The 57,093-nt window shown below is 72.6% G+C and carries 41 protein-coding genes; 20 read left to right on the top strand and 21 right to left on the bottom strand.

Annotated elements, in window-relative coordinates; all coding sequences use genetic code 11:
- Window positions 1–516: 516 nt before the first annotated feature.
- Window positions 517–969: a hypothetical protein gene (locus L2C96_RS24100; protein ID WP_237337868.1), complete on the bottom strand. Its 453-nt coding sequence runs from the start codon at window positions 967–969 to the stop codon at window positions 517–519.
- Window positions 970–1,091: 122 nt separating this feature from the next.
- Here L2C96_RS24100 and L2C96_RS24095 point away from each other — a divergent pair, with 122 nt between their 5' ends.
- Complete coding sequence (locus tag L2C96_RS24095; protein WP_237337867.1) at window positions 1,092–1,832, top strand: TetR family transcriptional regulator; 741 nt, start codon at window positions 1,092–1,094, stop codon at window positions 1,830–1,832.
- Between the two features lie 63 nt (window positions 1,833–1,895).
- Here L2C96_RS24095 and glgB read toward each other — a convergent pair whose 3' ends face one another.
- From glgB to malQ, 9 genes are all read right to left on the bottom strand, one after another.
- Window positions 1,896–4,082: a 1,4-alpha-glucan branching protein GlgB gene (gene glgB / locus L2C96_RS24090; RefSeq protein ID WP_237337866.1), complete on the bottom strand. Its 2,187-nt coding sequence runs from the start codon at window positions 4,080–4,082 to the stop codon at window positions 1,896–1,898.
- On the bottom strand, window positions 4,079–5,470 hold the full coding sequence (locus L2C96_RS24085; protein ID WP_020420586.1) for a maltokinase N-terminal cap-like domain-containing protein: 1,392 nt from the start codon (window positions 5,468–5,470) through the stop codon (window positions 4,079–4,081). The genes glgB and L2C96_RS24085 overlap by 4 nt, the downstream gene beginning before the upstream one ends.
- Before the next feature lies 1 nt (window position 5,471).
- Window positions 5,472–7,283, bottom strand: coding sequence for a maltose alpha-D-glucosyltransferase (treS, locus tag L2C96_RS24080; RefSeq protein ID WP_027936240.1), 1,812 nt, complete (start codon window positions 7,281–7,283; stop codon window positions 5,472–5,474).
- Between the two features lie 102 nt (window positions 7,284–7,385).
- Window positions 7,386–9,371 carry a maltotransferase domain-containing protein gene (locus tag L2C96_RS24075; RefSeq protein ID WP_020420584.1) on the bottom strand — a complete coding sequence of 662 codons (1,986 nt, stop codon included), beginning with the start codon at window positions 9,369–9,371 and terminating at the stop codon, window positions 7,386–7,388.
- A 595-nt stretch (window positions 9,372–9,966) separates the two neighbouring features.
- Window positions 9,967–12,102, bottom strand: coding sequence for a glycogen debranching protein GlgX (gene glgX, locus L2C96_RS24070; protein ID WP_237337865.1), 2,136 nt, complete (start codon window positions 12,100–12,102; stop codon window positions 9,967–9,969).
- 643 nt (window positions 12,103–12,745) lie between these two features.
- Window positions 12,746–14,452: a malto-oligosyltrehalose trehalohydrolase gene (gene treZ / locus L2C96_RS24065; RefSeq protein ID WP_237337864.1), complete on the bottom strand. Its 1,707-nt coding sequence runs from the start codon at window positions 14,450–14,452 to the stop codon at window positions 12,746–12,748.
- The gene (gene treY, locus L2C96_RS24060; RefSeq protein ID WP_237337863.1) at window positions 14,449–16,719 is read right to left on the bottom strand and encodes a malto-oligosyltrehalose synthase; all 2,271 of its coding nucleotides are present in this window, start codon (window positions 16,717–16,719) and stop codon (window positions 14,449–14,451) included. The genes treZ and treY overlap by 4 nt, the downstream gene beginning before the upstream one ends.
- Window positions 16,716–18,833 (bottom strand): glycogen debranching protein GlgX, encoded by a 2,118-nt coding sequence (gene glgX, locus L2C96_RS24055; RefSeq protein ID WP_027936239.1) that lies wholly within the window; start codon window positions 18,831–18,833, stop codon window positions 16,716–16,718. Before glgX (L2C96_RS24055) ends, treY begins: the two co-directional genes overlap by 4 nt.
- A gap of 58 nt (window positions 18,834–18,891) precedes the next feature.
- Window positions 18,892–20,832, bottom strand: coding sequence for a 4-alpha-glucanotransferase (gene malQ / locus L2C96_RS24050; RefSeq protein ID WP_237337862.1), 1,941 nt, complete (start codon window positions 20,830–20,832; stop codon window positions 18,892–18,894).
- Between the two features lie 57 nt (window positions 20,833–20,889).
- Here malQ and L2C96_RS24045 point away from each other — a divergent pair, with 57 nt between their 5' ends.
- On the top strand, window positions 20,890–22,155 hold the full coding sequence (locus tag L2C96_RS24045) for an alpha-amylase family protein (RefSeq protein WP_237337861.1): 1,266 nt from the start codon (window positions 20,890–20,892) through the stop codon (window positions 22,153–22,155).
- On the opposite strand, the gene L2C96_RS24040 is transcribed toward L2C96_RS24045, so the two are convergent.
- From L2C96_RS24040 to L2C96_RS24030, 3 genes are all read right to left on the bottom strand, one after another.
- A complete protein-coding gene (locus L2C96_RS24040) occupies window positions 22,149–22,937 on the bottom strand; it encodes an SDR family NAD(P)-dependent oxidoreductase (RefSeq protein ID WP_237337860.1) in 789 nt (262 codons plus the stop codon). The two genes, L2C96_RS24045 and L2C96_RS24040, sit on opposite strands and share 7 nt — an antisense overlap.
- A 56-nt stretch (window positions 22,938–22,993) precedes the next feature.
- Window positions 22,994–23,293, bottom strand: a complete 300-nt coding sequence (locus L2C96_RS24035) for a hypothetical protein (protein ID WP_237337859.1) — start codon at window positions 23,291–23,293, stop codon at window positions 22,994–22,996.
- Between the two features lie 73 nt (window positions 23,294–23,366).
- Window positions 23,367–24,005 carry a DUF6801 domain-containing protein gene (locus tag L2C96_RS24030; RefSeq protein ID WP_237337858.1) on the bottom strand — a complete coding sequence of 213 codons (639 nt, stop codon included), beginning with the start codon at window positions 24,003–24,005 and terminating at the stop codon, window positions 23,367–23,369.
- A 258-nt stretch (window positions 24,006–24,263) separates the two neighbouring features.
- Between L2C96_RS24030 and L2C96_RS24025 the strand changes: the two genes are divergently transcribed.
- Window positions 24,264–25,763, top strand: coding sequence for an AMP-binding protein (locus tag L2C96_RS24025; protein ID WP_237337857.1), 1,500 nt, complete (start codon window positions 24,264–24,266; stop codon window positions 25,761–25,763).
- A 435-nt stretch (window positions 25,764–26,198) separates the two neighbouring features.
- Here the strand turns inward: L2C96_RS24025 and L2C96_RS24020 are convergent, their stop codons facing one another.
- The 3 genes from L2C96_RS24020 to L2C96_RS24010 form a co-directional block, all read right to left on the bottom strand.
- Window positions 26,199–26,903, bottom strand: coding sequence for a class I SAM-dependent methyltransferase (locus L2C96_RS24020; RefSeq protein WP_237337856.1), 705 nt, complete (start codon window positions 26,901–26,903; stop codon window positions 26,199–26,201).
- Window positions 26,900–28,165, bottom strand: coding sequence for a PucR family transcriptional regulator (locus L2C96_RS24015; RefSeq protein ID WP_237337855.1), 1,266 nt, complete (start codon window positions 28,163–28,165; stop codon window positions 26,900–26,902). Before L2C96_RS24015 ends, L2C96_RS24020 begins: the two co-directional genes overlap by 4 nt.
- A gap of 210 nt (window positions 28,166–28,375) precedes the next feature.
- Window positions 28,376–29,530 carry a PucR family transcriptional regulator gene (locus L2C96_RS24010; RefSeq protein ID WP_237337854.1) on the bottom strand — a complete coding sequence of 385 codons (1,155 nt, stop codon included), beginning with the start codon at window positions 29,528–29,530 and terminating at the stop codon, window positions 28,376–28,378.
- Between the two features lie 157 nt (window positions 29,531–29,687).
- On the opposite strand from L2C96_RS24010, the gene L2C96_RS24005 reads away from it, so the two are divergent.
- Window positions 29,688–30,761 carry a T6SS phospholipase effector Tle1-like catalytic domain-containing protein gene (locus tag L2C96_RS24005; protein ID WP_237337853.1) on the top strand — a complete coding sequence of 358 codons (1,074 nt, stop codon included), beginning with the start codon at window positions 29,688–29,690 and terminating at the stop codon, window positions 30,759–30,761.
- A gap of 81 nt (window positions 30,762–30,842) precedes the next feature.
- Here the strand turns inward: L2C96_RS24005 and L2C96_RS24000 are convergent, their stop codons facing one another.
- The 3 genes from L2C96_RS24000 to L2C96_RS23990 form a co-directional block, all read right to left on the bottom strand.
- On the bottom strand, window positions 30,843–31,955 hold the full coding sequence (locus tag L2C96_RS24000) for a CapA family protein (RefSeq protein WP_237337852.1): 1,113 nt from the start codon (window positions 31,953–31,955) through the stop codon (window positions 30,843–30,845).
- Between the two features lie 70 nt (window positions 31,956–32,025).
- Entirely contained in the window at window positions 32,026–35,304 is a 3,279-nt protein-coding gene (locus tag L2C96_RS23995) for a PQQ-dependent sugar dehydrogenase (RefSeq protein WP_237337851.1), read from the bottom strand.
- A gap of 43 nt (window positions 35,305–35,347) precedes the next feature.
- The gene (locus L2C96_RS23990; RefSeq protein ID WP_237337850.1) at window positions 35,348–36,307 is read right to left on the bottom strand and encodes a sugar phosphate isomerase/epimerase family protein; all 960 of its coding nucleotides are present in this window, start codon (window positions 36,305–36,307) and stop codon (window positions 35,348–35,350) included.
- Window positions 36,308–36,494: 187 nt separating this feature from the next.
- Here L2C96_RS23990 and L2C96_RS23985 point away from each other — a divergent pair, with 187 nt between their 5' ends.
- The 13 genes from L2C96_RS23985 to L2C96_RS23925 all read left to right on the top strand — a co-directional run bounded on the left by L2C96_RS23985 (window position 36,495) and on the right by L2C96_RS23925 (window position 51,877).
- On the top strand, window positions 36,495–37,691 hold the full coding sequence (locus L2C96_RS23985; RefSeq protein ID WP_020420567.1) for an ROK family transcriptional regulator: 1,197 nt from the start codon (window positions 36,495–36,497) through the stop codon (window positions 37,689–37,691).
- 391 nt (window positions 37,692–38,082) lie between these two features.
- Window positions 38,083–39,309, top strand: coding sequence for an ROK family protein (locus L2C96_RS23980; RefSeq protein WP_237337849.1), 1,227 nt, complete (start codon window positions 38,083–38,085; stop codon window positions 39,307–39,309).
- Window positions 39,309–40,817 (top strand): sugar ABC transporter ATP-binding protein, encoded by a 1,509-nt coding sequence (locus L2C96_RS23975; RefSeq protein ID WP_237337848.1) that lies wholly within the window; start codon window positions 39,309–39,311, stop codon window positions 40,815–40,817. The genes L2C96_RS23980 and L2C96_RS23975 overlap by 1 nt, the downstream gene beginning before the upstream one ends.
- Window positions 40,814–41,845 (top strand): ABC transporter permease, encoded by a 1,032-nt coding sequence (locus L2C96_RS23970; protein WP_020420564.1) that lies wholly within the window; start codon window positions 40,814–40,816, stop codon window positions 41,843–41,845. Before L2C96_RS23975 ends, L2C96_RS23970 begins: the two co-directional genes overlap by 4 nt.
- 46 nt (window positions 41,846–41,891) lie before the next feature.
- Window positions 41,892–42,947, top strand: coding sequence for a substrate-binding domain-containing protein (locus L2C96_RS23965; RefSeq protein WP_020420563.1), 1,056 nt, complete (start codon window positions 41,892–41,894; stop codon window positions 42,945–42,947).
- Window positions 42,948–42,975: 28 nt separating this feature from the next.
- Window positions 42,976–44,124, top strand: coding sequence for a Gfo/Idh/MocA family protein (locus tag L2C96_RS23960; RefSeq protein WP_237337872.1), 1,149 nt, complete (start codon window positions 42,976–42,978; stop codon window positions 44,122–44,124).
- Window positions 44,117–45,268, top strand: coding sequence for an inositol-3-phosphate synthase (locus tag L2C96_RS23955; RefSeq protein ID WP_237337847.1), 1,152 nt, complete (start codon window positions 44,117–44,119; stop codon window positions 45,266–45,268). Before L2C96_RS23960 ends, L2C96_RS23955 begins: the two co-directional genes overlap by 8 nt.
- Window positions 45,265–46,119, top strand: a complete 855-nt coding sequence (locus L2C96_RS23950; protein WP_020420560.1) for an SCO3242 family prenyltransferase — start codon at window positions 45,265–45,267, stop codon at window positions 46,117–46,119. Before L2C96_RS23955 ends, L2C96_RS23950 begins: the two co-directional genes overlap by 4 nt.
- Window positions 46,116–47,528: an EboA domain-containing protein gene (locus tag L2C96_RS23945; RefSeq protein ID WP_237337846.1), complete on the top strand. Its 1,413-nt coding sequence runs from the start codon at window positions 46,116–46,118 to the stop codon at window positions 47,526–47,528. The genes L2C96_RS23950 and L2C96_RS23945 overlap by 4 nt, the downstream gene beginning before the upstream one ends.
- Window positions 47,528–48,403 (top strand): TatD family hydrolase, encoded by an 876-nt coding sequence (locus L2C96_RS23940; RefSeq protein ID WP_237337845.1) that lies wholly within the window; start codon window positions 47,528–47,530, stop codon window positions 48,401–48,403. The genes L2C96_RS23945 and L2C96_RS23940 overlap by 1 nt, the downstream gene beginning before the upstream one ends.
- Window positions 48,400–49,485 (top strand): metabolite traffic protein EboE, encoded by a 1,086-nt coding sequence (gene eboE / locus L2C96_RS23935; protein WP_237337844.1) that lies wholly within the window; start codon window positions 48,400–48,402, stop codon window positions 49,483–49,485. The genes L2C96_RS23940 and eboE overlap by 4 nt, the downstream gene beginning before the upstream one ends.
- Window positions 49,482–50,876, top strand: coding sequence for an alkaline phosphatase family protein (locus L2C96_RS23930; RefSeq protein ID WP_237337843.1), 1,395 nt, complete (start codon window positions 49,482–49,484; stop codon window positions 50,874–50,876). Before eboE ends, L2C96_RS23930 begins: the two co-directional genes overlap by 4 nt.
- Window positions 50,873–51,877 (top strand): sugar phosphate isomerase/epimerase family protein, encoded by a 1,005-nt coding sequence (locus L2C96_RS23925; protein WP_237337842.1) that lies wholly within the window; start codon window positions 50,873–50,875, stop codon window positions 51,875–51,877. Before L2C96_RS23930 ends, L2C96_RS23925 begins: the two co-directional genes overlap by 4 nt.
- A 39-nt stretch (window positions 51,878–51,916) precedes the next feature.
- On the opposite strand, the gene L2C96_RS23920 is transcribed toward L2C96_RS23925, so the two are convergent.
- The gene (locus tag L2C96_RS23920) at window positions 51,917–52,921 is read right to left on the bottom strand and encodes a 1-aminocyclopropane-1-carboxylate deaminase (RefSeq protein WP_237337841.1); all 1,005 of its coding nucleotides are present in this window, start codon (window positions 52,919–52,921) and stop codon (window positions 51,917–51,919) included.
- A 123-nt stretch (window positions 52,922–53,044) separates the two neighbouring features.
- A complete protein-coding gene (locus tag L2C96_RS23915) occupies window positions 53,045–53,668 on the bottom strand; it encodes a GntR family transcriptional regulator (protein WP_372491259.1) in 624 nt (207 codons plus the stop codon).
- Between the two features lie 85 nt (window positions 53,669–53,753).
- Between L2C96_RS23915 and L2C96_RS23910 the strand changes: the two genes are divergently transcribed.
- The 3 genes from L2C96_RS23910 to L2C96_RS23900 are packed head-to-tail and all read left to right on the top strand — an operon-like array spanning window position 53,754 to window position 56,773.
- Window positions 53,754–54,923: an AI-2E family transporter gene (locus L2C96_RS23910; RefSeq protein ID WP_020420552.1), complete on the top strand. Its 1,170-nt coding sequence runs from the start codon at window positions 53,754–53,756 to the stop codon at window positions 54,921–54,923.
- A gap of 51 nt (window positions 54,924–54,974) precedes the next feature.
- Window positions 54,975–55,544 (top strand): biotin transporter BioY, encoded by a 570-nt coding sequence (locus L2C96_RS23905; RefSeq protein ID WP_237337839.1) that lies wholly within the window; start codon window positions 54,975–54,977, stop codon window positions 55,542–55,544.
- The gene (locus tag L2C96_RS23900) at window positions 55,544–56,773 is read left to right on the top strand and encodes a class I adenylate-forming enzyme family protein (protein ID WP_237337838.1); all 1,230 of its coding nucleotides are present in this window, start codon (window positions 55,544–55,546) and stop codon (window positions 56,771–56,773) included. Before L2C96_RS23905 ends, L2C96_RS23900 begins: the two co-directional genes overlap by 1 nt.
- Window positions 56,774–57,093: the final 320 nt, after the last annotated feature.

The raw sequence follows: 57,093 nt of genomic DNA, 5'->3' as shown, positions 1-57,093 counted from the left end.
GTCCGCGCCGGCAACAAGTCCTCGATCAACGCCCACTGCTCATCCGAGAGCAACTCAAACCGCGACACAACCAGCAGCATCCCAGCCACCAACCGCGATCTTTGTCAGACACGCCCTAGGCGCGTCAGCGGTAGCGGCCCACGGAGCGGGTCCGGAGACAGCGCCGCGCGGTGGCGCTGTCTCCGCGCCGGGGAAGCGCTCGTGCCCAAGCGATAGGAACAGCCCGCCGCGGCCGGAAAGTGCCTACGGGCGTCAGCGGTAGCGGCCCGCCGAGCGGGGCGGCCAGCGCCGCCCCCGGGTGGCGGCGCTGTTTCCGCGCCGGGAAGCGCGCATGCCTCGGCGATTGGGAGCAGCCCGCCGCGGCCGGAAAGTGCCTACGGGCGTCAGCGGTAGCGGCCCGCCGAGCGGGGCGGCCAGCGCCGCCCCCGGGTGGCGGCGCTGTTTCCGCGCCGGGGAAGCGCGCATGCCATCAGTGATGGGGAACAGCCTGCCGCGGCCGGAAAGCGCCTACTCGCCTCAGCGGTAGCGGCCCGCCGAGCGGATCGCCGCCAGCACCGCCGTCAGGCTCGGCAGCCAGCGCTGCTGCGGGTCCGGCGGCACGATCCACCGCGCGAGGTCGGCGGGGCCGTGGGTGCCCGGCATCGGGATGGAGGTGCCCGCCGTCAGCACCCGCACGTCGCGGGGGAGGAACTCGGCGTCGCTGCCCAGGATGTCGGCCTCGACCAGGAAGATGACCACCGAACCGTGCTTGGTGGGCACGCTCAGCGCGGGCCCGCGGCAGCCCTGGCGCGCCAGGTTCTCCAGCACCTGCTCGGCCCGGGCCCGCGGCACGGCGACCGCGCCGATGCCCGCCCCGATCACGAAGTTGAGGGTGCCGTTCTGCCAGTGGACCGGCCAGCCGAACGTGCGGCGGTAGTCCACGGGCGTGCTGGCCGGACGCTTGGTGCCCAGATCGTGATCGACGCTCATGACGAGCCCCCTTCCCGGTGAGGCGGGGCACCAGAGCGGCAGTGCCCGAGTCGGCGGTGGATGACTGTGATGCTAATGGCACTGCGTGCCCTTAGCAAGACCGGCCTGTTAGTTTCGTCCTCATGTCCGACGAGTCCCGGTCCGCGCCGCGACCGCGGGTGGGCAGGACCACCGCGGGGCGCAGGCGGCTGCGGCACGCCCTCACCGTGGCGGCGATCGAGAAGTTCTCCGAGCAGGGGTACGACGCCACCACGGTCGACGAGATCGCCTCGGCCGCCGGTGTCGGCCGTCGCACCTTCTTCCGGTACTTCCGGTCGAAGGAGGACGCGATCTTCCCGAACCACGAGGAGGTCCTCGGGCGCATCGAGCAGCTCTTCGCCACCGCGGACGAGCGGCAGAACCCCCTCGAAGTGGCGTGCGCCGGGGTCGGGCTGGTGCTCGACTCCTACCTCGCCGACCCGGACGTCTCGGTCAAGCGCTTCGCCCTCACCCGCACCGTGCCTTCGTTGCGGGACAAGGAGGTCGCGAGCGTCGACCGCTACCAGCGCGTGCTCGCGACCTTCCTGCGCGCGCGGTTCCAGTCGGCCGGCGACCCGCTGTGGGACCTGCGCGGCTCGGTCGCCGCGGCGGCGGTCGCGGCGGCCCACAACCACGTCCTGCGCCGGTGGCTGCGCAGCGGCGGCGCCGAGGACGCCCACGCGCACGCGAAGGAGGCGTTCGCGCTGGTGATCGACGCCTTCGCGGACACCGCGGCCCCGCGCGCGGACCGCGACGACGAGTCGGTGGTCGCCGTGCTCAAGACCTCCGCCCCGCTGTCCGAAGTGGTCCGGCAGATCAGCCAGGCGCTGCGCTCCGCCGACTGAAACGGCACGGGGTGCCACTCCCGCAGGAGTGGCACCCCGTGCCATTAGTGCTGGTGGCGACGATCACTCCTCCGGCGCGAGCCAGAGCACCCCGGACGGCGGCAGCTGCAGCACCGCCGACGCCGGCTGTCCGTGCCACGGCTCCAGCTCGGCCTCGACCGCGCCGTAGTTGCCCACCCCGGAGCCGCCGTAGATCTCGGCGTCGGTGTTCACGACCTCGCGCCACCGGCCCGCGGCGGGCAACCCGACCCGGTAGTCGTGGTGCGGCATCCCGGCGAAGTTCGCCACGCACGCCAGCCGCGAGCCGTCCTCGCCGATGCGCAGGAAGCTCAGCACGTTGCCGCCCGAGTCGTTCGCGTCGATCCAGGCGAAGCCCTCCGGCGTGGTGTCCGCGCTGAACAACGCCGGCGACGACGTGTACGCGGCGTTCAGGTCCCGCATCAGCTTCTGGATCCCGCCGTGCAGCGGCTGTTCCAGCAGGTGCCAGTCCAGCGACCGCTCCTCCGACCACTCCTGCTCCTGGCCGAACTCGCCGCCCATGAACAGCAGCTGCTTGCCGGGGTGCGCCCACATGAACGCCAGCAGCGACCGCACGCCGGCGGCCTTGTTCCAGTCGTCGCCGGGCATGCGGCCCCACAGCGAGCCCTTGCCGTGCACGACCTCGTCGTGCGACAGCGGCAGCACGAAGTTCTCGCTCCACGCGTACACCAGCGAGAACGTCATCTCGTTGTGGTGGTAGGACCGGTGCACCGGATCGTGCGCCAGGTAGTGCAGCGTGTCGTGCATCCAGCCCATGTTCCACTTGAACCCGAACCCGAGGCCGCCCAGGTGCGTCGGCCGCGTCACGCCCGGCCACGCCGTCGACTCCTCGGCGATCATCACCGCGCCCGGGTGTCGCTTGTAGACGGTCGCGTTCAGCTCCTGCAGGAACCGCACCGCGTCCAGGTTCTCCCGGCCGCCGTACTGGTTGGGCACCCACTGGCCCTCCGGCCGCGAGTAGTCTAGGTACAGCATCGAGGCCACCGCGTCCACGCGCAGACCGTCCAGGTGGTACTCCTCCAGCCAGAACAGCGCGTTCGCGACCAGGAAGTTGCGCACCTCGTTGCGGCCGAAGTCGAACACGTACGTGCCCCAGTCCAGCTGCTCGCCGCGGCGCGGGTCGGCGTGCTCGTACAGCGGGGTGCCGTCGAAGCGCGCCAGCGCCCAGTTGTCCTTGGGGAAGTGGGCGGGCACCCAGTCCACGATCACGCCGATGCCGCGCTGGTGCAGCCGGTCCACGAAGTACCGGAAGTCGTCCGGGTGGCCGAACCGCGCGGTCGGCGCGTAGTAGGAGGTGACCTGGTAGCCCCACGACCCGCCGAACGGGTGCTCGGCGATCGGCAGCAGCTCGACGTGCGTGAAACCCATGTCCCGCACGTAGTCGGCCAGTTCCTCGGCCAGCTCGCGGTAGCCCAGCCCGGGCCGCCACGAACCGAGGTGCACCTCGTAGACGCTCATCGGCGCGTTCGCCCAGTTGGTGGCGTTGCGCTTGGCCAGCCACTCCTCGTCGGACCACTCGTAGGCCGACGCGGTGACCACCGACGCGGTCGCGGGCGGTTTCTCCGTCGCGAATGCCATCGGGTCGGCCTTCTCGTGCCACTGCCCGTCGGCGCCGAGGACGCGGAACTTGTAGTGCGTGCCGATCTCCACGCCCGGGATGAACACCTCCCACACCCCGGACGAGCCGAGCGAGCGCATCGGGTGCGACCGGCCGTCCCACCCGTTGAAGTCGCCGATCACCCGCACCCCCCGCGCGGTCGGCGCCCACACCGCGAACGACGTGCCGGTGACGACCCCGCTCGGCGTCTCGTAGGACCGGGGGTGCGCGCCCAGCACGTCCCACAGCCGCTCGTGCCTGCCCTCGCCGATCAGGTGCTGGTCCAGCTCGCCCACCGTGGGCAGCCACCGGTACGGGTCGTCGAGCGTGCACACCTGCCCGTCGTAGTCGACCTCCAGCCGGTAGTCGCCGGGGTGCTCGGGCACCGTTCCGGCGAACAGGCCGTCCACGACCCGTTCCAGGTCGAACTTGTGGTCGGCGGCGACCACGCTCACCCGGCGCGCACCCGGCCGCAGCGCCCGCACCACCACCGCGTCGCCCACGGTGTGCACACCGAGGACCGAGTGCGGGTCGTGGTGCGAGCCGGCCAGCAGCCGGTCGATGTCGCCGGGCGGCGGGGCCGCCTCGGGCAGTTCGGCTGGGACCGCGTTCACGGTTGTTCGCCTCCTGCGGTGATCCGTGCGATGGATGCCAACGGCACGGTCAGCCATTCCGGCCGGTTGGCGTGTTCGTAGGCCACCTCGTAGACGGCCTTGTCGAGCTCGAACGCGCGCAGCAGGTCGCCGTGCGCCCGCGGGTCGCCCACCGTCTCCGGCGCCGCCTTGGCGTAGCCGTCGCAGAAGGCCGACCGGTTGCGCCGCGCCCACTCCAGCGCCCGCTCGGTGAGCCGCGGATCGTCCTCGTCGTGGCCGATCAGCATCTGGTGCGCTGCGTAGTCGAACGAGCGCAGCATCCCGGCGACGTCCCGCAGCGGCGAGCGCAGCGCCACCCGTTCGGCCGCCGGCGCGGCCGGCTCGCCCTCGAAGTCGATCAGCAGCCACCCGGTGACGCAGCGCAGCACCTGTCCCAGGTGCAGGTCACCGTGGATGTACTGCATGGACACCGGTCCGCGCGCCTCCCGCAGCTTCTCGAAGGCGGCGCGCAGCGCCGGGGCGTGCTCGGCCAGTTGCGGCACCGCGCGGCTGACGGTGTCCAGTCGATCCCGCATCGCCTTGACCGTGCGGTCGAACTCGCCCTCGTCGGCGATCTCGTCGCCGAGGGCCCGCCGCAGGTCGCTGTGCACGGAGGCGACAGCCTGGCCGAGCCGCTGCGCCTCCCCGGCGAAATCGCCGCCCACCTCGTCGGGGGGCAGCTCGGGATCGGCCATGAGGTCGCGGACGCTGGTGGTGGCCATGGCCCAGCCGTCCACCGCGTCGGACACGAACTTCTGCAGCATCCCGATCGTGACCGGCTCCCCGTCGAGTTCGCCGGTGATCGAGCCGAGCAGGTCGGCGATGTGCTTGCTGCCCACGTCGTGCAGCGCCCGGTGCAGGCGCAGGTCCGGGTTCTCGCCCGGGGTGAGCTTGCGGAACAGCTTGAGGATGTAGTGGTGACCGAACACGAGCGAGGTGTTGCTCTGCTCCGCGCCCACCGGCCGGGCCCGCAACCCGCTCCGCAGCTCGGTGCCCGGTTCGCGCTCGAACCGCAGCGAGCCGATCCGCGCGTCCCCGGCGATCAGGTCGAGCAGCTTGCTCGTCAGGTCGGCGTCGCCGGTGGCCTCGTAGCAGGGCAGGCCCTTCTCGGTGCCGATCCAGCTCGACCCGAGGTACTCCGGCAGGTGGGCCTGGCTCCCGATGAGGAGCTGGTACGGCTCGCGCCGGTCGTCCTGCGCCACCTCGACGACGAGGTGGAGCAGGAGCGGGTCGCCCGGCATCAGGACCGTCGTGCTCAGCGGGCGCACCGCGGTGATCGGGCGGTCCTTCCCGGCGAACCACCGCTGCGTGGGCAGCCACTCCGGCAGTTCGGTCACCAGCGCGCCGACCAGCTCACGGGGATCGGTCAAGTCACTCACCTCGCCTCGCCTTCGCGTCCGCGTCCAGCAGCTGGAACCAGTAGAAGCCGTGCCCCGGCAACGTCAGCAGATAAGGCAGTTCCCCGATGTCGGGGAACTGAACACCGCCGGTGAGCTCCAGGGGCGTGTAACCGTGATGCTCCGACAGGTCCAGCTCGACCGGTTGCGGGAATCGCGACAGATTGTTCACACACAGGACGATGTCGAGCCGCCCGTCCGGCCGGATCCAGGTCCGCTTGTAGGCCAGCACGCTCGGGTTGGACCCGCCGAGCTCGACGAAGTCGCCTTCGGCGAACGCGTGGTGCTGCTTGCGGACCTCGATCATCCGCCGCGTCCAGTTGAGCAGCGACGACGCGCTGTCCCGCTGGGCCTCGACGTTGATCGCCTGGTACCCGTAGACCGGGTCCATGATGACCGGCAGGTAGATCCGGCCCGGGTCGCAACCCGAGAAACCGGCGTTGCGATCGGGCGTCCACTGCATGGGTGTGCGCACCGCGTCGCGGTCACCCAGCCAGATGTTGTCGCCCATTCCGATCTCGTCACCGTAGTACAGAACGGGTGACCCGGGCAGCGAAAGCAGCAAAGCCGTGAACAACTCGAGCTGGTTGCGGTCGTTCTCCAGCAGCGGCGCCAGACGGCGGCGGATGCCGATGTTCGCCTTCATCCGCGGGTCCTTGGCGTACTCCGCGTACATGTAGTCGCGCTCTTCGTCGCTGACCATCTCCAGCGTCAGCTCGTCGTGGTTGCGCAGGAAGATGCCCCACTGCGCGCCGTCCGGGATCTTCGGCGTCTGGGCCAGGATCTCCGAGATCGGGAAGCGGGACTCCCGGCGCACGGCCATGAAGATGCGCGGCATCAACGGGAAGTGGAACGCCATGTGGCACTCGTCGCCGCCGGTGGCCGGGTCGCCGAAGTACTCGACCACGTCCGAGGGCCACTGGTTGGCCTCGGCCAGCAGGACCCGGCCCGGGTACTCGTCGTCGACGACCTTGCGGCAGCGCTTGAGGAACTCGTGCGTGCGCGGCAGGTTCTCGCAGTTGGTGCCCTCCTGTTCGAACAGGTAGGGAACCGCGTCCAGACGGAAGCCGTCGATGCCCAGGTCCAGCCAGAACCGCAGGACGTCGAGCATGGCCTCCTGCACGTCCGGGTTCTCGTAGTTGAGGTCGGGCTGGTGGGAGAAGAAGCGGTGCCAGTAGAACTGGCCGCGCACCGGGTCGTAGGTCCAGTTCGACGTTTCGGTGTCCACGAAGATGATGCGCGCGTCGGCGTAGCGCGAGTCGTCGTCGCTCCAGACGTAGTAGTCGCCGTAGGGCCCGTCGGGGTCGGACCGCGACTGCTGGAACCACGGGTGCACGTCCGAGGTGTGGTTGAGGACGAGGTCGGTGATCACGCGGATGCCGCGCCGGTGGGCCTCGTCGAGGAGGTAGACGAAGTCCTCGACCGTGCCGAACTCCGGCAGCACCGCGCGGAAGTCGCTGATGTCGTACCCGCCGTCGCGCAGTGGCGAGGCGTAGAAGGGCGGCAGCCAGAGGCAGTCGACGCCGAGCCACTCCAGGTAGTCGAGACGGCCGGCCAGGCCGCGCAGGTCGCCGGTGCCGTCGCCGTTGGAGTCGGCGAACGCGCGCACCAGCACCTCGTAGAAGACAGCGCTCTTGTACCAGTGCGGGTTGTCCGGGGCCTGTTTCGCGTGCTTGAAGTCGTCGGCCTGCGGCTCGACGAGCATCCCGTCGGGGGTCATCGCCTCACCGGTGTGCGGGATGCCCTCCAGACCGAGCGCCGCGTCGGGCCGGGCGTCTTCGTCCATGAACTCCACCTCTCCCCACCTCATCCGGGTGCGTTCGACTACCCCGGCGCCGGTCGGTGCGCGGGGTTCTCCGTGGAAAAACCGTGTTGTGTCGGGGCCGGATCAGTCGCGGCCGGCCAGGCGCCGCTGGACGCCGACGACGTGCGCGACCGAACGCCAGGGTTCGAGCCGCACGTAGTTCGCCTGGCCCCAGTCCCAGGTCTCGCCGGTGACCTCGTCGTGCGCGATCAGCCGCTCGTGCCAGTCGAAACCGAGCGCGGCCAGGTCGAGCCAGAGGGTCCCCTCCTGGGCCTGGTGCGGATCCAGGGTCACCACCACGACGACGGTGTCGCCCGTCGCCGGATCCTGCTTGGAATACGCCAGCAGCGCCGGGTTGTCCACGTGGTGGAACCGCAGCGTGCGCATCTGCTGCAGCGCGGGGTGGGCGCGGCGCACCGAGTTGAGCTTCGTCAGCCACGGCTCCAGCGAGCGGCCCTCCGCCAGCGCCTGGTCGAAGTCGCGCGGGCGCAGCTCGTACTTCTCCGAGTTGAGGTACTCCTCGCTGCCCTCGCGCACCGGCTCGTGCTCGTACAGCTCGTAACCGGAGTAGACGCCCCAGGTCGGCGACAGGGTCGCGGCGAGCGCGGCGCGCAGCGCGAACATGGCCGGGCCGCCCTTCTGCAGCGACTCGTGCAGGATGTCCGGCGTGTTGACGAACAGGTTCGGCCTGCCGACGTCCCAGTGCTCGACCAGGTCGACGCCGAACTCGGTCAGCTCCTCCTTCGTCGTGCGCCAGGTGAAGTAGGTGTAGGACTGGGTGAAGCCGAGCTTGGCCAGGCCCCACAGGCGGGCCGGGCGGGTGAAGGCCTCGGACAGGAACAGCACGTCCGGGTGCGCGTCCTTCACGGTCTTGATCAGCCAGGCCCAGAAGTCCGGCGGCTTGGTGTGCGGGTTGTCGACCCGGAAGATGCGGACCCCGTGCGAAACCCAGTGCAGCACCACACGCAGCACCTCGGCGTAGATGCCCTCGGGGTCGTTGTCGAAGTTGATCGGGTAGATGTCCTGGTACTTCTTCGGCGGGTTCTCGGCGTAGGCGATGCTGCCGTCCGGGCGCGTGGTGAAGAACTCCGGGTTCTTCAGCACCCACGGGTGGTCCGGGGCGGCCTGCAGCGCCAGGTCGAGGGCGACCTCCAGGCCCAGCTCGGTGGCGCGGGCGACGAAGTCGTCGAAGTCGTCGATGGTGCCCAGCTGCGGGTGGACCGCGTCGTGGCCGCCCTCGTCGGATCCGATGGCCCACGGCGAGCCGACGTCGGTCTCGTCCGGGGTGAGGGTGTTGTTGCGCCCCTTGCGGTTCACGCGGCCGATGGGGTGGATCGGCGGCAGGTAGACGACGTCGAAACCCATGCGCGCGATGCGGTCCAGGGCCTTGGCCGCGGTCTGGAAGGTGCCGTGCACGGGACGGCCTTGCTCGTCCCAGCCGCCGGTGGAGCGGGGGAAGAACTCGTACCAGGACCCGAACGCGGCGCGTTCCCGGTCAACCCAGATGCGCATCGGCTTGCCCTTGGTGACCAGCTCGCGCACCGGGTACTCGTGCATGATCCGGTCCACGTCGACCGACAGCGCGGGGCCGACGCGCTCGGCGAGGTAGCGGTCGGTGTCGCGCAGGGCGTGCGCGGCGCTGGTGAGCAGGGCGCGCTCGCGGCGGCGGTCCGGGCGGCGCGAGACGCGGTCCAGCAGGCGGGCGCCGGTCTCCAGGTCGTTGGCCAGCTCGGTGGCGTCCTGCCCGGCGGCCACCTTGACCTTGACGGCGTGCTTCCAGGTCGACCAGGGGTCGCTCCACGCGTCGACGCGGAAGGTCCACAGGCCCTCGGCGTCCGGGACGATGACCGCGCCGAAGCGGTCCAGACCAGTGCCCTGCTCGGTCATCCGGGTGCGGCGGGAGATCCGGTCGTGCGGGCCGCGCCAGGACACCGTGGCGGCGACCGCGTCGTGACCCTCCCGCCAGACCGTCGCCGAGATCGGAACGTGTTCCCCCACCACCGCTTTCGCCGGGTAGTGGCCACAGCTGACCGCTGGGGTCACGTCGTCGATGCCGAGCCGGCCGGTCATCGGCAGCGCCCCTCTCACCGTTGTTGTCGAATATGCAGCCCCACCCGACGGCCCGGTGGGGACGTACAGGTCTTCGGAAGGAGGTACCCAGCTGCGAACGTGCGCAAACTACCGCCTCGAGTGTCACTCTCCGTCGGCGGGCCACGTGTGTCCAGTGTGGTCATCGACTGGTAACCCACGCGTCACGGCGTGGTTCGCTTCGGCGCCTTCCACGCGCACTTTCGACCCCTCAACGGCGTTCAGGCAAGTCGGGTAACACCAACGGGCGTCAGCTCGGAAGGGCTTGCCACGCCTGGGATCGGGGTGCCCCGTCGTACCCGCCGGTAACCCTGGGGGCGCTGGTCTGTTCCGGTGGTCGTGGAGAGGTGCGGGTGGTGCTGGTTGGTGGGGGAGGAGGATCGGGCGGTGGTTGCCGGGGTGGTCACGCTCCGGCGTGGGCGGATGGTGCTCGCCCCGCCTGCACCGCCTGTGGCGCCGCGCCCGCAAGAGGGGAGCGCGGCGCTGGCGTTCGCGGTGCCACCTGCCGCCACACGTGTCGCCGCGCGGCGTGCTCCTGCCGCACGGTGCTCCACCTCTGTGACAGCGCTCGGCCGGTCTACCTCGGCGTGATGTCGCGGGGGGCGCGGAGCAGCAGCAGCGCCCTCGCGGGCAGGGTCAGCCTGCTGCCGGGCGTGAGGGCACCCGGGGTGGCTGGGCTGCCGTCCGGTGTCGTGGTGTCCAGGGTCGGCTTCAGGGTCGCGCCGAACTCCGGGCCGGGCAGGGTGACCTTCACGGGCTCGTCGCCGGAGTGGAGGATCAGCAGCCACGAGTGGTCGGCGATCAGTTCGCCCTCACGGGTGCGGGACTGGCTGTTCGACCCGTCGATCCACATCATCAGCGTGCGGCGGCCGCCGTCGAACCAGTCCTCCTCCGTCATCTCCTCGCCGTCGGGGCGGAACCAGATCAGGTCGGGCCGCCCGGTGGGCGTCGTGCGGCCTTCGAAGAACTCGGGCTGCCTCAGGGCGGGACTCGCGGCCCGCAGGTGCACCAGCCGTCGCGTGAAGGCCAGCATCGCGGTCGCGTCCGGGTCGCCGGACCAGTCCAGCCACGACGTCTCGTCGTCCAGGCAGTACGCGTTGTTGTTGCCACCCTGGGTGCGCCACAGCTCGTCACCCGCGACGAGCATCGGGGTGCCCGTCGACAACAGCAGCGTCGCGAGCAGGTTGCGCGCCTGCCTGGCCCGCAGCTGCCGGATCTCCGGATCGTCGGTCTCGCCCTCGGCGCCGTGGTTCCACGAGCGGTTGTCGTTCGTCCCGTCGCGGTTGTCCTCGCCGTTGGCCTCGTTGTGCTTTTCGTTGTAGGACACCAGGTCCCGCAGCGTGAAGCCGTCGTGAGCGGTGATGAAGTTGACCGACTGCCACGGGCGGCGCAGGTTGTGGTCGTACAGGTCCGACGACCCGGACAGCCGGAACGCCAGGTCGTCCACGCCCACCGCGCCGCGCCAGAAGTCGCGCACCGTGTCCCGGTAGCGGCCGTTCCACTCCGCCCACTGCGCCCCGAAGTCGCCGACGCGGTAGCCGTGGCCGGTCACGTCCCACGGCTCGGCGATCAGCTTGCACCGGGACAGCACCGGGTCGGTGGTGATCGCGGTCAGCAGCGCCGAGTCGCGGTCGAACGCGCCGCCGCCGGGCCGCCCGAGCGTGCTGGCCAGGTCGAACCGGAACCCGTCGACACCCATCTCGGTCGCCCAGTACCGCAGCGAGTCGGTGACCAGCCGGATCACCGTCGGCGAACGCGGCTCCAGCGTGTTGCCGCAGCCGGTCAGGTCGATGACGTTGCCGCGGCCGGCGTGCAGGTAGTAGGCCGGGGCGTCCAGGCCGCGGAAGGACAGGGTGGGCCCGTCCAGGCCGCCCTCGCAGGTGTGGTTGAAGACCACGTCGAGGATGACCTCGATGTTGGCCGCGTGCAGGGCGGCGACCATGGTGCGGAACTCGGCGACCTCGCGCCCCGGCTCGCTCGCGTACCCGGCGTGCGGCGCGAAGTACCCCAGCGGCGAGTACCCCCAGTAGTTCTTCCGCCCGGTGCGCACCAGGTAGGGCTCCTCGGTGAACCAGTGCACCGGCAGCAGCTCCACCGCGGTCACCCCGAGCCGCACCAGGTGCTCGATCGCCGCCGGGTGCGCCAGGCCCAGGTAGGTGCCGCGCAGGTTCGCCGGGATCTCCGGGTTGCGCTGCGTGAAGCCCTTCACGTGCATCTCGTAGATGACCGACTCCTCGAACGGCACCTCGGGCTTCACGCCCGTGTCCGGGCCGCCGTGCGAGGTGACCACCGACAGCGGCACGCTGCCCAGCGAGTCGACCTTGGAGCGCCGGTGGTGCATCGGGTCGCCCGCGTGGCCGAGCGCGGCGGTCAGGTCGGTGAGGGCGCCGGTGATGCGGGTGGCGTACGGGTCGACGAGGATCTTGTCCGGGTTGCAGCGCAGGCCGCGCGACGGGTCGTACGGGCCGTGCACGCGGTAGCCGTACTTCTGGCCCGACGTCACGCCGGGCACCAGGCCGTGCCACACGCCGAAGGTGCGTTCGGTGAGCTCGACCCGGCGTTCGGAGCCGTCCTCGCTGATCAGGCACACCTCGACGGCGTCGGCGACGGTCGAGGTGACGGCGAACCGGACGCCCCCGCCCTCCGGGTGCGCGCCCAGGGGGAAGGGGCGCCCGGCGAGGACGAGGTTGTCGGTGGCAGGTCGGATGGCCATGGCCCGATTCTCCCAGCACCCCCCGACAGTTTCGTCACCGCCGAACGGTGTTGATCAGGTGGGGGTGCGGGAGCCGGTGGTGACGGCGGGTGGCCGCGGCGAGGGGACGAGGGGTTGTTCGCGCAGGTCGGTGGCTTCTGCGCGGGGGGATGGGTGGCGGGTAGGTGGGGCTGGTCGCGGGGGTGGTGAGGGTTTGGTCACCGCCGCAGAGTGCTGATCAGGTGGGGTGCGGCGGGTGTGGGTTTGTCAGCGCACGTCGGTGCCTTCTGTGCGAGGCGGATGGGTGGTCGGTACGTGGGGGCGGCCGGGTGGGTGGTGACCGGGCGTGGCGGGTGGGCGCGTTCGCCCAGGTCGGCGCGGGCGGATGGTGGTCGGTATGTGGGGGCGGCCGGGTGGGTGGTGACCGGGTGTGGCGGGTCGGCGGGTTCGCCCAGGTCGGCGCGGGCGGATGGTGGTCGGTAGGTGGGGCGGCCGGGTGGGTGATGACGGGGTGTGGCGGGTCGGCGCGTTCGCCCAGGCCTGCAGCCCCTTCGGCGGGATGGATGGCAGGGCGGTGGGCTGACCGCGCGGGGTGGTGCGGGTTTGGTCACCGCCGGGCGGTGGCGGTCGGGCAAGCCCGCGGGCGGTCGGTGACCTGGCGTGATCAGCCGAGCGTGTCGATCAGGACGAACGTGTCCGGGGGCAGGTGGGTGGCCGTGGCGTCGCCCCACGAGAGCAGCACCTGGCTCGCCGGTTCGCCCAGGTCGGCGGCCTCGGGGCCGAAGTTGCACACCAGCCGCAGGGCGCCGCGGTCGACGGTCAGCAGCGGGCCGTCCGCGCGGACCTCGAACCGGTCCAGCCAGGGGTCCGCCAGCTCCGGCCGGGACCGGCGCAACGCGATCAGCGACCGGTACAGGTCGAGCACCTCGCGGTGCCCCTCCTTGCCCGGCTCGGACCAGTCCAGCCGCGAGCGCTCCACCGTCGCCGGGTCCATCGGGTCCGGCACCTCGGCCTCGCCCCAGCCGTGGCGGGCGAACTCGCGGCGGCGGCCCGTCCGGACGGCCTCGGCCAGCTCCGGGTCCGGGAACGACGCGAAGAACTGCCACGGCGTGCGCGCTGCCCACTCCTCGCCCATGAACACCATCGGCGTGTACGGCGAGCAGAACACGATCGCCGCGCCGCAGGCCAGGCGCCCGAGCGGCACCGAAGCGGACAACCGGTCGCCGGTGGCCCGGTTGCCGATCTGGTCGTGGTTCTGCAGGTAGATCAGGAACCGGTGCCCGGGCACCGTCCGCGTGTCGACCGGCCGCCCGTGCGTCCGCTCCCGGAACGACGACCACGTGCCGGCGTGGAAGAACGCCTGCCGCAGCGTCCTCTCCAGTGCCCCGAGCGCGCCGAAGTCGGCGTAGTACCCGCTGGTCTCCCCGGACAGCGTCACGTGCAGCGCGTGATGCAGGTCGTCGCACCACTGGGCGTGCAGCCCGTACCCGCCGCCCTCGCGCGCGGTGACCAGCCGCGGGTCGTTGAGGTCGGACTCGGCGATCAGCGTCAGCGGCCGCCGCACCGCCGCCGACAGCGCCTCCACCTCCACCGCCAGCTCCTCCAGCAGGTGCGTGGCCCGCCGGTCGCTCAGCGCGTGCACCGCGTCCAGCCGCAACGCGTCGACGTGGAAGTCGCGCAGCCAGCCGAGCGCGTTGTCCAGCACGTACCTGCGGACCTCGTCGGAGCCCTCGCCGTCCAGGTTGAGCCCTGGACCCCAGTCGTTGCTGCCTGCGAAGTACGGACCGAACCGGTCCAGGTACGCCCCGGACGGCCCGAGGTGGTTGTAGACGACGTCGAGCACCACGGCCAGGCCGCGCGCGTGGCAGGCGTCGACGAACCGCTTGAACCCGTCGGGCCCGCCGTAGGGCTCGTGCGCCGCGCCCCACAGCACACCGTCGTAGCCCCAGCCGTCGGTGCCGTCGAACGAGTTGACCGGCAGCACCTCGACGAACGTGACGCCGAGGTCGACGAGGTGGTCCAGCCGCCCGATCGCCGCGTCGAAGGTGCCCTCCGGGGTGAACGTGCCGACGTGCAGCTCGTAGATCACGCCGCCGGGCAGCGCCCGCCCGGTCCACGACCCGTCGGTCCAGTCGAACGCGGAGTGGTCGTAGATCCGCGACGGCCCGTGCACGCCCTGGGGCTGCCACGACGACCGCGGGTCGGGAAGCGCCTTCTCGTCGTCGTCGAGCACGAACGCGTAGTCGGCGCCCGGCGGCGCGGGCACGTCGGAGAACCACCAGCCGCCGCCACCGGCCGTCATCTCGTGATCGGCGCCGCCGGTGCGCACGCGCACTCGCGAGACGGCGGGCGCCCACACCCGGAAGGTCATGACTCTCCTCGGACCAGCAACGCGACCGGATAACGCGCGAGCATTTCCGACAGCTCGCCGGTGACCGCCGCGCCGGTGATCGCGTCCGTCCACTCACCGGCGGGCAGCGGCAGCACCGTGCCGCGCCAGCCGCCGCTCTCGGCCAGCCCGACGGGCAGCCGGGTGGCCACCGTGATCAGCCCGGTGCGCTCGAAGGCGACCACGTGCGCCGCGGCCGGGCCCTCGGCGTGCAGGCGGCGGTAGCCGGTGAACAGCTCGGGGGAGTCCCGGCGCAGGGTCAGCGCCCGGTGCACGACGAGCAGCTTCGCCGCGCCGGAGGAGTCGACCGGCGGCAGCCACCCGCCCTCGATCTCCTCCAGCAGCGCGGCCCGCAGCGCGTAGTCGACCGGCCGCCGGTTGTCCGGGTCGACCAGCGAGAAGTCCCACAGCTCGGTGCCCTGGTAGACGTCCGGCACGCCGGGTGCGGTGAGCTGGATCAGCTTCTGCGCCAAGGAGTTCGACCACCCCGGTTCACGCACCCGCGCCACGAACGACTCGACCTCGGCCGCCAGGTCCGCGTCGCCGAGGACCTCGTCCGGCCACGCCGCGACCGCTTTCTCGAACTCCTCGTCGTGGTCGGTCCAGGTGGTGCGGAGCTTGCTCTCCTTGGCCGCCTTGTCCAGGTAGTCCCGCAGCCGCTCCGGCGTGATCGGCCAGGCGCCCACCAGCGTCTGCCAGGCCAGCAGGTTCAACGACGGCTCGTCGATACCGCGCCGTCCGGTCCACCGCCGGACCGCGTCGGCGAACTCGCCGGGCACCTCCGACAGCACCGCCAGCCGCGCCCGCACGTCCTCGGACCGCTTGGTGTCGTGCGTGGTCAGGGTGGTCATCGCCGCGGGCCAGCCTGCCTCGCGGGCGGCGGCCATCGCGTGGAAGGCGTCCACGGAGGCGCCGAAGTCGTTGGGGGAGCCGCCGACCTCGTTGAGCGCGGCGAAGCGCGTGTAGCGGTAGAAGGTGGTGTCCTCGGTGCCCTTGGCCACCACCATCCCGGAGGTCTGCTGGATGCGGGTGGCCAGCTCGCCGTGCGGGTCCTCCCGCACCTGGAAGTCCAGCGCGTCGATCGCCTCGGACAGGTCGGGGCGCGCCGCGCGGGCAGCGGCGATCGCGGCCGCCCAGTGCGCCTCGCCCTCGGGCAGGTAGGACCGGTACACCGGGAACGCGACCATCGTCTCGGCCACCGCTCCCTGCGCCGCCTCCGGCTCCACGCCGCGCACCAGCGCGGCGATCCGGCGCACCTCGGCCACCAGGATGCGGTCGGTCACCAGCCGCCGGGCCCTGTCCTCGACCTCGTGGTAGTCCACCGGCTGGCCCAGCGACCGCGCCAGCTCGGTCAGCGGCGCCTCGCCCGCCGGGTCGACGAACAGCCCGGTGATCTCGCGCAGCGCGTCATAGCCGGTGGTGCCGTCGACCGGCCAGCTCTGCGGCAGGTCCTCGCCCGGGTGCAGGATCTTCTCCACCACGAGCCACGCCTCCGGCGCGCCCGCGCGCAGCATCCGCATGTAGCCGCCGGGGTCGGCGAGGCCGTCCGGGTGGTCCACGCGCAGGCCGGTGACGTCGCCCTCGGCGACCCAGCGCAGCACCTCGCCGTGGGTGGCGTGGAAGACGTCGGGCAGCTCGACCCGCACCGCGGCGAGCGTGGTGATGTCGAAGAAGCGGCGGTAGTTCAGCTCCGCGTTGCCCCGCCGCCAGCCCACCAGCTCGTAGTGCTGCCGCGCGTGCACCTCCTGCGGGCTGCCCTCGCCGGTGCCCGGCGCGATCGGGAACCGGTGCTCGTAGTAGACGAGTTCGTCGCCGTCGACCCGCAGCTCCGCCACGTCGGCGTCGTCGCCGAGGACGGGCAGCAGCACCTTGCCGCGCCGCCAGTCGATGTCGAAGTAGTCGGCGTGCGCCGAGCCGGGGCCGTTCCGCAGCACGTCCCACCACCACGGGTTGGCCTTCGCGACCTCGACCGCCATGTGGTTGGGCACGATGTCCACGACGAACCCGAGCCCCGCGTCCCGCAGCCGCTTCGCCAGCTCCCGCCGCGCGTCCTCGCCGCCCAGCTCCGGCCGCGCCCGCGTCGGGTCGACCACGTCGTAGCCGTGGGTGGACCCCGGCGTCGCGTCCAGCACCGGGGAGGCGTACAGCGCGCCGACGCCGAGCTTGCGCAGGTACGGGATGCGGTCGGCGGCGTCGGCGAAGGTGAACTCCGGGCGCAGCTGGACCCGGTAGGTGGCGGGGGGTCTCATGCGTCCACCCGCTGCAGCACCACGAGCGAACGAGCGGGCAGGTTCATCGTGCCGCCGGCGGCCACCGGCTCACCCGGCTCCTCCGCGACCGTCCCGGCCTCGGTGTCGACCACCACCGCCCAGCCCGCGCCGTAGTCGGCGTTCGGCAGGGTCAGTTCGATGTCCTCGTAGTGCGCGTTGAACGCCAGCAGGAACGAGTCGTCGGTGACCTTCATGCCGCGCGGGTCGAGGTCGTTGATGCCCTCGCCGTTGAGGAACGCGACGATGGCCTTGCCGAAGCCGTCGTCCCAGTTCTGCTCCTTCATCTCCTCGCCGGAGGGCGTGAACCAGGCGATGTCGCGCAGCTCCTCGCCCTTGCCGATCGGCTTCCCGGCGAAGAAGCGGCGGCGCCGGAACACCGGGTGCTTCTTGCGGAACGCGGTCAGCGCGGCGGTGAACTCGACCTGGTCGGCGTTGGCCTTGGCGAGCGACCAGTCCATCCAGGAGATCTCGTTGTCCTGGCAGTAGACGTTGTTGTTGCCCTGCTGGGTGCGGCCCATCTCGTCGCCGTGCAGCAGCATCGGCACGCCCTGCGACAGCAGCAGGGTGGCGAGCATGTTGCGGCGCTGCTTGGCCCGCAGCGCCAGCACCTCTTCGTCGTCGGTCTCGCCCTCGACGCCGCAGTTCCACGAGCGGTTGTCGTCGGCGCCGTCCCGGCCGTCCTCGCCGTTGGCCTCGTTGTGCTTGTTGTTGTAGGACACCAGGTCCTGCAACGTGAAGCCGTCGTGCGCGGTGACGAAGTTGATCGAGGCGTACGGGCGGCGGCCGTCGTCCTGGTACAGGTCGGACGATCCGGTGAGCCGGGAGGCGAACTCGCCGAGCGTGGCGGGCTCGCCGCGCCAGAAGTCCCGCACGGTGTCCCGGTACTGGCCGTTCCACTCCGTCCACAGTGGAGGGAAGTTGCCGACCTGGTAGCCGCCCGGCCCGACGTCCCACGGCTCGGCGATCAGCTTGACCCGGCTCACCGTCGGGTCCTGCTGCACCAGGTCGAAGAACGTGGACAGCCGGTCGACGTCGTAGAACTCGCGGGCCAGGGTGGCCGCGAGGTCGAAGCGGAACCCGTCGACGTGCATCTCGGTGACCCAGTACCGCAGCGAGTCCATGATGAGCTGCAGCGTGTGCGGGTTGCGCACGTTGAGCGAGTTGCCGGTGCCGGTGTAGTCCATGTAGTACTGCGGCTCGTCCTCGACCAGCCGGTAGTAGGCCTGGTTGTCGATGCCGCGCATGGACAGCGTCGGGCCGAGGTGGTTGCCCTCGGCGGTGTGGTTGTAGACGACGTCGAGGATGACCTCGATGCCTGCCTCGTGCAGGGCCTTGACCATGCCCTTGAACTCCTGCACCTGGCCGGCCTGCTCGGGCAGCGCCGCGTAGCCCTCGTGCGGGGCGAAGAAGCCGATCGTGTTGTAGCCCCAGTAGTTGCGCAGGCCCTTCTCGGCCAGGCCGTGGTCGGTGATGAACTGGTGCACCGGCATCAGTTCGATCGCCGTGACGCCGAGCTTCGTGAGGTGGTCGATCACCGCGGGGTGTGCGAGCCCGGCGTAGGTGCCGCGCAGCCGCGAGGGCACCTCCGGGTGGTTCATCGTGAGGCCGCGGACGTGCGCCTCGTAGATCACCGTCTCGTTGTACGGCGTGCGCGGCGGCCGGTCGTCACCCCAGTCGAAGAACGGGTTGACCACCACCGCGTGCGGGACGTGCGCCGCGGAGTCCGCGTCGTTGCGCTCGTCCGGCGAGCCGAACGGGTAGGCGAACAGCGCCTCGTCCCAGTCGACGTGTCCGGCGATCGCCTTGGCGTACGGGTCGATCAGCAGCTTGTTCGGGTTGCAGCGCAGGCCGCGTGACGGGTCGTACTCGCCGTGCACGCGGTAGCCGTAGCGCTGGCCGGGGCCGACGCCGAGCAGGTACCCGTGGTGGACGAAACCGTCGACCTCGGTCAGGCGGTGCCGCTCCTCGGTGCCGTCCTCGTTGACCAGGCACAGCTCGACGTGATCCGCGACTTCCGAGAAGACGGCGAAGTTGGTGCCCACACCGTCGTAGGTGGCACCCAGCGGGTAGGGCAATCCGGGCCAGGGCGGCACAGGTTCTCCTCTTTGCGTTCGCGAGCCGTGTTCCGACGTGTGCCCAATCTAGCGGTCTTCAAGCACTTCGCCCGGTGAACGGGCGCGCGGCGCGCAATTCCTTCACGAAGTGGCGCAGTCGTGCGTCCGCGAAGAACTCCTCCACGGTGACGGGCAAGGGAATCCGCCAGTTCGGGTACTCGTCCGTCGTGCCGGGCAGGTTGGGCTGCCGCACCTCGCCGACCACGTCGGCGGGCGCGGTCAGCAGCAGCCGCGACGCCGCGGACGCGAGCAGGGTGTGCAACGCCGCCACCGGGTCGTCGTCCGGGATGCCCTGCGCCCGCGCGAAGGCGAGCAGGTCGGCGCGCTCGGTCTCCGCGGCGGCTCGTTCCTCCTCCGGCGGCCCGTCGAGCAGTCCCAGCTCGGCCCGCACCCGCACGTGCTCGCCGGCGAGCCAGCCTGCGACGGTCGGCAGGTCGTGCGTGGTGATGCTCGCCATCGCGTCGGCGTCCCACTCCGCGGGCGGGACGAACGGGTGGCCGGGCGAGTCGTAGTCGCGCTGGAACCACAGCACCGCGGAGCTGAGCACCCCGCGCTCGTGCAGGGTCTTGGTCACCGCGGCCTCGACCGTGCCCAGGTCCTCGCCCACGACGACCGCGCCCGCGCGGTGCGCCTCCAGCGCCAGGATGCCGAGCATCGCCTCGGCGTCGTAGTGCACGTAGGTGCCGCGTGACGGCGGCTCGCCCGGCGGGATCCACCACAGCCGCCACAACCCGGCGACGTGGTCGATCCGGATGCCGTCGGCGTGCCGCAGGACGCCGCGGATCACGTCGCGGAACGGCGCGTAACCGAGTTCGGCGAGCCGGTCCGGGCGGAACGGCGGCAGGTTCCAGTCCTGGCCCTGCTGGCTGAAGGCGTCCGGCGGCGCGCCGACGGTCACCCGCGCGGCGAACGCGTCGCCCAGCGCCCAGGTGTCCGCGCCGCCCGGGTGCACGCCGACCGGCAGGTCGTGCACGATGCCCACCGGCATGGCGGCGGCCGCCTCGCGGGCGCGGCCGAGCTGGTCCTCGCACAGCTGCTGCAGCCAGCCGTGGAAGGCGATCCGGTCGGCCAGCTCCGCGCGGGCGGCGGCGACCTCCGGGCCGTGCGGGTCGCGCAGCGGCTCCGGCCACTCGCGCCAGTCCGGGCCGTGCCGTTCGGCCAGCGCGCAAAAGGTCGCGAAGTCGTGCACGGCGTCCTCCAGCGGCGCCGGCTCGTGCAGCGGCCACAGCAGTTCCAGTGCGGCCAGCTTGGCGCTCCAGACCGCGTCGTAGTCGATCAGGTCCGTGTTGTCCGGCCGCAGGGCCAGCACCCGGGCACGCAGGTCCTCGTCCGCGCGCGCGAACTCGGGCGTGTCGGTGATCCGGAGGTAGAGCGGGTTGGCGTAGCGGCGGCTCGCCGGCGAGTACGGCGAGCGCTCGACCGGGTGAACCGGGCTGATCGCCTGCACCGGGTTGACCAGCAGCACGCCGGCGCCCAGCTCGGCGGCCGAGCGGCGGGCGAACTCCGCCAGGTCGCCGAAGTCCCCGGCGCCCCACGACCGCTCCGAGCGCAGCGCGTAGAGCTGCAGCATCCAGCCCCAGGCCGGGGGCACCTCGGGCAGGCGGTGCGGCACGACGGCGAGGACCACGTCCTGCTCGGCGGTCTCGATGCGGTGCCAGCCCAGCGGCAGATCGGCGGGAAGCATCCGGCCGATCTCCCGGCGGGTGCCGTCCTCCAAATGCAGGACAGCGGGCCCGCCCGCGTCGTGTTCGGTACCTTCTCGCAGCACGAGCGTCGGGGGCAGCACCGTGGCCGCCCGGCGTTCGCGGACCGCGGCCAGCTCGCGGCGGATCGCGTCCGGCCCGGAGGCGTCCACCCCGAACTGGGCGAGAACGGCGACGACGACGTCCGGCTCGACCTCGACCTCGCGTTGCTCGGCGTTCTCGTACCGGGTGGCCACTCCGTAAGCGTGCGCGAGGGCGGTCAGGTCGGTTTCCACCCGTTCAGGATCCCGGTCCCGGCCGGGGGCCGCCACACGACGAGACGAGGAGAACGCATGGGGCGCTGGGCCGATCACGCGATCTGGTGGCACGTCTACCCGCTCGGCTTCACCGGCGCGCCCGCCGGGGCGCTCCCGGCAGGCAGCGAGCCGCAGCACCGGCTCCGGCGGCTGGAGAACTGGCTCGACTACGCCGTTGAACTGGGCTGTTCCGGTCTGATGCTGGGGCCGGTGTTCGCCTCCGAGACCCACGGCTACGACACGGTCGACCACTTCCGGATCGACCCGCGGCTGGGCGACGACGCCGATTTCGACCGCCTGGTCGCCGCCGCGCACGGCCGCGGACTGCGGATCGTGCTGGACGGTGTTTTCAACCACGTTTCGCGCGCCTTCGGGCATCCGGAGTGGTTCCGCCGCGAGGGCGCGGACCACGCGGTGTTCGAGGGGCACGCGCACCTGGTGGCGCTGGACCACGCCCAGCCTGCGGTCGCGGACTACGTGGCGCGGGTGCTGGACCACTGGCTCGGCCGCGGCGTGTCCGGCTGGCGGCTGGACGCGGCGTACGCGGTGCGGCCGGAGTTCTGGGCGCGGGTGCTGCCCGGGGTGCGGCGGCGGCACCCGGACGCGTGGTTCGCCGGCGAGGTGCTGCACGGCGACTACGCCTCCTACGTGGCGCGCGGCGGGCTGGACACGGTGACGCAGTACGAGCTGTGGAAGGCGATCTGGAGCTCGCTGCACGACGGGAACTTCTTCGAGCTGTCCTGGGCGCTGAAGCGGCACGACGAGCTGATGGGGTCGTTCGTGCCGCAGACCTTCGTCGGCAACCACGACGTCACGCGGCTGGCGAGCCGCCTGACCGACGAGCGGCACCTGGCGCACGCGCTGGCGGTGCTGTTCACGGTCGGCGGCGTGCCCAGCGTCTACTACGGCGACGAGCAGGCCTTCCGCGGCGTCAAGGAGGAACGGGAGGGCGGCGACGACGAGATCCGCCCGGAGTTCCCGTCCGACGCGGGGCAGCTCGCGCCCTACGGCTGGCCGGTGTACCGCCTGCACCAGCGGCTGATCGGGCTGCGGCGGCGGAACGCGTGGCTGGTGCGGGCGCGGACGGAGGTCGAGCACCTGACGAACCGGGCGATGGCGTTCCGCTCCCGCTCCGGCGACGAGGAGATCCTGACGCTGCTGAACACCAGCGACGACGCGTACCGGTTCCCGGTGGACATCGACGGGCTGCGGGTGCTCGACTCGTCCTCACCGGACGGGAAAGCGCCGCTGCCGACCCTGCCGCCGCACGGGTGGGCGGTGCTGGGCCGGGCGTCTCAGTAGTAGATCGGGCCCGGCATGCCGCCGCCGGCCGGGATGGCGTCGCCGGTGATCGCCGCGCTGCGCGGGGAGGCGAGGAACGTGACGACGTCGGCGACCTCGGCCGCGGTGACCATCCGCCCGATCGCGCTGCCGCGCCCGAGCAGTGCCTCGGCCTCCGCGGCGGTCACGCCACGGGCGCGCGCGACGTCCTCGATCATCGCCGGGGTTCGTTCGGTGAAGGTCAGCCCGGGGTGCACGACCGTCACGTTGATCCCGTGCGGGCCGAGTTCGTCGGCGAGGTTCTTGGTCAGGGCGGCCACGCTCACGTTGCGGATCGAGCCGAACGGGCTGCCGGTGCGGCGCGCGTTGAGGCCGGAGACGTTCACGATCCGGCCCCAGCCGCGCTCGGCCATGTGCGGTGCGACGGCGCGCGCGAACCGGAGGTAGCCGAGCACCTTCGTCTCGATCTCGGCCCGCAGGTCGTCGTCCTCGAGAGCGGCGAGCGCGGTGGGTTTCGTGGGGTCGGCGGGTTGTGCCGCGGAGTTGACCAGGACGTCCACCCCGCCGAACTCCTCGACGGTGCGCGCGACCGCGGCGCGCACGGCCTCGTCGTCGGTGACGTCCGCGGGCACGGACAGCGTGTTCCCGCCGATCCGGGCGCGTGCTTCCGCGAGTACCCCCGCGTCGCGGGCGACGATCGCCACGTCGGCGCCTTCGGCGGTCAGCGCCTGCGCGACCGCGAACCCGATGCCCCGGCTGCCGCCGGTGACGATGGCCTTCTTCCCGCCCAGCCCGAGATCCATTCCCGGATTGAAGCAGAGCCGCGGACGCCGGGGCGGGGACTGTCCCGAAGGGGCGCTCAGGCGGTCTCTTCGGGGCGGCGCCGCTCGATCATGGTGTCCGGAGCCGACTCGGGAACCTCGGTGCGCAGGTCGGAGTCGCGCAGGACTTCGCGTGCCTGCGCCTCCGGGTCGGCGCTGCCGGCGTGTTCCTCTTCGGGCAGCAGGGTCGAGCGCGTCTCCGCGCGGTCGTCCACCGCGTTGCGCTCGTCGAACACCCGCGGCCGGTCGAGGTCGTGCTCGGCGCGGACGCGGTCCTCCTCGGCGGGCGACATCTCGGTGGCGCCCAGATCCAGTGGTTCCTCGTTGCGCGGTGTCACGCGGGTGGGCTACCCGATCACCGCGCCCGCCACACCCCGCGCGGCCCGGCGCCCGGGCCGCGCGGGAGTTCCGTCAGCGGATCCGCTGCTCGGTGGCGGCCTGCGCGGCCGCGGTGATCTGCACGGTGGCGAGCACGTTGTCCTGACCCGGGTCCTGCGTGCACTGGGAGTCGAAGGTGCCGAGGCCGGTGTCGGAGCCGTCGGCCTTCTTCGGGTGCAGGGTCAGCAGCAGGTCGCCGACCGTCACGGTCGCCTCGCCGGGCTGGGTGAAGGTCAGCGACGGCGTGGTGCCGGTCGCGGTGACGTCGAAGGCGCCGGAGGCGGGGATCGCGGTCGGCGGGATCGTGGTCGGGACGGTGACCGGCAGGGTCGCCTCGGGGGCGGCGACCGTGGCGGAGGCCTGCGCGGTGCCCTCCACCGTCTTGGCGCCGACCAGGTTCAGGCCGGCCGTGGCGGTCGAGGACACGGTGGCGACGGCCTCGATGCCGAACTCGGGCGTCGGCTGGCCGACGGTCGCGGTGGCCGGGATGTCGGCGTTGATCACGACGCTGATCGGCTGGTTGCCGATGAGCGGGAACGGGCAGGTGTAGGTCAGCGTCAGCGTGGCCGGGTCGGCGGCGCTGGTGCCCGCGCCGGCGAGCAGGCCGGCCGCGGCGGAAACCGCCAGTACCGATCCGGAGACGATTCCGCCGGCGATTCTCTTCCGATTCATGCACATCTCCATTGATAATCGCAGAAAAGGATTACTGATGAGTAATCTAATGACGTGAAATTGCTCCGGCAAGGTTGTCCGGAAAACTTGTCACCGATTGCAGGGGTTTCCGCGGGGAAGTTGGCATCTCTGCCGAAAGGCCCACGGAGCTGCGGGTTTCCCGGTGGCACTCACGTGGCTGACAAGTATCGATTCGCTCCGCTGGCACCCCGCTCACAAGTTTTGACACCCCATTCACAAGATCACTACGGTTCCGTTGTGACCCAAACACTCGCGTCCCTGCCGCAGTTCCTGGCGACCTGGGCGCGCCGGGATCCGGACGCCCGCGCGGTGTCCGACGGCACCCGCTCGCTCACCTGGGACGAGCTGGACCGGCGGGTGACGTCGGTGGCCGCGTGGCTGCGGCGGTTCAGCTTCGACGGCGTGCGTGCCGCGATCCTGGCCGACGAGGGCGTGGACTGGGTCGTCGGCTTCCTCGCCACCCTGCGTGCCGGGCTGGTCGCGGTGCCCGCCTTCGCGCCGGGGCGCGACGACGCCTGGCTCGCCGCGACGGTCATCGACGCCGCGCCGGAGATCGTGCTGACCACGGGGGAGAAGCTGCTCGACGTCCGCGCCCTCTTGGACGCCGCCGGTGTCGAGGTGTGGCGGATCGTCGCGATCGACACGGTGCCCGGCGATCTGTCCGACCTGGACGAGCCGGATCCCGCGGACGTCGCCTGCCTGTGCTACACCTCCGACTCGGTGGGCGTGGTGATCACCCACGCCGGGCTCGTCGACAGCGCCGCGCGCACCGCCGGGGCGCTGCGCCTGGGCGACCGGGCGTCGGTGGTCGTCAACTGGCTGCCGCTGTGCCAGATGGGGCTGCCGTTCGCGGTGGCCGCGCCGGTGTTCGCCGGGTGCCCGTCGGTGCACCTGCCGACCGATCGCGTGCGGGAGCGGCCGGAGATCTGGCTGCGCGCGCTCGCGGCGAACCCGGGCGCGGTGACGGCGGCGGGGAACTCGTTCCTGGCGCGCTGCGCGGTGCCGGACGGGCTGGACCTCAGCGGCGTCCGGGCGGTGCTGGACGTGGGCGAACCGGCGCGGCACCGGGCGGTGCTGCCCGGGTCCGGCCTGCGTCCCGACGCGCACCGGGCCGCCTACGGGCTGCTGGAGGCCACCGGCCTGGTGTCCGTCGGGGACGGTCCGGTGTCCAGCGGGCGGCCCGGCCGCACCGTCGCGATCGTCGACCCGGTCACGCGCCGGTCGCTGCCTGCCGGCGCGGTGGGGGAGATCTGGGTGACCGGGCCGACGGTGGCGCGCGGGTACTGGCGCCGGCCGGCGGCGTCGGCGGAGACGTTCTGCGCGCTGTTGCGCGACGAGGCCGACGCGGGGGAGCCTGGCTGGTGGCTGCGGACCGGGGACGTCGGCTTCCTGTCCGGCGGCGAGCTGACCGTACTGGGGCGGCTGGAGAACCGGTTGCCCGCCGGGGCGGTCCAGGCGGAAGCGGTGGAGGCGACGATCGAACGGGTCGTGCCCGAACTGCTGCCCGGCTCGACGGTCGTGTTCGCCGTCGAGGCCGAGGTCGTGGTGCTCGCCGAGGCGCCTGGCCCACTGACCTGCGCGGCGGCCGTCGAGCAGGCCGTCGCGGACGGATACGGCCTGCGGGTGCGCGACGTGCACGTGGGCCTGCCGGGAACGCTGCCCCGGACGGTTGCGGGCAAATTGGCGCGTGCCGCCTGTCGGGAGGCGTACCTGGCGAGCGCGCCGGCCGTTTCCTAGGCGCTGTCCGGGAAGTTTCCGGTAGCCGTCGCCACGGCGCAGCAGATCCCGCGTCGCCACGGCCTGCCACCACAGGCCCCTGCGAACCCAAGCCAAGGCGAGGTCGGACGCTTCCACCGCATCCTGCTCGAGGAGCACCCTCGGCAGCCGCGGAACCAACCCCACCGAACAAAACACCTAGCTGCGCTGGTGTGAGGTGGTGAAGGGGTAGGCCGGCCGGAGTGATCGTCGACGGCGCCACATCGACGTGCACCAGCTCGCCCGGCTGGTCCCGCTCGTAGCGGCGGATCTGCTCGCCAGCCTCGGCATTCGATAACGAACCAGGATGCGGTGCGTGGTCGACCAGCAACCGCCGCCACTTCGTCAGCCGGGCATTACGGTGAGACACGACGACCCCGTATGTGCGGGAAAGGTGTCAAGCACCTTCACCCCGCACTAGGGCGCGGCCTCGAGGACGAAGAACAGGAACGCGGTCTTCGTCGACAGTGATTCGAAGTCGCCGGGGAAGAGGTCGCGGGCGGCCGGGTCGGGCTGCGGCTCGACGAGCGCGGTGAGGCGGAACCCGGCGTCGGTGAAGGCGCCGGTCATCGCGTGCAGCGGGCGGCGCCAGAACCGCATCGGCACGGTCTGACCGCCGAAGGTCCACTCGAAGGAATAGCTGGTGGTCGCGAAGTAGTCGGGCCGGGGCTCCTGGATCGTGTAGGCGACGAACGGGTGGTCCACCGACGCGATCAAGCGGCCGCCGGGCCGGAGCACCCGCCGCAGCTCGGACAGCGCCGGTTTCCAGTCCTCCAGGTAGTGCAGCACCAGGGAGGCGACCACGTCGTCGAACGCGCCGTCGGCGAACGGCAGGGGGTCGTTGAGGTCCGCGAGGCGGAGCGGCACGTCCTCACCGAGGCGCCGCCTGGCCAGCGCCAGCATCCCGGCGCTGGCGTCGATGCCGGTGACCTCCGCGCCGCGGTCGCGCAGCGCGGCGGTCAGGGGCCCGGCGCCGCAGCCCGCGTCCAGGATCCGGCGGCCCGTCACGTCCCCGGCGAGGGACAGCATCGCCGGCCGCTCGTAGTACGCGTTCAGCAGGCTGTTCTCGTTCTCGGCCGCGTAGGCCTCGGCGAAGCTGTCGTAGTCGTTCACCCGGTTCATGCCGCGGGCGTCAGCAGTTCCGTCGCCCGCAGCGCGATTTCCAGCCGCAGCCGGTGTTCCGGGTCGTTCAGCCGCTCGCCGAACAGTTCCTCGATCCGCCGCATCCGGTAGCGCACCGTCTGCGGGTGCACGCCCAGCCGCTCGGCCATCTCCGGCGCGCTCCCGCTGGACTGCAGCCACGCCAGCAGCGTCTGCCCGAGCCGCGCGCGCTGCTTGTCCGTCAGCCCCTGCAGCGGCTCGAGGCACGCGTCCCGCAACTGTCCGATCAGGAACTCGTCCGCCAGCAGCCACAGCGTGGCCAGGTGGTCGTCGGCGTGCAGCACCGGCTCCCGCGGGAGGATGCGCCGCACGCTCAAGTCCATCGTCCGGCGCGCCCAGCGCAGCGACACCGCCGCCTCCGCCAGCGGCACCCGCGGCCCGATCGCGACGCGCCAGCCGCGCAGCGCGGCCTCCAGGCCCTCCGGCGGCGCGGCCGCGAGCAGGCACGGCTGCGGGCTCTCCAGATCCGCCAGCACCTCGGCGGGCAGCGCGGGCGGCGGCAGCCGGTGCTGGTCGCGCCGCGGCTCCAGCGCCATCGCGACCACCTTGTCCGGCACGTGCCACCCGGCGGCCGCGGCCAGCCCCTCGACGGCCTGCGGCGCGGGCGCGGGTTCGGACAGGACCAGGCCGAGAAGCTGCCTGCGCTGCCGGGCCCGGGTGCCCGCCGCCCGCGCCTGCGCGGCGCGGTAGCCCTGCACGGACAGCGCGGAGATCTCGTCCACATAGGCCAGCACCGCTTCGGCGCCGGTGTAGAGGAGGTCGGACGGCAGCCCCTTCGCCTGGCCGACCTTGGCGATGTAGCGCCACGCGGCCAGCCCGCCGACGCGGTAGGCGGTCTGGATCTGGTCCAGCGGACGCCCCTCGCTGTACTCGATGCGGCCGAGGTGCCGGAACACGCCGATCCAGTTGTCCTGGGACACCGCCGGGTTGCCGATGTTGTCCAGGCAGTGCCCGACCGCCTCCCGCACCCCGCGCACGATGACCTCGCCGAACGGCCCCTCCAGCGGACGGGCGTACTCCGGCACCGCCCGCTGGATCTCGGCCAGGATGACCCGCGTGAGCGCGTCCGCGTGCGGGCGGAACACCGCGGCCAGCTCGCGTGGCAGCGACGCCCACAGCGTGCTCGCGCGGCCGTGCGCCGGAGCCTCACCGGGCGGGCGGCGCGGGTGCGGCGGCCGCGGCGGCGCGGTGCGTCCGGGCCGGACGTCGGCATCGATCGTCATGTCAACCCCTGCTCGGGAAACCGCAGCACTGCGGTGGGTGGAGAACTTCGCGGCCGGCCCCGTGCTCGTGGCCCGCTCGCGGAGCCAACATGGCATCACCCGGGTCGCATTGGCAAGAACCGTTGACACACTCCGAATTCCTGCGCCACCCGTTCGGGTGACGAGTGTCGAGACGGGTGACACCCGGAGGAGGCCCCGTTCGCGCGCGCCTCACAAAGTCCCCTCCTCGGCGCCGAGTTGCCTGCGCAGCACCAGGTGCAGCCCGAACCGCGTGTCCGCGTCGTCCAGCCGGTCGCCGAACAGCTCGCGCAACTGGTGCAACCGCGCCCGCACGGTCTGCGGGTGCACCTGCAGTCGGCGCGCGATCTCCGGCGCGCCGCCCCGGGTTTCCAGCCACGCCAGCAGGGTTTCGCCCAGTCGCGCGCGTTGCCTGCCGCTCACCGAGTCCAGCGGGGCCAGGTACTTCGCGTGCAGCCGGTCGGCCAGGAAGTCCTGCGAGCGCAACCAGATCGCGTCGAGGTGCTCGGCGCACCACACGACGTCCCCGGGCAGGGCGAGCCCGCGCCGGGCCAGCCGGTGCGCGGCCGGGGCCAGCACGAGCGGAACCGGGGGCGACACCGCGGCACGCGCGGATTTTTCCCAGTTGCCAGACAGGATCCCGACCGTCCGTTGCGGACTGGGCGTGATCAGGCAGGGGCGGTCGCCGTCCAGATCGGCGAGGACCTCGTCGTCGAGGACGTCGGACGGCAGGCCCTCGGCGTGTTCGAGGGCGATCACGGCGACCCGTTCGGGCACCACCCACCCCGCGTCCTCGGCCGGGCCCTCCAGACACGGCTGCGGCTCGGCGAGGACCAGCGTGGCCAGGCGGCGACGGCGCGCCTCGGCTCCGGACGGCTGCCGCGCCTCCTGGAACCCTTCGAGCGCCGTCGCGGACAGCTCGTCGACGAACGCGAAGATCGCCTCGGCAGCGGTGGTGAGGGTCTGCGAACCCGCGCCGAGGTCACGCAGCACCGGGGTCAGGTACTGCCAGGCGACCCGGCCGCCGATGCGCACCGCGGCCTGCAGGGCGTCGAGCGTGCGGCCCTCGTCGAACTCGCGCCGCCCGCGCCGCCGGAACTGGCGGACCCACTCGCTGTGGTCCGGGTGCGGGTTGCCGATGCACTGGAAGCAGTGCCGGACCGCCACCTCGATGCCCTCGGCCAGCGCGCGGCCGAACCGGCCTTCCGGCGGCCCGGAGTACTCCGGCACCTCCCGCCGCACCTCGCGGACGATCGCCTCGGCCAGTGGACGGGTGTGCGGCTCCAGCGCCACCGCGAGCCGTCTCGGTGTGGCCGCCAGGGCCTGCGCACTGCGGTAGTCCGGCACTTCCGCCCCCTTGACGCGCCGCAACAAAAACCTGAAGCCGACTCGCGTTCTTGCTGGTCAGCGACCCGGCCGGACGATGCTACCGCCTGGTAGCCAGAGCGGACAGTAACCCTCGGCACTCGATCGGCGACAAACCGGGCGGCGAGGGGAGCTGTGCATGACCAAGCGGCTGGTGATCTGCTGCGACGGGACCTGGAACACGCCGGACCAGCCGGCGCCGACCAACGTGTCGCGGGTGGCGCTGGCGGTCGCGCCGGCCGACGGGGCCGGGCGCGAACAGCGGATGTTCTACCACCCAGGCGTCGGGACGCGGCCCGGCGAGCGCCTGTGGGGCGGGGCGTTCGGGTTCGGGCTGTCCCGCAACGTGCGCGAGGCCTACCGGTTCCTGGTCCGGACCTTCGAGCCGGGGGACGAGCTGTTCCTGTTCGGGTTCAGCCGCGGCGCCTACACCGCGCGCAGCCTCGCCGGCCTGGTGCGCAACTGCGGCATCCTGCGGCCCGAGCACGAGGACCGGATCGGCGAGGCGTACGCGCTCTACCGCGCTCGCGGGTCGAAGACGCACCCGCGCTCGGCCGCGGCGGAGCTGTTCCGCCGGTCGTACTCGCGCGAAACGCGGATCCGGTTCCTCGGCGTGTGGGACACCGTCGGCTCGCTCGGCATCCCGCTGTCCGGGCTGCGGCTGGTCAACCTCGTCAACCGGCGCTGGCAGTTCCACGACACGGAGCTGAGCTCCAGCGTCGACGCGGCGTACCACGCGCTGGCGATCGACGAGCACCGCCCGCCGTTCCGGCCCGCGCTGTGGCAGCCGCGCGCGGACACGATCGGGCAGCGCGTCGAGCAGGTCTGGTTCGCCGGGGTGCACTCCGACGTCGGCGGCGGCTACCCGGACCGCGCACTGGCCGACATCAGTCTCCTGTGGATGGTCGAGCGGGCGCGGGCGCACGGGCTGGCCTTCGAACCGGGCGCGTTCGCCGCCGCGGAGCTGGACCCGCTCGGCCGGGCGCACGAGTCGCGCACGGGGTTCTACAAGCTGATGCCCCGGCACGTGCGGCCGCTGGGCACGTCGTCGCACGAGTACGCGGCGTCGAGCGCCGTGGAGCGGCAGGCGCTGGTCGCGGGGTACGCCCCGAACCTCGACGCCTACCTCTCCGAGGGCGGCGCGGTGCTCCCCGTCCGCAGCGACGAGGGAGAGCGCTTCCCGGCGGCCAGCCCGGAGCCGGAACCCGCCTGAGGCGGAGGTCGGGGGTGCGGGAAACCTTGCCAGGGCGCGGAAGGCGCGAATCGGTGGTGAGGCCTCGCGCCGCTTCGCCGGTCAGCCGCGGGTCAGGCCCTGCGCGGCGGCGCCGCGGCTGAGGACCACCTCGTCGGTCCGCGCGAGGGCTTCCTCGGCGCGTGCCCGGTCCAGTGCGGGGTCGTCGGCGGTGCGCAGCCGGATCGGCGGGCCGAGGTCGATCACCGTCGGCACGTACTCGGCGCGGTCCACCGTCCAGCGGTCGCCCGACCGCGTGAAGTGGAACCGGCCGATCAGCCCCTCCTCGGTGGTGCCGCGCGGCTCCGAGTGCCTGGCGATCGAATTGCCCAGCCCGTAGGCGACCCACTTGCCGCCGATCTTCTCCATCGGCTGCACGACGTGCGCGTGGTGCCCGATGATCAGGTCCACCGCCGGGTCGGCCAGCACCCGCTGCGCGATCTGCCGCTGCGAGGCCGTCGGCTCGTGCTGGTACTCCGTGCCCCAGTGCAGGCTGGCGATCACCACCTGCGCCCCGGCCGCCCGCGTCGCCCGCGCTTCAGCCAGCACCGCGTCCGCGTCGAGGGTGTTGGACACCCACTGCTTGCCGCCGGGCAGTTTCTTGCCGTTGAACCCGAACGTGTACGACACGTGCCCGACCTTCACGCCACGCACGTCCAGCACCAGCGGCGTGCGGGCCTCCTGCTCGGTCCGGGCGGAGCCGGTGTGCCGGATGCCGGCCTCGTCCAGCTCGTCCAGCGTCCGGTTCACGCCGTCGGTGCCGGTGTCGATCGTGTGGTTCGACGCGGTCGAGCAGTCGTCGTACCCGGTGTCGGCCAGCGCGTCGGCGATCTCCGGCGGCGCGCTGAACTCCGGGTAGCCCTGGAACGGGCCCTCCTCGGGGGCGAGCGGCGTCTCCAGGTGGCACACCGCCAGGTCCGCGGAGCTGATGTCGTCCCGGATCCCGGCCAGCAGCGGCCGGTAGTCGCGGGTCCCGCCGCCGTCGGCGACCGCCTGATCGGTCAGCGCGGGGTGGATCAGCACGTCCCCGGTCGCCGCCACGGTGAACCCCGGGTCGGCGGACGGCGCGGCCGCGGCCGGGGCGTCCGGCTGCGGCGGGGCGTCTTCGTCCGGCGCGAAGCAGGCGGCGAGCAGCGCGCCCGCCGTCAAGCCCGCGAGAACCAGACGGATGCGCATGGTTCCCGATCCTGCCAGAGGGCCACTCTCGGTGCGGCTCCGCACCGAGAGTGGCCCCAAGATCACCCGGTCAGGCCTTCAGCGACCCCGACAGGGCGGTGGCGTCGCGACGGAGTGTCTCCGAAGCGACCCGGTCCGGCACGTTCCACCGCTGGCCGGCGAGGACGCCGAACAGCCGCAGCGCCTCCTGCGCGGGCCGGATCCGGCCGGCCTTCGCGTGCGACTCGGCGAGGTCCAGGGTGCCGCGCAGCTGCACCGCACCCGCCTTGGTCACCCAGCCGGCGTCGCGGAACCGGTCGATCAGGGCCCGCACGTCACCGAACGACGTCCCGGTCGTGAAGTTCACGGCCTTGGTCGTGGTGAGCCCGGCCTGGTCGGTCACGGTCACCGACAGCTGGTGCGCCCCGAGCGGCAGCCGCCACAGGTCCAGCGGCTTGCCCGGCGTGACCGGCTGACCGTCCACCGTGGCCTGGACCTTGGCGACCCCGGACGCGGCGTCGGTGGCGGTGACCACCGGCGTCAGTGCCGCGGAGTCCCCGAAGGCCTGCCCCTCGGTCACCCCGGCGACCGTCACCGCGGGCGCGGTCTTGTCGATCTTGACCGTGAGCGTGCCCGGCGTGGAGACGTTGCCGCCGTTGTCCGTCGCCCGGTACAGCACGGTCGTGGTGCCCTCGGCCGACAACGTGACCGGGTTGGCCGCGTTCGCCCAGGTCACGCCGTTGTCCACGGAGTACTGCCTGCTGGACACCGTGCCGTTGTCGGTCGCGGTCACGGCCAGCGTGACGTTGCCCGTGTACCAGCCGTTCGCCCCGGTCGGCGCCGACGGCGTCAGCGCGGCCGACACCGCGGGCGGCGTCTTGTCCGCGACCCCGGCGCCCTGGAAGGTGAAGGCGTCGACGTCGACCCCGCCGCTGGAGGTGACGAACAGCTTGCCCGCGCCGGACGGCAGACCGGACAGCGGTGTGGTCACCGTCTGCCAGCCGTCCCCGGCCGGGACGTCGACCGTGGCGAACGGGGCCGCGTCGGCGGCGTTCCACCGCAGCTGCAGCTGGCCGGCGCCGTGGGCCTTGGTCTGCACGCCGGTGATGCCGCTGAAGTTGACCGGGTCGTAGGCCAGCCAGTCCCCGGCGTCGAAACCGGTGACCGAGCGCAGCCCGGACGCGGTCGCGTCGTCGGTGATCGTCACGCCGCTGGTCTCGTCGGCGTGCTCGCCCTGCATGAGCTTCGGGTTCAGCACGGCCTGCGCCTCACCGGTCGCCGGCGGCACGCCGCCCGCGCCGTTGTCGGTGTAGGTCACGTTGAGCACGCCGAAGACGTTCTCGGTCTCACCGTGCCCGGCGTCGGTCGGCGTGGCCACGGCGCCGGTGCAGCCGGTGCCGCTGTTGACCGGGTGCCCGTGCTGGTTGTGGCCCAGACCGAAGGCCCACGCCACCCGACTGCACACCGGGGTCGTGCCGTCCTCCGGGTCGCTGACGGTCACCGCGTAGGGGATCGCGTCGCCCCAGTCGAAGAACCCGCCGTGCGCCGGCGCGGTCAGCCCGACGGTGGGCGCGGTGTTGCCGGTGGTGACCTGCTCCGACGTCAGGCCGTGCTTGCCCGCCGGGTCGGTGACGCGCAGCCGCGCCTCGACCTGGCCGTTCTCGGTGTAGGTGTGAGTGGCCTGCGGTCCGGTGGCGTCGAACGTGCCGTCACCGTCGAAGTCCCACTCGTAGGTCAGCGCGCCGCCCTCGGGGTCGCTGGATGCGCTGCCGTCGAAGGCCACGGTCAGCGGCGCCTGCCCGGACGACGGGGTCGCCGTCATCCGCGCGGTCGGCGCCTTGTCGCCCGGCGCGAAGTCGATCCGGTACAGGCCGGCGTCCGGGTTCTGCCGGAAGAAGCCGTCGCCGTAGTCCAGGACGTAGAGCGAGCCGTCCGGACCGAACTCGAGGTCCATCGGGTTGTCCCAGATCGGCTGGCCCAGCGTGGACAACTGGGCGTTGGGCAGGAAGTTCTCCAGCTTCGTCACCGGGCCGTCCGGGCCGGACAGCGTGAACGCGGCGACGTAGTCCTGCGAGAACTCGCCGAAGAACGCCTTGCCGTCCCAGTACTCCGGGAACTTCGTCGGCGACGGGTTGTTCGCGTCGTAGTGGTAGACCGGGCCGCCCATCGGCGCCTGGCCGGTGCTGGAGCGGAACGCGGTCAGCTCGGGCCACGGCTGGTCGCTGTCCTTGTCGCCGTACCAGAGCGTGGCCGGGGTGGCCGGCGGCAGCTCGCGCAGGCCGGTGTTCCAGCGCGAGTCGTTGACCGGGGCGGCGCAGTCGAACGCCGGGCCCGGGGTGAGCGTGGCGAAGTCGAAGTCCCGGTAGGGCTGGGAGTTGTCGGCCGTGCAGAACGGCCAGCCCGAGTTCATCGCCTTCGTCGTGATCTGCCACTCGACGTAGCCCATCGGGCCGCGGTTCGGGTCGGCGGTGCCGGCGTCGGGGCCGTAGTCGCCCCACATCACCGCGCCGGTCGCCTTGTCGACGGTCATCCGGAACGGGTTGCGCAGGCCCATCACGAAGATCTCCGGCCGCGTCAGCGGCGTGCCTGGGGCGAACAGGTTGCCCTCGGGGATCGTGTAGGAGCCGTCCTCGTTGACGTGGATGCGCAGGATCTTGCCGCGCAGGTCGTTGGTGTTGCCCGCGCCGCGGCGCTCGTCGAGGCCGGGGTTGTAGCCGGGCGCGTCGTTGATCGGGGTGTAGCCGTTGACGTTCGGGCCCGAGGCGGGGGTGTTGCCGCCGGTCGACAGGTACAGGTTGCCCTGGGCGTCGAAGTCGACGTCACCGGCGACGTGGCAGCACTGGCCGCGGTTGGTGGGGATGCGGATGATCTCCTGCTCGGTGCTCAGGTCCAGCGACTCGCCGGTCCACTTGAACCGGGACAGGACGTCGTAGCCCTCCCACTGCTTCCAGTACGAGTCGTCCGTGCCCGCGGGCAGCGTGTTCGGCGCCGAGCCGGCGGGGGTGTTCAGCTTGGGCGAGTAGTAGAGGTAGACCCAGTTGTTCTCGGCGAAGCCGGGGTCCAGGGTCACCGTCTGCAGACCCATTTCCGAGTTCTGGTAGACGGGAATCGTGCTGACGACCTTCGTGACACCGGTCTTCGGGTCGGTCAGCCGCACCTCACCGCTGCGCGCGGTGTGCAGGACGCGGTTGTCCGGCAGCACGGCCAGGTCGATGGGCTCGCCCACGTTCTTGGTGAGCGTGATCTTCTCGTAGTTCTCCCAGTGCAGGGCGGCGTCTTCCTCGTGGGCCGCGGCCGGCACGGCGAGGCCGAGCAACGGCAGGGCCGTCACCGCGGCGGCGGTGATCAACCGTCTCAGGGCAGGATGCATCGCGAGATCACTCCGGTGGGATTTCGACGGGGAGGGGAAGGGGTCAGCCGCGCAGGTCCGTCAGCGCCTGGTAGCTGCGCAGTGCCGCGGCGAACGAGCCGGGCGGGTTGGGCTGCGTGTTCGGGGCGGTGTCCTGCTCCCAGATGCCGTGGTAGCGGCCGCGGCCGTTGACCCGCTTGAGGAAGCGGCGGTAGGGCAGGTCGCCCGCGCCGAACTCGACGATGTCGTAGCCGTTGGGGTTGGCGGGGTTCTCGTCGCCGTCCTTGAGGTGCAGCAACGGGTAGCGGTGCGGGGCGCGGGTGATGTAGTCGGCGGGGTCGAAGCCGGGGAATCGGTACTGGCCGACGTAGGCCCAGTACACGTCCATTTCCAGGTAGACCAGGCGCGGGTCGGTGTGCTCGAGGAAGACGTCGTAGAGGCGCACCTTCGGCTGGTCGGTGGCGAAGGCGAACTCGCCGGCGTGGTTGTGCTGGTAGAACTTCAGGCCGCGGTCGCGTGCCGCGGCGCCGAAGGTGTTGAACTCCTCGGCCGCCGCCCGGTAACCGTCCACTGTGTTCACGTTGGTCGGGGCGTTGGCGGTGCCGATGTGCTTGAGCCCGAGGATTTCCGCGTTGTCGAGTTCGCCCTGCAGGTTGGTGCGGAAGTTGTTGAGGCCGACGTGGCTGCCGACCGCCTTGAGCCCGAAGTCCTTCAGCAGCTGGGCGATCTCCGGCACGGTGATCTGCCGTCCGAGGATCGAGGTGCTCTGCGTGTAGCCCGCGAACTCGATCTCGCGGTAGCCGATGCGGGACAGCTCCTCGAACACGGCCCGGAACCCGAGCTGCGAGACGTTGTCGCGGACGCTGTAGAGCTGGATGCCGATCTGGTTCTGCGGGACGAGGCGGCCGCCGCCCTGACTGGCGGCGGCGGGCAGCGATCCGGCGAGCGCCGCGGCGCTGACCGCGACGGTCGCCCCCGCCGCGGAGCGCAGGAAACCGCGGCGGTTGAACGACGAGTGGGACACGGATTTCTCCTTCAGCCGAGTGTGAACCGACCCCCTTGCCACGTGCGCCGGTCAACGTAGGCAACTTCCGCCGGAAGTGTCCAGAGTTTCGGATTTCGCGGAACAAAGTTGGGCCGTGTCTGCTCAAAAGGGGCGGCGGCGGGTCTACAGTCGGTGCACGCGCGAGCAGCGAGGAGGCTGGTGCCCCATGACCACCAGCGGTTTTCCCCCGTCGGCCGAGACCCGTGAGCAGGCCGGGCTGCTCGCCCTGTTGCGGGACGAGGGCCCGATGGCAAGGGTCGAACTGGGTGAACGGCTCGGCGTGCCACGGGCCCGGCTGGCCGCCGAGATCACCCGGCTGGCCGAAGGCGGGCTCGTGGAATCCGGCGGTCCGGCGGCGAGCCGCGGCGGGCGCCGGTCGACGCTCGTGCGCCTGGCCGACGACTTGCGGTTCCTCGGCGTCGACATCGGGGCGACCTCGGTCGGCGTGGCGGTGACCGACGGGCGGTGCGAAGTGCTGGCGCACGCGGTGGAGGACTGCGACGTGCGCCGCGGGCCGGTGCCGGTGCTGGACCGGGTCGAGCAGCTGGCGGCGAAGGTGCTGCAGGACGCCCCAGGGCGGCTCGCGGGCGCCGGCATCGGGCTGCCCGGGCCGGTGAGTTTCCGCGACGGGATGCCGGTGGCGCCGCCGATCATGCCGGGCTGGGACCGCTTCCCGGTGCGCGACCGGCTGGCCGGGCACTGGGGCTGCGCGGTGACGGTGGACAACGACGTGAACGTGATGGCGCTGGGGGAGCGGCACGCGGGGGTGGCGCGGTCGCTGGACGACCTGATCTTCGTGAAGGTGGGGACCGGTATCGGCGGCGGGATCGTCGTCGGCGGGCGCGTGTACCGCGGGGTGGCCGGCACGGCGGGCGACATCGGGCACATCAAGCTCGACGACTACGGCCCGGCGTGCGCCTGCGGGGAGGCCGGGTGCCTGGAGGCGTACTTCGGCGGGGCGGCCCTGGCGCGGGACGCGCTGACGCTGGCGCGCAGCGGCCGGTCGCCGTACCTGGCCGAGCTGCTGGCGGACCGGCCGGCGTTGACCGCGCGGGACGTGGCGGAGGCGGCCCAGGCCGGTGACTTCGCGGCGGTGACGCTGGTCCGCGAGGGCGGGCGGCGGCTGGGGCAGGTGATCGCGTCGCTGGTGAGCTTCCTGAACCCCGGGATGGTCGTGATCGGCGGCGGGGTGTCCCGGCTGGGGCACACGCTGCTGGCCGAGGTGCGGTCGTCGGTCTACCGGCGGTCGCTGCCACTGGCGACCGGGAACCTGCCGATAGTGCTCTCGGAGCTGGGTGATCAGGCCGGCGTGATCGGGGCCGCGTGGCTGGCGTCCGACCACGCGTTCAGCGTGCCTGCGTGACCTTGGCGCGGGCGGTGCGGGTGGCTTGAGACCGCTGCGGGTGGCTCGGCGTCGGCGCAGTGGTGCGGGTGGCGGGGCCGCGGGTGCGCCGGGTGGTGCGATGGCGCGGGTTGATGTGGGGCGAAATGCCGGCGCTGGCCGCGCGAGGCTGTGGGTGGCTTCGGGGAGCGCGAAGTGGTGCGGGTGGCGCTCGCGACTTCCACTGAACGGAAGCCTGTCATCAACCGTGCACACTTTCGGCAGTCTGGTTCAAAAGTAACGATCTGACTGTTACTCCTTTTGCCGGATTGTGGCAGAAGTACCCCGCCAGTCAGAGTAGGCGGCGTACGCCAGAGCACTGAGACCGCAGCACTGAGACCGGCCAGTTTCCCAACGAAGTGGAGCGTCCGCGGTGCCCCAACCTTCCGACCGGCCGACGGACCGCGCCGGTGTCCGCAGGGCCAACCTCGCCCTGCTCGTCCGGCTCCTGCGCCGCCACGGGGGGCTCTCCCGCGCGCAACTGGCGACCCTCAGCGGCCTCAGCAAGGCCACCGTCTCCGGCCTCGTCGCCGAGCTGGAGATCCGCGAGCTCGTCCAGGCGGGCGGCCGTCACGAGGGCGGCCAGGGCAGGCCCGGCCAGCTCGTCGAACTCCGGCCGCGCGGCCACTGGGGCATCGGGCTCGAGGTGGACGAGAACCACGTCGGCGCGACGGTCCTCGACCTCGCCGGCACCGCCACCACCCGCCGCCGCGCCGCCTGTGACGTGCGGGCCCTCGGGGCGGAACGCACCCTCGACGAACTGGCCGCGCTCGTGCTCGCCGCGCGGTCCGAAGTGGACGACGTCGCCGGCATCGCGGTGGCGGTGCCCGGTCTGGTCGACACCGCGACCGGCCTCGTCCGCGTCGCGCCCGGCCTCCGGTGGCGCGGCCTCGCCCTCGCCGACGGGCTCGCCGCCCGCACCGGGTTCCCCCTCGACCGCATCGTCGTCGGCAACGACGCCAACCTCGCGGCCCTCGCCGAAGCCGACGACGGCGCCGCCCGCGGCTGCTCCGACGTCGTGTTCCTGCTCGGCGGCATGGGCGTCGGCGCCGGGCTGATCACCGGCGGCGGCCTGATCGGCGGCGCCGCGGGCGAGGTCGGGCACCTGTCGCTGGAACCCACCGGACGGCCCTGCGTCTGCGGCCGCCGCGGCTGCTGGCAGACCGCCGTCGGCATCGACCCGTTCCTGCACTCGCTGGCCGGCCCCGGCGACCTGGTCCACGACCCGTCGCTCGACCTGGCCCAGCGCACCGCGATCGTGCGGCGGCGCGCCCAGGACGGCGACCGCCGCGTCCTCGACGCGCTCGTGCAGCTGGGCGCCGCCCTCGGCCACGGCATCGCGGTCCTGGCCGACCTGCTCGACCCGCGGATCGTCGTGCTCGGCGGCTACTTCGCGCCGCTGCGCGAGTGGCTCGCCGAGCCGGTCCGCGCCGAACTCGCCGCCCGCTCGGTCACCGCCGAGACCGGCGGCCCCCGCATCGTGGCGTCCCGGCTCGGGTTCACCGCGGTCGGCACCGGCGCGGCGCAGGCCGCGATCCGGCCCCTGCTGGACGATCCGACGCTGGCCCCGGCCGGCGCCCCGGTGAGCGTGGAGGCGTGATGACCGAAGACCTGCTGTCCATGCGCGGCATCGTCAAGACGTTCCCGGGTGTCCGGGCGCTGGACGGTGTCGAGCTGTCGGTGCGGGCGGGGGAGGTGCACTGCCTGCTCGGCCAGAACGGCGCAGGCAAATCGACCCTGATCAAGGTCCTCGCCGGCGCCCACCAGCCGGACGCGGGCGAGATCCGCTGGCAGGGCGAGCCCGTCACGCTGTCCTCGCCGGTCGCCGCGCTGCGCCGCGGCATCGCGACCATGTACCAGGAGCTCGACCTCATCCCCGCGCTGTCGGTGTCGGACAACATCTTCCTCGGCCTCGAGCCGGCGCAGGCCGGCTTCACCCGCGACCGGCAGGCCCGCGTGCGGGCCGCCGAGCTGCTCGCGCGGCTCGGCCACCCGGAGATCCACCCCGACCGCGAGGTCGGCGACCTGTCCGCGGCAGGCCAGCAGCTCGTGTCGATGGCCCGCGCGCTGGCCCACGACGCCCGCCTGATCGTGATGGACGAGCCGACCGCCGCGCTCGCCTCCGACGAGGTGGACAACCTGTTCCGCATCGTCGCCGAGCTGACCGCCGACGGGGTCGCCGTCGTCTACATCTCGCACCGGCTGGAGGAGATCCGCCGCATCGGCAACCGCGTCACCGTCCTCAAGGACGGCGCCACCGTCGCCGCCGGGCTGGAGGTCGCCGACGTCACCACCGACCACCTGGTGTCGCTGATGTCCGGCCGCCGCGTCGAAACCGTCTACCCGGAACGCCTGGAATCCACAGTGGACACCTCGACCGAGTTGCTGCGCGTGGAGAACCTGACCCGCCGCGGCGAATTCGAGAACGTCAGCTTCACGTTGCGGCGCGGGGAGATCCTCGGTGTGGCCGGCCTCGTCGGCGCCGGCCGCAGCGAACTGCTGGAGACCATCTTCGGCGGCCGCAAACCGGACGCGGGCAAGGTGTTCGTCGAGGGCAAGCGCCTCAAGCCCGGCGACGTGCCCAGCGCGGTCAAGGCCGGGATCGGCCTGGCGCCGGAGGAACGCAAGAGCCAGGCGCTGCTGCTGGAGATGTCGGTCGCGCACAACGTGACCCTGGCCAGCCTGCCCGCCTACAGCCGCTTCGGCTTCACCGACCGCGCCCGCGAGATCGGGGACTCGGCCGAGCGCCTGCGGCAGCTGGACCTGCGCCCGGCCGACCCGCGCCGCCCGGTGGGCACGCTCTCCGGCGGCAACCAGCAGAAGGCGGTCGTGGCGCGCTGGCTCGTGCGCGGCTGCTCGATCCTGCTGCTCGACGAGCCCACCCGCGGCGTCGACGTGGGCGCGCGGGCCGAGCTCTACCGGCTGATCCGCGAGCTCGCCGCGGCCGGGGTCGGGCTCGTGCTGGTCTCCAGCGAGATGCCCGAGGTGCTCGGGCTCGCCGACCGCGTGCTCGTGATGCGGGAGGGCCACGTGGTCCGCGAGGCGCCCGCGAGCGAGCTGACCGAAGCAGACGTGCTGAATCTGGTGATGGAGGGAAGTGCGGCATGACGAAGGACTCCTCGTCGGTGTTGCCCGAGGCCACGCAGGCCCCGCCACCCCGGGCCGCGCCGCCGGCCCCGAAGGCCGCGCGCGGCCGGTTCCCGGTGGACGTCCGGCTGGCCGGGTTGTTCGGGGTGTTCGTCCTGCTGTGCCTGGTGGGCTGGCTGACCAGGCCGGACGCGTTCTTCACCGAGGGCAACCTGTCCACCATCCTGCGGCTCGCGGCCGCGATCGGCGTGGTCAGCGTCGGCATGACGTTCGTGATCATCAGCGGCGGCATCGACCTGTCCGTCGGCTCGATCGTGGCGCTGTCCAGCGTGTGGGCGACGACGCTGGCGACGCAGGCCTACGGCCCGGTGGTGATGGTGATCTGCGCGCTCGCGGTCGGGCTCGGCTGCGGGCTGATCAACGGTGTGCTGGTGTCCTACGGCAGAGTGGTGCCGTTCATCGCGACGCTGGCGATGTACGCCTCGGCGCGCGGGCTCGCCGAGCGGATCAGCGGCCGCCAGACGCAGGTCGTGCGGGAGACCGGTTTCCTGAACTTCTTCCGCGGCGACTTCCTCGGCATCCCGGTGCTGATCTGGATGTTCGCCCTGGTGTTCGTGGTCGGGTGGGTCCTGCTCAACCGCACCACGTTCGGCCGCCGCACGTTCGCCGTCGGCGGCAACACCGAGGCCGCGCGCCTGGCAGGCATCAACGTCAAGCGGCACACCGCGCTCGTCTACGGCGTGGCCGGGCTGTGCTGCGGCATCGCGGCGCTCATGGTGGTGGCGCGCACCACCTCGGGCGCCTCCACCAACGGCCTCTACTACGAGCTGGACGCGATCGCCGCGGTCGTCATCGGCGGCACCCTGCTCACCGGCGGCCGCGGCACCCTCATCGGCACGCTCATCGGCGTCCTGATCTTCACGGTGCTGGGCAACATCTTCACGCTCAACAACCTCGACACCGACATCCAGAACATCGCCAAGGGCGCGATCATCGTCCTGGCCGTCCTGCTGCAGTTCCGCACCAACCGCGCCCGCAAGTCCACTTAGGAAAGACGAACCCCGAACACCCCGACGACGATCACTGGAGCTCGCCATGTCCGGACCATCCTCCCTCGCCCGCCGCCGCTTCCTCACCGGTGGCGCGGCCGTCGGCGCCGGCGCCCTGCTGGCCGCCTGCACCTCCAACGAGTCGCCGCAGTCGGCCCCGCAGGCCGTCGCGGGCAACGCGGGCCAGAACTCCCAGCCCGGCAAGCAGGTCACCATCGGCTTCTCCGCGCCCGCCGCCGACCACGGCTGGATGGCGGCGATGACCAAGAACGCCCGCGCGCAGGCCGGCCAGTTCTCCGACGTCACCTTCACCGCCACCGAGGGCACCAACGACGTCAACCAGCAGATCGCCCAGGTCGAGACGCTGATCAACCAGAAGGTCGGCGTCCTGGTGATCCTGCCCTTCGACGGCAAGGCGCTGACGCAGGTCGGTCAGCAGGCCATGGACGCCGGCATCCCGGTGGTCAACGTGGACCGCGTGTTCGACACACCGCTGGCCTACCGCACCTGGATCGGCGGCGACAACTACCGGATGGGCGTCAACGCGGGCAACTACATCGCGGGCGAGCTGAAGAAGAAGGGCGTGGCCAGCCCGGTGATCGGCGAGGTCGCCGGCATCGACTCGCTGCCGCTGACCCAGGAGCGCAGCCAGGGCTTCCGGGACGCGCTGGCCAAGCACGGCTTCGCCGTCGGCCCCCGGGTGTCCGCGCAGTTCACGCCGGAGAGCGGCGAGCAGATGACGTCGAACCTGCTGCAGTCGGCGAGCAAGCTCGACGCGCTGTGGAACCACGACGACGACCAGGGCATCGGCGTGCTGGCGGCGATCGACAACGCGCGCCGCAACGAGTTCTTCATGGTCGGCGGCGCGGGCTCGCGCAACATGATGGACCTGATCAAGGCCGACAGCAGCGTCATCAAGGCGACCGTGCTCTACAGCCCGTCGATGGCGTCGTCGGCGATCGCCCTGGCCCGGCTGCTCGGCCAGGCCAAGGGCATCGGCGACCTCGCCGAGCACGAGATCCCCGCGAACGTCACGACCTACTCGGCCGTGGTGACCAAGGAGAACGTCGATTCCTATGCCGATGTCGCCTTCGACTCCTGATCCCGTGGGCGCCTCCATCGGGGTGGGCATGGTCGGGCACGCCTTCATGGGCGCCGTCCACGCCCACGCCTGGCGCTCGGTCCACCGGTTCTTCGACGTGCCACTGGTGCCGCGGCTGGCCGTCCTCGGCGGCCGCGACCCGGAGCGCACGAAGGCCGCCGCCGCCAAGCAGGGCTGGCCGGACGTCGAGACCGACTGGGCCACCCTGGTCGCGCGTGACGACGTCGGCATCGTCGACATCTGCACGCCGGGCGACTCGCACGCCGAGATCGCGCTGGCCGCCCTCGCCGCGGGCAAGCACGTGCTGTGCGAGAAACCGCTGGCCAACTCGGTCGCCGAGGCCGAGGAGATGGCGGCGGCCGCCGAGCGCGCGGCGGCCAACGGGCAGCGGGCGATGGTCGGGTTCAACTACCGGCGGGTGCCCGCGATCGCGCTGGCCCGCAAGATGGTCGCCGAGGGCAGGCTGGGCACGATCCGCCAGGTGCGGGCGGCCTACCTGCAGGACTGGCTGGCCGACCCGGCCACGCCGATGACCTGGCGGCTGCGGCGGGACAAGGCCGGGTCCGGCGCGCTCGGCGACATCGCCGCGCACGCGGTGGACACCGCCCAGTTCGTCCTCGGCGACCGGATCAGCGGCGTCTCGGCGATGACCGAGACGTTCGTGCGGGAGCGGCCGCTGTCCGGGGAGCCGGGCAGCGCGCTGGGCGAGGTCGACGTGGACGACTGCGCGGTCTTCCTGGCGCGGTTCGCCGGCGGCGCGGTCGCCACCTTCGAGGCCACCCGGTTCGCGCTGGGCCGCAAGAACGCGCTGCGGCTGGAGATCAACGGGTCGCGGGGCAGCCTGGCCTTCGACTTCGAGTCGATGAACGAGCTGTCCTTCTACGACGGCGACGACGACCCGGCCGAGGCGGGTTTCCGGCGGATCCTGGTGACCGAGCCGGACCACCCCTACGTCGGGGCGTGGTGGCCGCCGGGGCACCTGCTGGGGTACGAGCACACCTTCACCCACGAGATCGCCGACTTCCTCACCGCCATCGGCGAGCAGCGCGACCCCGAACCGGGGTTCGACGACGGCCTGCAGGTCCAGCGGGTGCTGCACGCGGTGGAGGAGAGCGCGGGCAACGGAACGTCCTGGGTCGGCGTATCAATGTCGACCGAAAGGGTGATCGATGCCTGAGAGAACTGGATTGTGGCTGGTCGGCGCGCGTGGCTCGGTGGCCACCACGGCGATCAGCGGGCTGCTCGCGATGCGGTCCGGCCTGACCGGGCCGGACGGCTGTGTGACCGAGCGGCTCGACGTGGCGCCCGGCGTGCTGCCGGGCTGGGACGAGCTCGTCGTCGGCGGGCACGACCTGGTGGACACGCCACTGGAGAAGAAGGCGGAGCAGCTCACCGCGGGCGGGCTGCTCCCCGCCGGCCTGCTGCCGGCCATCCGCGACGGCCTGCGTGCCGTCGAGGCCGACCTGCGCCCGGTGCCCGCCGGGCGCACGCAGGCCGAGACCGCCGCGCGGATGGCCGACGACCTGCGCGAGTTCCGCACCCGGCACGGCCTGTCGGCCGTCGTGGTGATCAACGTCTCGTCCACGGAACCCCCAACCGCGGACGCGCCGGAGCACCACGACCTCGACGCGCTCGTGGCGGCGATGGACGAGCCCGGCCGGGAGGTGCTGCCCGGCAGCTCGCTGGCGGCGTTCGCGGCGGTGTCGGCGGGGTGCCCCTTCGTGGACTTCACGCCGTCGACGGGCATCCGGTTGCCCGCGCTCACCGAATTCGCCCGGCGGCAGGGGCTGCCCTACGCCGGATCGGACGGCAAGACCGGTGAGACGCTGCTGCGATCGGTGCTGGCGCCGATGTTCGCGGCGCGGGCGCTGAAGGTGCGGTCGTGGTCGGGCACCAACCTGCTCGGCGGCGGCGACGGCGCCACCCTGGCCGACCCGGTGAAGGCGGCGGGCAAGCTGGAGTCCAAGGCCCGCGGGCTGGCGGCCCTGCTCGGCGACGACGTGGTGGCGCCGCTGCACATCGACCACGTGCCGGACCTGGGCGAGCAGAAGACGGCGTGGGACCACGTGTCCTTCGAGGGCTTCCTGGGCGCGCGGATGACCCTGCAGTTCACCTGGACCGGCTACGACTCGGCACTGGCCGCGCCGCTGGTGCTGGACCTGGCGCGGCTGACCGCGGCCGCGTACCGGGCGGGCGAGACCGGGCCGCTGGGGCAGCTGGCGTTCTTCTTCAAGGACCCGGTCGGCACCGGCGAGCACCGCTTCGCCGAGCAGGCGCGGGTCCTGGCCGAGTGGGCGGCGTCGCTGGGACGGCAGAAGTGAACCCGTACGTGCAGCTCGTGCGGGCACCGGCCGCGCTGAGCGTCCTCGGCGACACCGTCGCGGGCGCCGCCGCGGCCGGTCGTCCGTTGCGGGGCCGGCGGCTCGCGCTGCCGCTGGCCTCGGTGGCGATCTACTGGTCCGGCATGGCGCTCAACGACTGGGCCGACCGGGAACTGGACGCGGTCGAGCGCCCGGAGCGGCCGATCCCGTCCGGCCGGATCAGCCCGCAGCGCGCGCTCGGCGTGGCTGCCGGGCTGACCGGCGCGGGCCTCGGGCTGGCCGCGGTCGCCGGTGGCCGCGACGCGCTCAAGGTCGCCGCGCCGCTGGCGGCGGCGGTGTGGGCCTACGACACCGTGCTCAAGAAGACCCCGCTCGCGCCGGCCGCGATGGCGCTGTGCCGCTCGCTGGACGTGCTGCTCGGCGCGGGCCGCTCGGGCGCGGCGAAGGCGCTGGTCCCGGCCGCGGTGCTCGGCGGGCACACGCTCGGGGTCACCGCGTTGTCGGCAGGCGAGGTGCACGGCGCGTCGCCCGCACGGGCGGCGGGCGCGCTCGCGCTGACCTCGGCGTCGGCCGCCGCGGCAGTCTCCGGGCGCGGTGGCGCGGCCGGGCACCGGGTGGCGGCGCTGGCCGCGGCCGCCGGGTACGGCGTGAGCGTCGGGTCGAAGCAGTACGCGGCAGTGCGCAAGCCGACCGCGGCCGTGGTCCGCACGGCGACGGCCGCGGGCATCCACGGCATGGTCCCGTTGCAGGCCGCGCTCGCGGCCCGGCGCGGCGGCGTGCTCGGCGCGGGCCTGGTCGCACTGGCGCTGCCGCTGGCCAAGCGGCTCGGCCGGAAGGTGAGCCCGACATGAGCGGCTACCACCTCGGCTACGGCACCAACGGGTTCGCCAACCACCGGCTCGACGACGCGCTGGCGATCATCGCCGACCTGGGCTACACCTCGGTCGCGCTGACGCTGGACCACCAGCACCTCGACCCGTACGCCGAGGACCTGTCCGCGCGCGTGGACCGGGTCGCGACCCGGCTGGGCGAGCTGGGCCTGCGCTGCGTCGTGGAGACCGGAGCGCGGTTCCTGCTCGACCCGTGGCACAAGCACGAACCGACCCTGGTCAGCGAGAACGCGGACAAGCGGCTGGACTTCCTGGCGCGGGCGATCCGGGTCGCGGAGGGACTGGGCGCCGACTGCGTGTCGTTCTGGTCCGGGGTGTCCACTGTGGACGAGACGATCGCGTGGGAGCGGCTGCGGTCGCGGATGCCCGCGGTGCTGGCCGAGGCGGACCGGCGCGGTGTCCGCCTCGGCCTCGAACCGGAACCCGGGATGCTCGTGGAAACGCTGTCCGACGCGCTGCGGCTGCGCGGCGAACTGGGGGATCCGGATGGGCTCGGGATCACCCTCGACGTCGGGCACTGCGTCGCCGTGGAGCCGCAGGACGCGGCCGCCTGCATCCGGCAGGCCAAGGGGCTGCTGGTCAACGTGCAGCTGGACGACATGCGGCCGGGGGTGCACGAGCACCTCGAGTTCGGCGACGGGCAGCTGGACCTGCCCGCCACGCTCGCCGCGCTGGACGAGATCGGCTACACCGGGGTGGCCGCGGTCGAGCTGCCCCGGCACAGCCACGCCGCGCCACAGGTCGCCCGCGCCGCGCTGACCGCGTTGCGGGCCGCGCGGCTCGACCAGTCCTGGCTGGGCGAGGCGCAACGGCGCATCACCGATGAACCGACGGCAGTGCGGACCCTGTTCCCGGCGGCCGGACGGCACGTCGGCCGGGGGCCGCTGCACCCGGGCTCCGATCCGGACGGCCTGGTCCACGGCACCGCCGACGACCTGGCCCGGACCCGGCTGCTGACCACGCTCGCCGCGGCGCTGCCCGCCGGGGAGTTCGCGACCGAGCTGGCCGACCTCTACCGCTACGGCGACGGCGCCGAGCGGCGGGGCGTGCTGCGGGCGCTGTCCGCGGTCGGCGACAAGGCGGTCGCCACCGGTCTCGAACTGGTCCGCGACGCCCTGCGCAGCAACGACACCGGCCTGATCGCGGCCGCGCTCGGCCCGTTCGCCGCCCGCCACCTCGACCAGCACGGCTGGCGCCACGGCGTGCTGAAGTGCCTGTTCACCGGCATCCCGCTGGCCGCGGTCGCCGAGCTGGACCGGCGGGCCGACGACGAGCTGCGCCGCATGATCACCGACTACGCGGGGGAGCGCAGGGCCGCCGGCCGCGCCGTCCCCGCCGACGCACTCCGCTTCCTGGAAGAGACACCCTGATGCGCCTGTTCGATCCGCACATCCACATGACCTCCCGCACCACCGACGACTACGAGGCCATGTACGCCGCCGGCGTGCGGGCACTGGTCGAGCCCGCGTTCTGGCTCGGCCAGCCGCGCACCGGCGTGTCGTCGTTCACCGACTACTTCGACGGGCTGATCGGCTGGGAACGCTTCCGTGCCGCGCAGTTCGGCATCCGCCACCACTGCACCATCGCGCTGAACCCCAAGGAGGCCAACGACCCGCGCTGCACGCCGGTGCTCGACGTGCTGCCCCGCTACCTCGCCAAGGACGGCGTGGTCGCGGTCGGCGAGGTCGGCTACGACTCGATGACCCCGGCCGAGGACGACGCCTTCGCCCGCCAGCTGGAGATGGCGAAGGAGCACGACCTGCCGGTGCTCGTGCACACCCCGCACCGGGACAAGCTGGAAGGCACCAAGCGCACCCTCGCCGTGGTGGCCGAGTCCGGCATCGCGCCGGAGCGGGTCGTCGTCGACCACCTCAACGAGGTCACCGTCGGCCTGGTCAAGGAGTCCGGCGCCTGGATGGGCTTTTCCATCTACCCGGACACCAAGATGGACGAGCAGCGCATGGTCGCGATCCTGCGCGAGCACGGCACGGAGAAGATGCTGGTCAACTCCGCCGCCGACTGGGGCCGGTCGGACCCGCTGAAGGTCCACAAGACCGGCCTGGCGATGCTCGGCGGCGGGTTCACCGAGTCCGATGTGGACACCGTGCTGTGGGACAACCCGGTCGCCTTCTACGGCCAGAGCGGGCGGCTGGTCCTCGACGAGCTGCCCGGTTTCAGCGCGGCCAAGGAGACCTTCGAGGGCAACTCCGTGTTGCGCGGCGGGCGGGACGAGGCGGTCGCGTGACGCCCCTGTCCTACTGCACCAACGTCCATCCGGCCGAGGACCTCGCGGGGGTCCTCGGCCAGCTCGGCTCCTACGCCCTGCCGGTGCGGGAGCGGCTCGGCGCCGACCGGCTCGGGCTCGGGCTGTGGCTGGCCGCCGACGTGGCGTCGGCGCTGGCCGCCGATCCGGGCGAGCGCAAGCGGTTGCGTGCCGAACTGGACGCCCGCGGGCTGGAAGTGGTGACGCTCAACGCGTTCCCGTACGGCGGGTTCCACGATCCGGTGGTCAAGCAGAAGGTCTACCGTCCACGGTGGACCGACCGGGCACGCGCGGAGTACACGCTGAACTGCGCGACAGTGCTGTCCGGGCTGCTGCCCGACGACGCCGCGTTCGGCAGCATCTCCACGCTGCCGCTGGGCTGGCGCGAGCCGTGGACGCCGGAGGACGACGCGGCGGCCCAGCGGTTGCTCGACGAGGTGACCGCCGCGCTGCGCGCCCAGGACCGCACGATCCGGCTCGCCGTCGAGCCGGAACCCGGCTGCGTCCTGGACACCGTGCACGACGCCGTGTCCTGGCTCGCCGGGCGCGTCGACCCCGCGCACGTCGGGCTGTGCCTGGACACCTGCCACCTGGCGGTGTCCTTCGCCGACCCGGCCGGCGCGGTCGCCGAGATCACCGCGGCCGGGCTCGACGTGGTCAAGGTCCAGATGTCGGCGGCCCTGCACGTGCCGAACCCGCGCGACCCGGCGGCCCGGGAGGCGCTGGCCGCGTTCGACGAGCCGCGGTACCTGCACCAGACCCGGGAATCGTCCGGCGGCGACGTCCGCAAGGCCGACGACCTGGGCGAGGCGTTCGCGGACCTGCCGGGGGAGGGGCCGTGGCGCGTCCACTTCCACGTGCCGCTGCACGCGACCCCGGCGGCGCCGCTGTCCTCGACCACCGAGGTGCTGTCGCAGGCCCTCGCCGCGCTGCCGCCGAAGCCGGCGCACCTGGAAGTGGAAACCTACACCTGGACGGTGCTGCCCGAGGCACACCGCCAGGACCTCATCGGCGGGATCGCGGCGGAACTGTCCTTCGCCGCGGGATTGGTGGCATCGAAGTGAAACCGCTCCTGGTGCTCGACGTCGTGGGGATGACCCCGCGGCTGCTCAAGCACATGCCGAACGTGGCGAAGCTGGGGCAGCAGGGCTGGCAGGCGCAGCTGGACACCGTGCTGCCCGCGGTGACCTGCAGCGTCCAGTCCACGTTCCTGACCGGGCGGATGCCCAGCGAGCACGGCATCGTCGGCAACGGCTGGTACTTCCGCGAGCTCGGCGAGGTCTTCCTGTGGCGCCAGCACAACAAGCTGGTCGAGGGCGAGAAGCTGTGGGAGACCGCGCGGGCCGAGCACCCCGGGTACCGCGCGGCCAACGTGTGCTGGTGGTACGCGATGGGCGCGACCACCGACTTCACCGTCACGCCCCGGCCGATCTACTACGCCGACGGCAAGAAGGCCCCGGACTGCTACACCCGGCCGCCGCAGCTGCACGACCGGCTCACCTCGCGGCTGGGCGAGTTCCCGCTGTTCCAGTACTGGGGCCCGACCGCGTCGATCGCGTCCACCGACTGGATCGTCGGGGCCACCTCGGCGATCCTGCGCGAGGACCGGCCCGACCTGACGCTGGCGTACCTGCCGCACCTGGACTACGACCTGCAGCGGTTCGGCCCGGACTCGCCGCAGGCCATCGCGGCTGCCCGCGCGGTGGACGCGTCCGTCGCGCCGCTGCTCGACCAGGCCAGGGCGGACGGCGTGGGGGTCGTGGCGCTGAGCGAGTACGGCATCACCAACGCGCACCGGCCGGTCGACGTCAACCGGCTGCTGCGCCGCGAGGGCCTGCTGGAGGTCTACACGCAGGACGGCATGGAGTACCTCGACCCGTGGACCTCGCGGGCCTTCGCCGTCGCCGACCACCAGGTCGCGCACGTCTACGTGGCCGACGAGGCGGACCTGCCGCGGGTGCGGGACCTGCTGACGCGACTGTCCGGTGTGGACGAAGTGCTGGACCGGCAGGCCCAGGCGCGCTACGGCATCGACCACCCGCGGGCGGGCGAGTTCGTGGTGACCGCGGAGCCGGACGCGTGGTTCACCTACTACTACTGGCTCGACGACGACCGCGCGCCGGACTTCGCACGCGGCGTGGAGATCCACCGCAAGCCCGGGTACGACCCGGCCGAGCTGTTCTTCGACCCGGCCGACCCGCTGGCCAAGGCCAAGGCCGGGCTGAACCTGGTGCGCAAGAAGGCCGGCCTGCGGTACGCGATGAAGACCACGCCGCTGGACCCGGCGCCGGTGCGCGGCTCGCACGGGCGGCTGCCGGACTCGCCGGACGACGGGCCGGTGCTGCTGTGCGGGGACGCGGGTGTGCCGGAGCGGGAGCGGCTGGCCGCCACCGACGTCCGGGACCTGCTGCTGAGTGTGCAAGGACTGAAGGCGAGCGAAGGGAGCCGGCGATGAGCCGTCCGGTCACGTTGTTCACCGGCCAGTGGGCCGATCTGCCGTTCGAGGAGGTGTGCCGGCTCGCGTCGCAGTGGGGCTACGACGGGCTGGAGATCGCGTGCAGCGGCGACCACTTCGAGGTCGACCGCGCGCTCGCGGAGGACGACTACGTGGCGGGTCGGCACAAGATCCTGGAGTCCTACGGCCTCAAGGTGTGGGCGATCTCGAACCACCTGGTCGGGCAGGCGGTGTGCGACGACCCGATCGACGAGCGGCACCGCAACATCCTGCCCGCCCGCGTCTGGGGCGACGGCGAGCCCGAAGGCGTGCGGCAGCGGGCCGCCGCGGAGATGGCCGACACCGCCCGCGCCGCGGCGAAGCTCGGCGTGGACACCGTCATCGGCTTCACCGGGTCGAAGATCTGGAAGTACGTGGCGATGTTCCCGCCGGTGTCGCAGGAGGTCATCGAAGACGGGTACGCCGACTTCGCCGCCCGCTGGAACCCGATCCTCGACGTGTTCGACGAGGTCGGCGTGCGGTTCGCGCACGAGGTGCACCCGTCGGAGATCGCCTACGACTACTGGACCACTCGCCGCGCCCTGGAGGCCGTGGGCAACCGGGCGGCGTTCGGGCTGAACTGGGACCCGTCGCACTTCGTGTGGCAGGACCTGGACCCGGTCGGGTTCATCCTGGACTTCGCCGACCGGATCTACCACGTCGACTGCAAGGACACGAAGAAGCGGTTCGACGGCCGCAACGGGCGGCTCGGTTCGCACCTGGCGTGGGCCGACGCGCGCCGCGGCTGGGACTTCGTGTCCACCGGCCACGGCGACGTGCCGTGGGAGGAGTGCTTCCGCGCCCTCAACGCGATCGGCTACCGCGGGCCGATCTCGGTGGAGTGGGAGGACGCCGGCATGGACCGCCTGCGCGGGGCGGAGGAAGCGGTCGGCTTCATCCGCAACCTGCTGTGGGACAAGCCGTCGGCGGCCTTCGACGCCGCCTTCAGCAGCGAGAAGTGAGGGGAGGGCGCCCGGCCGCGTGGCCGGGCGCCCTCGCCGTCAGCTGAACAGCGCGCTGTAGCCGTTGAGCGCGGGCTGGCCGCCGAGGTGCGCGTACAGCACGGTCGAGCCGGCCGGGATCTCCTTGCGCGACACCAGGTCGATCAGCCCGGCCATCGACTTGCCCTCGTACACCGGGTCGGTGACCATGCCCTCGGTGCGGGCGGCGACCTTCATCGCATCCAGGGTCTGCTCGTCGGGGATGCCGTAGATGCCGGCGTGGTAGCGCTCGTCCAGCTCGACGTCCAGCTCCCGCTCGACGCCGAGCAGCGACGCGGTGTTCCGGGCGATGCGCGCGATCTGGTCGCGGGTCTCCTTCGGCTTGGCGGAGCCGTCGATGCCGAGGACGCGGCGCGGCCGGTCCTCGTCCAGCGCGGCGAACCCGGCGATCATCCCGGCCTGCGTGGAGCCGGTGACCGAGCACACGATGATCGTGTCGAAGTGCACGCCCAGCTCGCGCTCCTGCTCGGCGACCTCGGCGGCCCACCGGGCGAAGCCGAGCCCGCCCAGGCGGTGGTCGGACGCGCCGGCCGGGATCGCGTACGGCTTGCCGCCGCGCTCGCGGATCTCGTCGAGGGCCTGCTCCCAGCTCTCCTTGAACCCGATGCCGAAGCCCGCCTTGACCAGCCGCACTTCGGCGCCGGCCAGTCGGCTGATCAGGATGTTGCCGACCTTGTCGTAGACGGCGTCCGGCCAGTCGACCCAGCTCTCCTGCACCAGCACGCACTTGAGCCCGGCCCGCGCCGCGACGGCCGCGACCTGGCGGGTGTGGTTGGACTGGACGCCGCCGATGGACACGAGGGTGTCGCACCCCTGGGCGATCGCGTCCGCGACGAGGTACTCCAGCTTGCGGGTCTTGTTCCCGCCGAACGCGATGCCGGAGTTGCAGTCCTCGCGCTTCGCCCACACCTCGGCCCCGCCGAGGTGGGCGGTCAGCCGGTCCAGCCGGTGCACCGGCGAGGGGCCGAAGAGCAGCGGATAGCGCTCGAAGTCGTCCAGGGACATGGGGGCTCCAATCAGGGTTGGCGTCGGCGGTGCCGAGCGGGCTCGCGGATGGCTCCGGGCGGCGGGGAGTGCGGTTCTTGCCGTGTTCGGGGATGCTCGGCGCTCGCGCCGTCGGCCGGGTGGTCAGTCGGCGAGGTCCTCCAGTTCCCGCCAGATCTCGGTGGTCACCGCGGTGACCGTGGCGGCGTCGCGGGCGCGGCAGGCCTCGATGAGCCGCTCGTGCAGCTCCGCGGACTGGTGCCCGGCGCCTTCGCCGAACCGGATTCGCTCCAGGCGGCGGATCAGCGGCGTGTAGCGGTCGATCGTCGCGGCGACGGCCCGGTTGCCGCCGGCGCGGACCAGCACGTCGTGCAGTTCGTCGTCCGCGCGCAGGGCCCCGTCGACGTCCCCGGCGCGGGCCGCGGCGGCGAAGCGGTCGTTGGCCGCCGCCATCGCGTCGCAGTCCGCGTCGCTCAGCCGCGGGACCGCCGTGCGCGCGGCCAGCTCGTGCATCGCCCGCACCACCGCCGCCGCGTCGCGGACGTCCCGTGACAGCAGGGGCGTGACCCGCGTGTGGCTCTGCGGCTTGGTCTCGATCAGGCCCTCGTCGGCCAGCCGGGCCAGCGCGTCACGCACCGGCGCCCGGGACAGGCCCAGCTCCTCGGCCAGGTCGGCGTCGCGCACCACGCTGCCCGGCGCGAGATCGCCACGCACGATCGCGTCCCGGATGACCTGGTGCGCGGTTTCCCGCAGCAACGTCCGCCGCACTCGTTCCACAACTGACATGTTAGATGTCAATGCCCGTCGAAGCCAGCCCTGTTTCACCACCCCCGTCCCGGGTTACTCGCCCAGCGTGGCGGCGTCACCTGCGGATGCGGAGGGGCCAGACGAACTGGTCGGCCAGCCTCGTGACGCCATCACCGGCCCGGTCGCCGACGCCGAAGCCGTGGCCGAGCGCATCAGCAGCGAGGACCGCCCGCTGGGCCCGCCCGGCAAACCGATGAACAAGCGCTCGCCGTTCTTCATGGGTATGGCCGCGGCGGCCGGGGCGGCCGTCACGGCGGGCGCCGTCTGGTTCCTGTTCATCGCCAGCGGCACGCTCGTGCTCATCGGTGTGGCCCTGTTCGCCGCGATCGGCCTGGAACCGCTCGCGTCCTGGCTGGTCCGGCGCGGCCTGCCGCGGGCGCTCGCGGTCACGGTGATCGTGGTCGGCGGGCTGGGCCTGGCCGCCGGGTTCTTCGCCGCGCTCATCCCGCCGCTGGTCGACCAGGCCGTGCGGTTCATCGACCAGGCGCCGGAGTACCTGGCGCGGCTGGGCGACCGCAGCTCGTGGCTCGGCCAGGTCAGCGCGCGGTTCGACCTGCAGCAACGACTGCAGAGCACGTTCAGCGACCCGAACCCGGCCCTGGTCAACGGGCTGCTCGGCAGCGGCCGCGCGGTGCTGGGCACGCTCACCGACACGCTGATCGTGCTGGTCCTGACGATCTACTTCCTCGCCGACTTCCCGCGGCTGCGCGCCACGATCTACCGCTTCGTCCCGCACACCCGGCGTCCGCGCGCGATCCTCATCGGCGACGAGATCTTCGCCAAGGTCGGCTCCTACGTGCTGGGCAACGTGGTCATCTCGATCATCGCCGGGGTGCTGGGGTTCATCTGGTTCACGATCTTCGGCATCCCGTACCCGGTGCTGCTGGCGCTGCTGCTCGCGGTGCTCGACCTGATCCCGGTGATCGGCGCGATCATCGCCGGGGTCGTGGTGAGCCTGGCCGCGCTGACCGTGTCCTGGCCGGTGTGCCTGGCCACCGTCGGGTTCTTCATCGTCTACCGGTTCGTCGAGGACTACCTGCTGACCCCGAAGATCATCGGCCGGTTCGTCGACGTGCCCGCGCTGGTCACGGTCGTCGCGGTGGTGCTGGGCGGGGTGCTGCTCGGCATCGTCGGCGCGCTGGTCGCCATCCCGGTGGCCGCCGCGGTGCTGTTGTTCGTGCGGGAGATCGTGTTCCACCGCATGGATCACAGCTGAATGTGACCTGCGTCTTTCCCGCCGCGGCGGGGCACGGGTTACCGTTCCCGCGTGTCCCGCCCCGCCCTTCCCGCAGGTGACCTCGCCCGCACCGTCGTCTTCGCCGCGTTCATCGCCGTGCTCGGGCTCTTCCCCGGCCTTTACGTCGGCGGCTCCGGCGTGCCGATCGTGCTCCAGAACGCCGGCCCGCTGCTGGCCGGCTGCGTGCTGGGGGCGCGCCGCGGCACCGCGTCGGTCGTGTTGTTCCTGGCGCTCACCGCGATCGGCCTGCCGCTGCTGTCCGGCGGCCGCGGCGGGATCGCGCCGTTCATCGGGCCCAGCGGCGGGTTCCTGATCGGCTGGATCTTCTCGGCGCTGGTGGTGGGCCTGATCGTGGCGCGGCTGAAGCGCCCCAACGTGCCGGTGCTGCTGCTCGCCGCCGCGGCCGGTGTGGTCATCGACTACGTCTTCGGCATCACCTACCTCGGCATCTACACCGGCGACCTGGGCGCCGCCGCCGTGCAGTCGCTGGTGTTCCTGCCCGGCGACGCGGCCAAGGTCGTCGCGGTCGCCCTGATCGGCGCCGTCGTGCACCGCGCGCTGCCCGGCAAGCTCGTGGGATCGGCGTCGCGGAGCGAGTGATGGACCCGGACGGCCGGGCGTACGGCGCGGCCCGGTGGCTCGCCGGGCGCGGGATCGGCGAAGGCTCGCGGGTCGCCCTCGACGTGCCCGACGTGCTCCCGTGGTTCCTCGGCGCGGACCTGCTGGGTGCCGCGTCCCTGGTGATCGAGCCGGCCTGGACCCCGGCCGAGCGGGCCGCCGTGCTCGCCGACGCTCGCCCGGACCTGGTGGTCGCCGCACCGGCGCCGCCGCCTGCCGGACCGGTCGAGCAGGCGGGTGATGGGGAGACGTTCTTCTACCTGCCGACGACCTCGGGCAGCAGCGGCAGCCCGAAGGTCCTGGTGCGCACCCGTGATTCGTGGCTGCGCAGCTTCGCCGCGCTCGGCCCGCTGCCCGGGCCGGTGCTGATCCCGGGGCCGCTGAGCTCGTCGTTGTTCCTGTTCGGCGCGCTGCACGCGCGGTGGTGCGGGCGGCCGGTGGTCACCCTGCCGCGCTGGGACGCCGAGGCCGCGGCCCGGACGGAGGCCGCCACCGTGCACCTGGTGCCGGCGATGCTGTCCGCGCTGCTCGCGGTGCTGGAGCGGCGCGGCGGGCGGTGCGCGTTGCGGACGGTGGTGTGCGGCGGGGCGCACGTCGGCGATGAACTGCGCGACCGCTTCGCGCGGGTGCTGCCGGAGGCGGAGCTGATCGAGTACTACGGCTCGGCGGAGCACTCGCTGATCGCGATCCGGCGCGGCGGCGGGGGACTGCGGCCGGTGCCCGGGGTGGAGCTGGACGTGCGCGACGGGGTGCTGTGGGTGCGGTCGCGGTTGGCCTGCGCCGGACAGCTCCACGACGGCGATTTGCGCGCGGCGGGCGACTGGACGACGGTGGGCGACCTGGTCGAGTTCGACGCGTCCGGCGCGCTGATCGTGCGGGGCCGATCGGGAGCCTCGGTGTCCAGCGGCGGACGGCTCGTGCCGGCCGAGGAGGTCGAGGCCGTGCTGCGGACCGCGCCCGGGGTGGTGGACGTGCTGGTCACCGGCACCCCGCACCCCCGCCTGGGCGAGCTGGTGACCGCGGTGGTGGAGGGCTCGCCCCGGCTGCGCGAGCTGCGGGCGGTCGCCCGGAACCGGCTGTCACCCGCGAACCGCCCGCGGCGGTGGCTGATGGTCGAATCGCTGCCCCGCACGCCGTCCGGCAAGCCGGCCCGGGCGTCGGTCGCCGCGCGGCTGGCGGATGGGACGCTGCCCGTGGAGCCGTTGAGGTGACTGTTCTGATGGCCGCGTGCCGTGCTGGTGTGCTCGTTGCCGCGCGGGTCGTTGGCGGGGCCGTGCTCACAATCAGCTGCCGGACCACCCCCGGCCCAATTGCCGCGCGCCACGCCGGCGTGCCCCTCGCCGCGGGTCGCGAGCGGGGCCTTGCCCACGGAGCCACTGGCATGACCCTGTCTGTCGTGATCGCCGCGTGCCGTGCTGGTGCGCTCGCCGCCGCGCGGCTCGGAACTCTGTCCGTGGAGTTGCCGTGACCACCCCTGTCGTGATCGCCGCGTGCCGTGCTGGTGCGCTCGCCGCCGCGCGGCTCGGAACTC

The organism is Amycolatopsis tucumanensis, from assembly GCF_021654135.1.
In the GTDB taxonomy this organism is placed as follows: Bacteria; Actinomycetota; Actinomycetes; order Mycobacteriales; family Pseudonocardiaceae; genus Amycolatopsis_E; species Amycolatopsis_E tucumanensis.
This window is presented reverse-complemented; position numbering and strand designations above follow the sequence as displayed.

Excerpts from the sequence above, each read along its gene's own strand:
- treY (WP_237337863.1), bottom strand. The coding sequence starts at position 16,719 with ATGAGACCCCCCGCCACCTACCGGGTCCAGCTGCGCCCGGAGTTCACC.
- L2C96_RS23920 (WP_237337841.1), bottom strand. The coding sequence starts at position 52,921 with ATGTCCCTGGACGACTTCGAGCGCTATCCGCTGCTCTTCGGCCCCTCG.
- L2C96_RS23955 (WP_237337847.1), top strand. The coding sequence starts at position 44,117 with ATGCCTGAGAGAACTGGATTGTGGCTGGTCGGCGCGCGTGGCTCGGTG.
- L2C96_RS24000 (WP_237337852.1), bottom strand. The coding sequence starts at position 31,955 with ATGCGCATCCGTCTGGTTCTCGCGGGCTTGACGGCGGGCGCGCTGCTC.
- L2C96_RS24030 (WP_237337858.1), bottom strand. The coding sequence starts at position 24,005 with ATGAATCGGAAGAGAATCGCCGGCGGAATCGTCTCCGGATCGGTACTG.
- treZ (WP_237337864.1), bottom strand. The coding sequence starts at position 14,452 with ATGACCTTCCGGGTGTGGGCGCCCGCCGTCTCGCGAGTGCGCGTGCGC.
- L2C96_RS24095 (WP_237337867.1), top strand. The coding sequence starts at position 1,092 with ATGTCCGACGAGTCCCGGTCCGCGCCGCGACCGCGGGTGGGCAGGACC.
- L2C96_RS23965 (WP_020420563.1), top strand. The coding sequence starts at position 41,892 with ATGTCCGGACCATCCTCCCTCGCCCGCCGCCGCTTCCTCACCGGTGGC.
- L2C96_RS24075 (WP_020420584.1), bottom strand. The coding sequence starts at position 9,371 with ATGACCGGCCGGCTCGGCATCGACGACGTGACCCCAGCGGTCAGCTGT.
- L2C96_RS24020 (WP_237337856.1), bottom strand. The coding sequence starts at position 26,903 with ATGAACCGGGTGAACGACTACGACAGCTTCGCCGAGGCCTACGCGGCC.
- L2C96_RS23985 (WP_020420567.1), top strand. The coding sequence starts at position 36,495 with ATGACCACCAGCGGTTTTCCCCCGTCGGCCGAGACCCGTGAGCAGGCC.
- L2C96_RS24005 (WP_237337853.1), top strand. The coding sequence starts at position 29,688 with ATGACCAAGCGGCTGGTGATCTGCTGCGACGGGACCTGGAACACGCCG.
- L2C96_RS23945 (WP_237337846.1), top strand. The coding sequence starts at position 46,116 with ATGAGCGGCTACCACCTCGGCTACGGCACCAACGGGTTCGCCAACCAC.
- L2C96_RS24100 (WP_237337868.1), bottom strand. The coding sequence starts at position 969 with ATGAGCGTCGATCACGATCTGGGCACCAAGCGTCCGGCCAGCACGCCC.
- L2C96_RS23975 (WP_237337848.1), top strand. The coding sequence starts at position 39,309 with ATGACCGAAGACCTGCTGTCCATGCGCGGCATCGTCAAGACGTTCCCG.
- glgX (WP_237337865.1), bottom strand. The coding sequence starts at position 12,102 with ATGGCCATCCGACCTGCCACCGACAACCTCGTCCTCGCCGGGCGCCCC.
- L2C96_RS24045 (WP_237337861.1), top strand. The coding sequence starts at position 20,890 with ATGGGGCGCTGGGCCGATCACGCGATCTGGTGGCACGTCTACCCGCTC.
- L2C96_RS23900 (WP_237337838.1), top strand. The coding sequence starts at position 55,544 with ATGGACCCGGACGGCCGGGCGTACGGCGCGGCCCGGTGGCTCGCCGGG.
- L2C96_RS23960 (WP_237337872.1), top strand. The coding sequence starts at position 42,976 with ATGGTCGGGCACGCCTTCATGGGCGCCGTCCACGCCCACGCCTGGCGC.
- L2C96_RS23995 (WP_237337851.1), bottom strand. The coding sequence starts at position 35,304 with ATGCATCCTGCCCTGAGACGGTTGATCACCGCCGCCGCGGTGACGGCC.
- L2C96_RS23970 (WP_020420564.1), top strand. The coding sequence starts at position 40,814 with ATGACGAAGGACTCCTCGTCGGTGTTGCCCGAGGCCACGCAGGCCCCG.
- L2C96_RS23925 (WP_237337842.1), top strand. The coding sequence starts at position 50,873 with ATGAGCCGTCCGGTCACGTTGTTCACCGGCCAGTGGGCCGATCTGCCG.
- L2C96_RS23940 (WP_237337845.1), top strand. The coding sequence starts at position 47,528 with ATGCGCCTGTTCGATCCGCACATCCACATGACCTCCCGCACCACCGAC.
- L2C96_RS24015 (WP_237337855.1), bottom strand. The coding sequence starts at position 28,165 with ATGACGATCGATGCCGACGTCCGGCCCGGACGCACCGCGCCGCCGCGG.
- L2C96_RS24040 (WP_237337860.1), bottom strand. The coding sequence starts at position 22,937 with ATGGATCTCGGGCTGGGCGGGAAGAAGGCCATCGTCACCGGCGGCAGC.
- treS (WP_027936240.1), bottom strand. The coding sequence starts at position 7,283 with ATGGACGAAGACGCCCGGCCCGACGCGGCGCTCGGTCTGGAGGGCATC.